The following is a 57671-nucleotide window of genomic DNA, read 5'->3' on the forward strand; positions in this document are numbered from 1 at the left end:
ACGGTCTCGTTTCGCATGACGTCGTCGGCCTTGCCGGTGACGATCTCCTCGCCGAGATACATCGCGAGCACGCGGTCAACGAGTGCTGCGACGCTCTTGACGTTGTGATCGACCAGCATCACCGCACGTCCCTCGTCGCGAAAGCTGCGGATCAGGTCGGAGAATACGTCGACCTCGGCGCGGGTCAGGCCGGCGAAGGGCTCGTCGACCAGCACCACCTTTGGATCACGCGCGATGGCTTTCGCGAGTTCGAGCCGGCGCAAATCGGCAAACGGCAGCGTCGGCGGGCGGCGATTCATCACGCCTCCCAGGCCGACGCGGTCGGCGATCCATTTGGCGCGTTCGACCAACGCCTTGTCGGGGAGCAGCATGAACAGGCTGTCCGGCAGCAGCGCCACCATGATGTTCTCCAGCACCGTCTGCCGGTTCAGCGGCCGCGAGTGCTGGAACACCATGCCGAAGCCCTTGCGCGCGATCTTGTGCGCGGGCAGGCCGGCGACATTCTCGCCTTCGAAGATCACGTCGCCCGATGTCGGGCGCTCGATGCCCATCACGCTCTTCATCGCGGTGGACTTGCCCGAGCCGTTCGGCCCGATCAGGCCGAAGATCTCGCCCGCATTGACGTCGAAGCCGAGGTTCTTCACCGCGGTCAATCCACCGAAGCGTTTGGTCAGGCCACGGACTTCGAGCACGGGCCGGTTGGAAAGCCTTTGATCCATTACGAGCGAGCCTCGCGCGAGAGGGCCGCTCCGAGAAAGCCGCCGGGGAAGAACAGGACGACGAGCAAGGCGACCGCCGAGACGATGAAGGTCGCGAGCTCGCCGGTCGGCCGCAAAAATTCGCCCGCCACGATCAGGAAGATCGCGCCGAGCGCAGCGCCGAGCACGGTGCGTCGGCCGCCGAGCACGGCGGAGACGATCACGTTGACGCCGACCGCGACGTCAACCACGGTGCCGACCGAGGCGGTGCCGAAATAGAACACCAGCAGCGCGCCCGATAGGCCCGAGAAGAACGCGCTGACGACGAAGGCGGCGAGCTTATGCTTGACGATGTTGAAGCCGAGCGCGCCGGCTTGCACGGGGTCCTGGCCGCTCGCTTGCAGCACGAGGCCGACAGGCGATTGCGACAGGCCGTACAGGATCGCCGCCGAGATCGTCATGAAGCCGAGCGCGATCCAGTAGTTGGCGCCGGCATTGATGGTGATGACATCGGGGATGGTGAGCCCGATCTCGCCGCCGGTGAGATCGGCGAACACGACGACGAAGTTCTGCAGCATCAGGACCGCGACCAGCGTGGTCAGGCCGAAATACGGCCCGCGCACGCGCAAGGCCGGCAGCGCCAGCACGAGACCGGCGATGACGGAAGCGAGCGCGCCGAGCACGATGCAGAGATACACCGACCAGCCGAACTGGGCGTTCAGGATGCCGGCGGTGTACGCGCCGACGCCGATCAGGAAGGTCGGGCCGAAATTGACTTCGCCGGCGAAGCCGAACAGCAGGTCCCAGGCCATCGCGAACACGCCGAAATAGAACGCGACGGTGAGAAGGCCGAGCACATAGCCGGAGACATAAAGCGGCAGCGTCGCCGCGACGATGACGAGCGCCAGCGAGACGAAGAACAGGCGCGAGGTAAAGAAGCCAGCCATCTCAGCGCCTCCCCAGAAGGCCCTGGGGCCGGATGTACATCACGAACACGAGCAGCAGCAGCGCGGGAATGGTGCGGTAGGCGGGCGAGACCAGATAGGCGGTCAAGGTTTCGAGATAGCCGACCACGAAGGCCGCGATCAGTGAGCCGGAGACGCTGCCGAGGCCGCCGAGCACGACGATCGAGAACGCGCTCGCAGTCAGCGGCCCGACGCTGTAGGAGCTGACCCCTAAGAACATGCCGAGCAGCACGCCGGCAATGCCGGCGAGGATGCCGTAGATCGCCCAGACCACGATGTAGATGTTGGTGAGCTCGAGCCCCAGCAGCGTCACGCCGCGCGGATTCATCGAGGCCGCCAGCACGGCCTTGCCGGTGCGGGTGCGGTTCACCAGCAGCCACAGCAGTCCGATCACGAGGCAGCACACGATCGCGGTGAAGATCTCGTTGCTCGGCGTGCGGACGCCGAGGATGTCGACGACGCCTTCGACGATCGGCAGCACCGTCTTGGCGTTGTTGGTGAAGAAATAGGCGATCAGCTCCTGGATCATGATGCCCCAGAGCAGTGTGCCCGTGAGGACGAAGATCTCCTTCTCCTCGTTCGGAATCCGACGGGAGTCCTGAATGGGCTTCACCACCGCGAAGTAAGTGGCGAACGCCGTGAGGAGCGCGACACCAACCCCGATCAGCGCACCGGCATAGGTGCCGACGCCGAGGATGCTGGCGGCGGCCCAGGCCGCCACCGCTGCCGCCACCATGATCGCGCCGTGGGAGAGGTTGAGCACGCCTGAGACGCCGAAGATCAGCGTGAAGCCGGTGGCACCGAGAGCGTAGAGAGCGCTGATGGCAAAGCCATCGATCAGGATCTGGAAAGCTCGCATTTATGATTGGCCGGGTGGCAGCCTGGCTGCCGCTTTGAGGAAAGGTGCTGCGGGAGGCCGCAAGTGGAAGCTCCCGGGAGGTCGTCCCGGGAGCGTCTCCGATCAGTTGCTGAGCTTGATGAAGCTCGGGAACTTGATCTCGGCCTTGGCGACCTCCTTGGGCCAGACCGCGATCTGCTTGCCGTCCTGCCATTGCAGCATCAGCCCGGTGATCAGGCCCTTGCCGTATTTGATCGAGTGCGTGAACGGATCGTCCTTGCCGTAGAATTGGACGCGGCCGATCGTGCCTTCCCAGTCGGTCTTCTCCAGCGCATCGACAAGCTTGTCGGCGTCGGTCGAGCCGGCGCGCTTCACGGCATCGGCGAGGTAATAGACCTCGTCATAGGCGGTGTAGCCGGCATAGGAGGGATAGTTGCCGAACTTCTTCTTGAAGTTTTCCGCGAACGGCACCGACTTCGGCGTCACGGCCACGCCCGGCCCCGAGACGCCCTGGTAGAGCACGCCTTCGGCCGCCTGGTTGGTGTCCTTGGCGAACGTCTCGTTGGTCGCCTGCGACGAGATGCCGAACATCGGGACGGGCACCTGCTGGTTCTTCCACTGCACCGTCGGCTGCACGCCGACATGGGAGATGCCGGTGATGATCACATCCGGCTTCGAGCCTTCGATCTTGTTGAAGATCGGGGTGAAGTCGGTGGTGTCAGGCGAGAAACGGATGTGGTCGAGCACCTTTAGCCCGATCTTGGGCAGGCACTCCTCGTAACCGATGTCGAGCGGCTTGGTCCAGGCGGCGTCCTCGCTCATGATGACGGCCGTCTTCATGTGCAGCTTGTCGACGAGCAGATCCTTGGCGCCGTCGCAGACCGAGAGCGCCAGCGCCGCCGAGGTCAGATAGCCGTGGAATGTGTATTTGTTCTTCTCGTAGTCGGCGTGGACGCTCTTGCTGATCTCGTTGGAGGCCGCGCCCGGCGTGACGAACGGTGTCTTCAGCCGCGCCGCCCACGGTTCCAGCGCCAGCACCACTTCGCTGATATAGCTGGCGATGACGGCATTGACCTTGTCCTCGTTCACCGCGCGCTGAAACGCGCGCACTGAATCCGCCGAGGACGAGTGATTGTCGTAGCCGATGATCTCGATCTTGCGGCCGTCGACGCCGCCCGCGGCGTTGATCTCGTCGGCGGCGAGCTGCGCCGCTTGCGGGATCGAGGCGCCGGCGATCGCTTGCGCTTCCGCGATCACGCCGATCTTGATCGGATCGGCCGCAAAGGCCGCGCCTGAGGCTGCCAACAATGCGCCCGCTGCGGCCGCACCAAACGCGCCTCGCAATGCACCAGAGAGTGCTTTGTTCATGGTATTCTCTCTCCCTTCAATCAAGCTTCTTTGAGCTGTTGGGTCGGACTATAACGGCGAGAGAATCCTCGGCAAGTAAAACTGTATTCAGGATTGTACGATGAGGACTAAAGTCTAGCTGCGTAAATATCGGGCACGGCACACGGGTATTCCGAAAGCAGGCATGCAGATTTCGTCGGCGGGCATGCGAGTGTATCGCAGGTGTGCAAGGCCGCCGACGCGCAGGCTCAGCGCGCTCGCAGCAAAGATGGGTCGAGCGGCTGAAGCCGGCCCGGGTCGAATGGCGCGAGGTTCACGTCTCGTGTCACGCCATCCATGATCAGCTGCGCCAAGGCTTCGCCGGTCGCGGGCGCATTCAGGATGCCCCACACATTGTGTCCGGTCGCGACATAGAGGCCTTCGCTTTGCGGTATCCGGCCGATCAGCGGCAGGCCGTCTTCGGTCACGGGGCGGAAGCAGGCCTGCTGCGCGATGATCATTTCCGGGCGAAACAGCGGCGACAGCCGTTCGGACATGGCTTGCAGGCGCACGATCGCATCGCTGTCAGGCGTCACCGCCATCGGATCGAGGGGCAGCGGCGCGATATCGGAGAGCGCGGTGATATGCGCGCTGCCATCGGCGCGTGGAAACACCTCGATCGACGCCGCCTCGCCATCGATCTCGGATTCCAGGAACAACGCATCGGCGGGTGCGTTGGGGCCGAGGTCGTACACAATGCTCGGGCTACGCTGGCCATAGACAGCGGGCAGGCTCGTCCATTGCGCCGCGAGCAGCGACCATGGTCCCATCGCGATCACAACGGCATCGGCTTCGATGATACCGCCGTCGATCTCGACACCCTTCGCGCGCGTCCCATCCGCATCGCGGACGAGGCCTATGACGCGGTCATGGCGAAGCTCGGCGCCATCTGCGATCGCCGCCTTCATCATCGCCAAGGTGAATTTCCTGGGATGAACGATCGCGGTCGTCTCGGCCGTTCCGATGCGCTGTGCGATCACGACGCCGTCGCTCAGCCAGTCGAGCGCCGATTGTGTGTTCCGCCGAGGATCGCCATCGGGCGCGACATAGCCGCTGTACGCGCTCATCGGACGGTGGCCCCAATCGCCCGCGATCTCCCCGGCCAATTGCGCGTGAAGTGCAAAGCTGCGACGTGCCAGCGCATCGAGTGGCGTGCCGGCGCACCAGTCCCGCGCGAGGAAGCCGCCAGCCTTGCCGGATGCCGCGGCTGCGATGTCGGTTCGCTCAACCACGATGACATCGACGCCGCGACGACGCAGGAAGTAGGCCGTGCAAGCCCCGATCACGCCGCCGCCGCAAATCACAACGCGCATGGATTCGACATTGATGAGTCCTCTCTCAAGGATGATGTTATCCAGACAATACGGCGCGGGCGAGGTACGCCGGCGCCGTATCGCAACAGGGCTCGCGCCGTCGCAGGCCGGTCCCGCACCGCCATTCGTGTCGGGCTCAACCGAGCCCCAGTTTGGGCCCCGTCAAGCCTTGACCTCGCCCCTATTGCTGCGCAGAAGTTTTACAAGAAAGGTCGCAGCCAATGGTGCAAGGTGTCATCACATTGATCGTGTTGCTCGGGACCGCGTATGCGGCCGGCTATTTCACGCGCGATTTCAAGTCCCGCAAACGGCGTGCCGCGGCTCGCCGCTCGAACGGCTACACGCAGCCGGACTGGCTGAGCCCGACCGTGCCCGCGAACACCAACGACACTCCGCTCGCCGCCGTCGGTGAACTCGGCCAGATGCTGGATCGCTGGGAGACCAGGGCCCGCGCCCGCCGCGTGGGATAACCCGACCTACAAGGAATTGCACCGCCGACCGCAAAACACCAAAGCCTTGGGTCAATCAGCCCGCATCAAAATATTTCGCTTTATCGAAATTCGGATTTGTCGTAGATGCCGCCGATCCTGATCCGGCGAAAAGGGGCGGTCGTACGTCGTCACGAGCCGCGGATCGGGCTGCGGTGGACGTGGGCGGCGCCGTCGCGGATGTGAGTGGCAGGGCGGGGCAGTGGATTGAGCCGAGCCTCGTGAGCACCTCGCAAGCCGCGTTGGACGAACGGCGCCGTGTCCGGCCAGCCTTTTGGCGAGGCCGGATCTGCCTGCGTACGGCAAAACCGTGTGGTCCTCGCCGTCGTCGCTACGGTCAAGTCTTGCGGATGCGGCATCGGCGCCAACCGGCGCGGCGCCGGTAACTTCCGTAAGGCGAGGGAGGCCAGAAGGAATTCGGCTCCCGGGAGAGCACGGCATAAGCCGTCCGACCACTGCGCAGGGAAGGCCGTGTGTTCGGCCACACCTGTATGCTGCTGTGCGGTCTCCTTGCGCTACGTTTTCGCGCAGCAGACCGCGGGTGCGAGGTCAGCACCCGGCCTTCCCTGCGCCCTTTCTATCGAGGGCGTGACGAGAAGAGCAACCCTCGGGCGAAACGCGCCGCGAGAAGGCGTAGGTGTGTCTGATGTTTCGAAGTTCATCTCAGGGGGAGCACTCTCGTGCCCCGTACGCAACGCGGCGCTTCTTCGGTGGTGCGTCCCAGAGCCGGGGCCCATCTCGCCGCGCCATACCGTCTCGCCCCCGCTCTGCGCAGCAACGCTTGCGCGTTGCAGCGCGTCCGGGAACGGAGGCAACCAGGTCAGTCGCCCTGACCATCTTTTGGCGTTGCAGTTGCTGCCATTTCTCGTCTAGAAACGACTTCACTGGGCCTCCCGGCAACCAACCGTCAACGGTTTTGACCGAGGATTCAGGGCTCAAAGGGTCTGGCAATGCTGATTCGCGGCCAAATTGATGGGATTTCGGCGGAGGTGGCGCTGGCCGCCGCCACGATCCCGGCCGTGCTGCTGCCCACCCTCCTTCTTGGCGGGCTTCTTCTTACTTGCCCCTGAGGGCCGGCTGGGCGCAACGCGCCTGGGCGCTCAGGGGTTGGTCGAGATCACCGGATACCTCAAGCGCCCTTAAGACTGACGGCGCGAAAGCTCAAAAGGAATTTTTCAATGGCCCCCGCGAACAAGTCCGATAAGGACCGCGTCATCATTTTCGATACCACGCTGCGCGACGGCGAGCAGTGCCCCGGCGCTACCATGACCTTCGAGGAGAAGCTCGAGGTCGCCGAGCTGCTGGATGATATGGGTGTCGATGTCATCGAAGCCGGCTTCCCCATCACCTCCGAAGGCGACTTCCAGGCGGTCAGCGAGATCGCCCGCCGCTCCAAGAATTCGATCATCGCCGGCCTGTCGCGCGCGCACCCGGCCGACATCGACCGCTGCGCCGAGGCGGTGAAATTTGCAAAACGCGGCCGCGTCCACACCGTGATCGCGACCTCGCCGCTGCACATGCGGGTGAAGCTGAACAAGACGCCGGAGCAGGTGATCGAAACCTCGGTTGCGATGGTCGCGCGCGCCCGCAACCAGATCGACGACGTCGAATGGTCGGCCGAGGACGGCACCCGCAGCGAGATGGACTATCTGTGCCGCATCGTCGAGGCGGTCATCAAGGCCGGTGCGACCACGGTGAACATCCCCGATACCGTCGGCTACACGGTGCCGGAAGAATACACCCACTTCATGAAGACGCTGATCGAGCGCGTGCCGAACTCCGACAAGGCCGTGTTCTCCGTGCACTGCCATAACGATCTCGGCATGGCGGTTGCGAACTCGCTGGCCGGCGTCGTCGGCGGCGCGCGCCAGGTCGAGTGCACCGTCAACGGGATCGGCGAGCGCGCCGGCAACGCCGCGCTCGAAGAGATCGTGATGGCGATCAACGTGCGCAACGACAAATTCCCGTACTGGAACAAGATCGACACCACGCAGCTCACCCGCGCCTCGAAGGTGGTGTCGGCGGCGACCTCGTTTCCCGTCCAGTACAACAAGGCGATCGTCGGCCGGAACGCGTTCGCGCACGAGAGCGGCATTCACCAGGACGGCGTGCTGAAGGATGCCTCCACCTACGAGATCATGCGGCCCGAGATGGTCGGCCTGAAGCAGTCCTCGCTGGTGCTCGGCAAGCACTCCGGCCGCCATGCCTTCGTGCACAAGCTGGAAGAGATGGGCTACAAGCTCGGCCCCAACCAGCTGGAGGATGCGTTCACGCGGATGAAGGCGCTCGCCGACCGCAAGAAGGACATCTATGACGAGGACATCGAGGCGCTGGTCGACGAGGAGATGGCGGCCTCGCACGACCGCATCAAGCTGACCTCGCTGACCGTGATCGCCGGCACCCATGGCCCGCAGCGTGCGACCATGAAGCTCGACGTCGAGGGCCAGATCAAGATCGAGGAGGCCGAAGGCAACGGTCCTGTCGATGCGGTGTTCAACTGCATCAAGCGTCTCGTTCCGCACGAGGCCAAGCTCGAGCTGTATCAGGTCCACGCCGTGACCGAAGGCACCGACGCGCAGGCGGAAGTCTCGGTGCGGCTGTCGCATGACGGCCGTTCGATGACGGCGCGCGCCGCGGATCCGGATACGCTGGTCGCCTCGGCTAAAGCCTATCTCGGCGCGCTCAACAAGATCGTCATGAAGCGCCAGCGCGACACCGTGACGACGGCTGCGGCGAGCTGACGCGGCTTGCTTCGCCTCTCCCCTTTGCGGGAGAGGCGGCTTTGTCGTTCATCATGAATGGCAGCCCTGCGAACGACCGATAGCGGCTCGGTGCGCGAGTCGCTATTGATGCTCCCGGCTTGGGGATAGACGCCCGCGTTGGGCAGCCCGAGAGAACAACAAGAGAATAGCAGGGAGAGATCATGCGCACCTTCGCGATCGCGGCGTCCGTCGCGGCATTGGCTTTGGGTCTTGCCGGCCCCGCCAGCGCCGACCCGATCATCATCAAGTTCAGCCACGTCGTCGCGACCGACACGCCGAAGGGCAAGGCAGCCGAGAAATTCAAGGAACTCGCCGAGAAATACACCGGCGGCAAGGTGAAGATCGAGGTCTATCCGAACTCGTCGCTCTACAAGGACAAGGAAGAGCTCGAGGCGCTGCAACTCGGCAGCGTGCAGATGCTGGCGCCGTCCAATTCCAAGTTCGGACCGCTCGGCATCCGCGAGTTCGAGGTGTTCGATCTGCCCTATATCCTCCCTGATCTGAAGACGCTGCGTAAGGTGACGGAAGGCCCGTTAGGGGCAAAGCTGCTCAAACTGCTCGAGCCGAAGGGCATCACCGGCCTTGCCTATTGGGACAACGGCTTCAAGCAGATGAGCGCCAACAAGAAGCTGGTGGCGCCGAGCGATTACCAGGGCGTCAAGTTCCGCATCCAGTCCTCGCGCGTGCTGCAGGCGCAGTTCAAGGCGCTCGGCTCGCTGCCGCAGGTGATGGCGTTCTCGGAAGTCTATCAGGCGCTGCAGTCCGGCGTGGTCGACGGGCAGGAGAACACCTGGTCGAACATCTATACCCAGAAGATGCACGAGGTGCAGAAGTACATCACCGAGACCAACCACGGTTACATCGGCTACGTCGTGATCGTGAACAAGAAGTTCTGGGATGATCTTCCGGCTGATGTCCGCGACCAGCTGTCGAAAGCAATGAAGGAAGCGACCGACTTCAACAACGCGCAGTCGCAGAAGGAGAACGACGACGCGCTCGCCGAAATCAAGAAGAGCGGCAAGAGCGAGATCATCGAGCTCACGCCGGAGCAGGACGAGGCGATGCGAAAGGCGATGGAGCCGGTCTACAAGGACGCGGCAAGCCGCGTCGGCCAGCCGTTGATCGACGAATTCCAGAAGGAAGCCAAGAGCACGACGAACTAGTCTCAACCAACGATGATGAGGCTTCCGTGCGAGTTGCACGGAAGCCCTTGTTGCGAATGATTTCCGGTTGTGGCTGAACCAAAATTCACGGCCGTTACATCTTCGTTAGAACGCCCTCTCTGTCCAAGTTGTAAGTTGCGCCTTGGCCCCGGGCACCTCATCTTCAGGGCACCCTTCCAAAGGAGGTTCGTATGAGGAAGTTCACCATCGCCGCCATCGCCGTGCTCAGCATCGCCGGCTCGGGAGCGGTCTATGCCCAGTTTCATCGCCCGTGGATGGAGCACTTCCGCCACATCCGCATGAACCCGGAAGACCGCGCTGCCATGGTCGACGCGCGGATCGCCGCCATCCATGCCGGGCTCAAGCTCAATGCCGACCAGGAGAAGCTGTGGCCGCCGGTCGAGGCCGCCGTGCGCGACTTCGCCAAGCTGCGGCTCGACCGCGCCAATGCGCGGATGAACGCCGGTCCAGCGGATGCGGACAGGGATGGCGACAAGCCGGATGATCCGGTCGCCCGTTTGCGCCAGCGCGCCGACGACATGGGCGCGACCTCCGCAGCCCTGAAGAAGATCGCCGACGCCGCCGATCCGCTCTACAAGACCCTCGACGACGGCCAGAAGCGGCGCCTTGCCCTGCTGACCCGCCACCGCGGCCCGTTCGGCGACGGTGAGGATGGCCCGCGGCACCACTTCATGGAGCGCGGCATGGGCCGCATGATGGAACGTGGCATGGACCACTTCCGAGGGGGCGATCATTTCGAGCGCGATAGCGGTCCGGATCGGGAGGGGCGTCTCTGAGCGTACCGGGATTCCGCGGGAATTAACCCTGGAGAAGCCGCTGGAAATCCAGCGGCTTTTCGCGTTTCCGGGGCTGTGGAAGAACCTTGGAAAACATGCGTCGCATCGCTTGCCATATCCGGATCGCTTTGCTAAACGACCGGCCTCGCAAGGCATTGACCGCCTTTCGGGCGCATAGCTCAGTTGGTAGAGCAGCTGACTCTTAATCAGCGGGTCCCAGGTTCGAGCCCTGGTGCGCCCACCAAATCTCCCGAAATTTCAGTTACTTGGACGGCCGTCGGGAAGCCGACCGCTCGATGGTTCGCCTCGGGTCACGCCCGGGTCACGCAAAACGACCGCCGCTCAATGTTTTCGAGGTCAGGCACATCTCAAGTATTCGAATTCGCTATGGATCGGTGCCCGCGACCTACATCGCAATGCAATCGAATCCTTGCGCAACGATGGCAGATTTCCCGGCCGTCGGTTGCGATCGTCGGATCCGCCGAAAACCAAAGCCTTCGCCGCGCTGCTGTGCTTAGACGACAATCCCTCCGTCGAGCACATGATGGTTCAACCTACAGACTTGCCACCAACTACTTAGGTCGATCCGGCTTGCGTCAATCAGGTTGTGACTGGGCGTTAATGAGTGCACGCCCTAGGGTTCTTCTAAGATGCCTAAAGCGGGACCGAAGGCCGGATTGACGACGTAGAATGCGTCGCCCTTAGCCCTGGAGGCGCGAATTTCAAGAACCTTTAGATCATAGTTTACGTCGAAGATGAAATACTCGTCGTCTTTGATCCTGACGCCCAAGACGCCGCAATAGAGAAGAAATTCAAGCAAGCGCTTGTACTCGGAGTCATCGACACCGGCTTCCTTGAAGATCTCTTCGATTTCAGACGTCGTCATGGCCTTCTTCGAGTCCATGAAGTGGTAGAGCAAGTCCTTTGCGCTAGGAAAAACCTAAGTCAGCTCCGCGTCGAGCTCTTGAAGCAGATCCGATGAGTAGGTTTTGAGGCCTTTCTCGATATCTATATCGCTGATGATGTCGCGATTGAAGTTGGTAGCAAAGCCTCGGCAGTGATTGATGACCCCAGTAATCGGCATCGAGAATGCAAAGCCGGGAAGGGAAGGGACGATTACATCATGTCCGTCCGACGAAAGTGGTTCGAGCAGCTGTTCTTGCTCGACGTCATCGAGACCGAAGGCCTCATCGCCCATGCCCTTGAGGTTGGGCTCTATCTGGAACGCTGTTTGAAGAGCCTCGCAGGCCGCCACGCAGCGATAGCCGACGTGCGCGTGCAGGGGCTGTACTGCGGGGTCGAGATCGCAGAGCCCGACGGTCCCGGCTCCGCCCGCGCGAAGACCCGCGCACTCGTCAATGCGATGCGCCGCCGCCGTATACTGATCGGTGCCTGCGGCCCGCACGGCAATGTGCTAAAGATCCGCCCGCCGCTGCCGTTCTCGCACGCCGACGTCGACCGCCTGACCGAAGCGCTCGAGGTCTCGCTGCGTGAAACCTGACGGCTCCGCATGCTGCAGCTCGCCGCGAGACCCTCAACGACCACGCCTACAAAGAGCTGCGGTAAAACCTCATCCGGCCGGCGGCAGGCAGCCAAACGCCAGGAGTGATTGTGCCCATTTTCAATGCGGACTGTCCTTATCTCGCGAGCAGGGCTCAGCGTCGACCAATTCCGAGATGTAAGTGAGCTGCGGTGATCCTGTCCCGTCAATCAACCCTTCGGTGGAGGAGCAGTTCAGGCGGCGCCTGGGCTGCGCGCTGAGTCGACGCCGTGGTCCGGAAATTGCTTGACTAAGAGCTATGCCTGTCCCAGCGTCGACTGAGCGAGGACACGGCAGATGTCCCCGAACGGAGTGGAATCGAGGAGGGTAGGCCATGCTGATGCTCATGGGCCGCTCGGACCCCGCAACGAGCGAAGCGGTGAATTTTGCCCAGTCTATGCTGGATGGTTCGGCGACGGCATTTTACGAGGTCGATGAGGGCTACAACCTCAGGCGCTTCCTGCTGTCCGGCATTCCGGAGCCGTTTCATCGACAATATATCGACGGGATGTGTCAGTTCGACCCGCAGCATCCGCGTCACGCGACCGGCCTTGCAGTTGCACGCCTCAGCAGGACGATGGCCGGGCGGCAGGCAAACGAGACGGCGCTCTACCGTTCCTTCCTGGATCAATGCGGGATCGTCGACATGATGGACTTCTTCTTCCGGCGCGACGATCAGATTGTCGCCGGCATGAGCGTGGCGTGGGAGAAGGATGCGCGGATTCCCGAGGATGTCGTGACCATCGCCCAGAAGATCCACCAGTACCTGCAATTCAACCTGGTCGGCCGAGCGGCCCCGCCCGAGGATGGGCAGCGCTATGGCCTGACCAGCCGCGAGATGGACGTGGTGCGGCTCTTGTGCTGCGGCCGCACCAATCGCGAGATCGGTGAGTGCCTGAAGATTGGCCAGGCGACGGTCAAGACGCACCTGCTCCACATCTTCGAGAAGCTCGGCGTCGAAACGCGCTCCGCCGTGGTGGCGATGATGGCGCGACCGAACTAGCCGCCGCGACTTTGCCGGTTAGCCAGTCGCAAGTCCATGATCGATCGCGCGTGCGATCGTCTTGGCATCGTCGGCCGTGATGATCAACGGCGGCGACAAGATGATGTTGCTGCCAGAAATGCGCACCATCACGCCAGCATCGTAGATCGCGTCGGCAATCTTTCCGACACGCTTTTTGTCGAGCGCCTTCTTGCTGCCGCGGTCTGCGACCAGCTCGAGCGCCGCCATCAGACCCTTGCCACGGACGTCGCCGACGATTTCGTGCTTTTGCTTGAGCGCCGCGAGTGCCTCGTTGAGGACGGCGCCGGAGGAAGCGGCTCGCTCGTCGAGCTTCAGGCGCTTGGTCTCCGCAAGCGCGGCGATGCCGGCCGCGCAACCGACCGGATGGCCGGAATAGGTATAGCCGTGGCCGATCGAGCCGAAACTCGTCTCGTCGCTCTCGAAGGCCTCGGCGACGCTCTCGCCGATCATGGTGGCGCCCAGCGGGAAATAGCCTGACGTGACAGCCTTGGCGATCGACATCATGTCAGGCTTGACATTCCAGAGCCGCGCGCCGGACCAGGCGCCGGTACGGCCGAAGCCGGTGACGACCTCGTCCGAGATCAGGAGGATGCCGTAGCGGTCGCAGATCTCGCGGACCAGGCCCATAAAGCTCTCGTGCGGCACGATGACGCCGCCCGCGCCGAGCACCGGCTCCATGATGAAAGCGGCGATGGTGTCGGCACCCTGGAACTCGATCTCGTCGACGAGCGCATTGGCGCAGAGCTGCGCGAGCTTCGCCGGATCGCTCTCATTGAAGGGATTGCGATAGGTCCAGGGCGAAGGGATATGGTAGACCCCCGGCAGCAGCGGTTCGTAATTGCGGCGGAAATTGGCGTTGCCGTTGACTGAGGCGCCGCCGAAATTCGTGCCGTGATAGCCCTTCTTCAGCGCCAGGAACTTGGTGCGGTCGCGCTGGCCCTTGATCTTCCAGTATTGCCGCGCGAGCCGCAGCGCGGTCTCGACAGAATCGGATCCGCCCGAGGTGAAGAACGCACGCACCATGCCTTCCGGCTTGAACCATTCGGTCAACTCGTAGGCGAGTTCGATCGCGGGCCCCGTTGAGACGCCGCGAAAGCCGGAATAATAGGGCAGCTCATTGAGCTGGTCGGCGATCGCCTGCTTGATCGGATCGCAGCTGTAGCCGAGCGTCACGTTCCAGAGCCCGCCGACTGCATCGAGCACGGACTTGCCGTCGATGTCGGTGACGTGGATGCCTTCCCCCTTCATGATGATACGCGGCGGATGGTCCTGCATGTCTTTCGGGTGCGCCATCGGGTGCCAAATGCGGCGTGCATTGTTCTCGATGAGGAAATTGATTTCGCGCATGGATAGCTCCGCTTCTCGTCAATCGAACGCGAGGCCGAGCATCTGCAGGGCCCGCCGGTAAGAGTCTTGGGGATGACGAACGTCGAACCAGACCGTGGAGAAGCCGCAGGCGATCGCACCCTTGATATTGCGCTCCTGGTCGTCGACGAAAACGCAAGCCTGCGGCGGAAGCCCGAGGGCGTCGCAAACGGCGCCATAGGCCCGAGGATCCGGCTTCAGGATTTTGGTATGGGTGGCGTCGACGATGACGTCGAAGTGCTCAAGCAGCGGCAGTCTGCGCCGAAACTCGGCGCCATAGAACAGGTCGAGCTCGTTCGAGAGAATTGCGAGCTTGCGGCCGGCCATGCGTGCGATCCGGATAGTGCGCTCGGCCTCGGGGCGGATCACCAGCATTGCATCGGCGCCGCGCGCGCGGCGAACGAAGGTCTGCATGTCCTTCCAGTCCTCGCCGATTAGCCTGCCGACCTCGCGGCTGCGCGCCAGCCAGTAATCGCGTTCGGATAGTTCGCCGCGCTGCATCGCCGACCAGAGCGGATCGGTATCCTCCGCGAAGGGCCCGCGCCATGTCAGTGTCCCCTGGGCAAGGCCGAGCGCGGCTTCAGTCGCATCGTGGGTCTCGAACAGAGTTTTTGAGATGACCCCGCCGAAATCCAGCACCAGCGCGCTTTCCGCGGGCGCGCTCATGTCTGCTCCACCGCAGCCCTGCCGGCGGGAACGACGCCTTCGGTAACCCAGCGGTCAAAGATCTCCAGCACCTTCGCGACGAAGGCGTGCTGATTGATATGGTCCTTGATCACGTGAAGTTCGACGGGCGGACGGATCGCCGCGCGCATTTCCATGACGAAGGTATTGAGGCCCTCGGGATCGTGCAGCGGCTCACCCTCCTTGTCCCATTGCTGGATGCCCCCGGTCGGAAGGACGAAAGCAACTGGCGCCGTCGCTTCTGCCAGCTTCTCGGCGATAGCGCGCGCGATGCGGCGGCGATCCTTGGGGCTCGAAGTCGTGGACGCGAGCAGGCGATTATGCGCATGTAAGGGGCGATCGATGAGCTCGTCCGGCACCGGCAGCCAGGCGGGAAAGTCCACCATGTCGATGGCTCCGGGCGCGACGATCTGCGGAATGCGATTGCGGCCCGCATTCATCAGGCGATCCGAGCCGGAGTTCACCACCGAGCCCATCAATTGGTTGGCGACTTCCTGAAGGCTGAGGTCGAGCACCGCGGCGAATCCGCCCTGCGCAGCGATCGATTCCATCGCGCGGCCGCCCATGCCGGTGGTGTGGAACACAACGACCTCGTAGCCGCGCGCCTCGAGCTGCGGCTTCAGCTCGACCATATAGCTGAGGCAGCTCTTGCCGAGCGAGGTCAGCGCCACGATCGGCCGATCGGCTTGCGGCCTGATGGCGCCGCGAGCAGCGCCGACGATCGCGCCGCAGGCCTGCGAGAGCACCGCCTTGCAGGTGCCGTTGAGGCCGTAGAGCCCGCCGGCCCACAGGATCATCATCAGGTCGGCGGCGATGCGCTCCGGCGGAATCAGGTGCGAGAACGCGATGGTCGACACGATCAGCTTGGGAAAGCCGAGCGGCAGGGCGAGCGCGACATCGAGCGCGAGGTCGGTGCCCATGGTGCCGCCGATCGCGATCATGGCCTCGATCTGGCCGTCGTCGCAGAGTTGCCGCGTCAGTCGGGCGGCACCCCGTGCCATTAAGGTCATCGACGAATTTTCATCGCCGCTCGCGATCACGGCGTCGATCGTCGTGTCGGCGGCCGCGGCCACCGCATGCTTGTCGTGGGCCGCCTTGTACGGGGGATCGCCGAGCACGCTGATGTCCATCATGATCGTCGCGCCGCCGGCAGCATCGATGCAACGCTGCATGAACAGGAGCTCGTCCGATTTCGTATCGCCGGTGCCGATCAGCAGGATGCGCGGGCGTGATCTGTTGGTCATGTCTTCGGAATGCCGGTTTTGAACGAGGGAACGCGCAATGGTGCACGTCCGTGCGCGGGGTGATCGTCGTCGGCGAGGTTATGGATTTGTTGCAAAGCATGACATCCACCTATCGGTGGATTGTGAGAAGCGGCGCGTCGCAGCTCAATGGCTGCGTGTGATCGCGATCGGCTGCACAGCATTCGATCCAGCATTTCCGGGCTTCCTCATGTTGCAATCCGACATCGACTCGCTGCGAACAGCAGCGATTTCCCCGCAGCAGCATTTCATTGCGGGTGCTGCAGTGCCCGGCGCAGGCGGCGCCAGACTCGACGTGATCTCTCCGATCGACGGCCAGCGATTGACGACCATCGCCGATGGCGATGCCGCCGATATCGATCGTGCGGTCCATGCCGCTCGCCGCGTCTACGACAACGGCGCCTGGTCGCGTGCCGCGCCTGCGGAACGCAAGAAAATCCTGCTGCGGTTCGCCGAGCTCGTCGAGCGACACGCAATGGAGCTCGCCGTGCTCGGCGTGCGCGACAACGGCACCGAAATCGGCATGGCGTACAAGGCGGAACCGCTGTCAGCGGTCGCGACCCTTCGCTACTATGCTGAGGCGATCGACAAGATCTATGGCGAGATCGCGCCCACGGCCCGCGAGGTGCTTGGCCTCATTCATCGTGAGCCGCTCGGCGTGGTCGGCGTGATCGTCCCCTGGAACTTTCCGCTGATGATCGGTGCTTGGAAGATCGCGCCGGCGCTTGCCGCCGGCAATTCCGTCGTGGTGAAGCCGCCGGAAACTGCCTCGCTCACGCTGCTGCGTCTGGCGGCGCTTGCGAGCGAGGCGGGATTGCCCGACGGCGTGCTCAATGTCGTCACCGGTCGCGGTGCGACCGCTGGCGAAGCGCTGGCGTTGCACATGGACGTCGACGTGCTCGCCTTCACCGGATCGGGCCCGGTCGGCCGACGGCTCCTGGAATATTCGGCGCGCTCGAACCTCAAGCGGGTCTATCTCGAACTCGGCGGCAAATCGCCGAACGTCGTATTCTCCGATGTGCCTGATATCAAGCAGGCCGCAAAAGTGTCGGCGAACGGCATCTTTCGCAACTCCGGCCAGGTCTGTGTCGCCGGCTCGCGGCTGCTGGTGCAGGCCGCGGTCTACGATCACTTCATGAGCGAGCTGCTCGCGATCACCGGCAAGCTCAAGGTCGGTGATCCTCTCGACCTTGCCTTCGATATCGGGGCGGTCAATAGCGAAGCTCAGCTGTGCAAAAACCTCGATGTCGTGCAGCGGGCAGAGCGGGCGGGCGCCCAGCGCCTGTGCGGTGGCAGGCGGCTGCATGAGGAGCGCGGCGGCTACTACATGGCGCCGACGATCCTTGCCGGCGTGGATTCCGAGATGACTCTGTGGCGCGAGGAGGTCTTTGGGCCGGTGCTTGCGGTGACGCGTTTCGAAGATGAGGAGGAGGCGGTGCGGCTCGCGAATGCGAGCGCGTACGGTCTCGCAGCGGCGGTTTGGACAGGGTCGCTTCGCACTGCGCACCGCATGGTGCGCGCGATCAATGCCGGGGTGGTGCACGTGAACACCTATGGCGGGACCGACGTGACGGTGCCGCTCGGGGGCTTCAAGCAGTCCGGCTTCGGCCGAGACAAGTCGCTACATGCCTTCGACGAATATACCGATCGGAAAACCGCCTGGATTGCATTGTGATGGTGACAACAGAAAACCGAACGGCGGCGCTCGATCGGCTGATCGACGCCGAACAGGCGCGCTTTCTGCGTCTACATCCGCGTTCCGCGGCTGCATGGCGGGAAGGCCGGCGGCACTTCCTTTATGGTGCCCCCTCGCACTGGATGCGGCGCTGGGCTGGAGGATTTCCGATTTATGTAGACGCCGCCTCAGGTGCTCATATTAGAGATATCGACGGCCGCGACTATATCGACTTCTGCCTTGGCGACACCGGTGCGATGTGCGGACACGCGCCGGAGGCGGTGACACGTGCGGTGACGCGGCAGATCGCGCGCGGCGCCACCATGATGTTGCCGACCGAGGACAGCCTCTGGGTCGGCGCCGAGCTGTCGCGCCGCTTCGGTCCTCGGTACTGGACCCTGACGACATCGGCAACCGACGCCAATCGCGCGGCCATTCGCATTGCGCGCATGGTCACGGGCCGGACCAAGGTTCTGGTGTTCTCGGGCTGCTATCATGGCGGGGTCGACGAGGCGCATGTCGAGATCCGCGAGGGGCGGATCGGTTTGCGCAACATGATCCATCCGAACGCCGTCGATTACGATGCCGTAACCAGGGTCGTCGAATTCAACGACATTGCGGCGGTGGAGACGGCGCTTGCCGCAGGCGACGTCGCCTGCGTGCTCACCGAGCCCGTCATGACCAATTTCGGCATGATCCCGGTCGCCGACGGCTTTCATCGCCGTTTGCGGGATGCGACGCGGCGGGCCGGCTCCGTGTTGATCATCGACGAGACGCACACGCTATCCTGCGGGCCGGGGGGCTGTACGGTGCTCTGCGGCCTCGAGCCCGACATCCTTGTCGCCGGCAAGGCGATCGCCGGCGGCATTCCAGCCGGTATCTTTGGTCTCGACCAGGCCCTGGCCGAAAGGCTTTGGCACATCGTTCCCCCCGTCAATCCGCGGCATCGGCAATCAGCGCATCTCGGCTTCGGCGGCACCTTGGCCGGCGGCGCCTTGGCCGTTGCCGCGATGCGCGCGGTGCTGGAAGAAGTCCTGACGGCGCCGGCCTATGCGGGCATGATCGAGCATGCCGAGCGGCTGGCCGCTCGCGGTCGCGATATCATCGCGCGAAGCGCGCTGCCATGGCATGTGACGCAGATCGGCGCCCGCATCGAGATCATGTTCATGAGAGATGTCCCGCGCAACGGCGCCGAAGTCATCGCCGGACGGCAGCCCGAGCTCGAGACACTGATGCATGCCTTCTACATGAACGAAGGCATCCTGATCACACCCTTCCACGGCATGTTGCTGATTTGCCCGGCGACATCGTCGGCCGATGTTAACAGGCATGGCGACGTGTTCGAGCGGTTCGTTGAGCTGGTGCGCGATGCGGGAGTGATCTGAACATGGCGCCGTTCGATCTGACCGACCGCGTCGCGCTCGTCACCGGCGGCGGGCGGGGCATTGGGGCTGCGATCGTCACACGCTTTGCGGAGGCGGGTGCCCATGTGGTGATCGCCAACCGCTCGAAGGACGTAGCCGACGCGCTCGCGGCTGATTTGAGCCGACGCGGTCTCGCTGTGAGCACGATCCCGTTCGACGGGCTCGATCGGCCTGCCTTAAGCAACCTCGTCGATCGTGTCGCCGAACGACTCGGCCGGCTCGATATCCTTGTCCACAATGCCGGCGGCTGTCCCTGGGCGACGCTCGACGACCTCGACGAGGACAAGCTCGACAAGGCCCTGTCGATCAATCTCACCGCGGCGATCTGGCTCATCCAGGCGGCGGCGCCGCATATGCGCGCCCGCCGTTATGGCCGCATCCTTGTGACCTCGTCGATCTCGGCGCGGCTGGCGATGGGCGGTGGCGCGCACTATTCCGCGGCGAAAGCCGGCGTCAACGCCTTTATCCGGGGGGCCGCCTTCGAGCTCGCGCGCGACGGGATCACGGCCAACGCCGTCGAGCCCGGCTTCATCGCCAAGCCCGGGCGCGGCACGTTGAGCACGACAGAGAATCTGTCGCGGATCGCGCGCCACATCCCGATGGGCCGGATCGGGACCGCGGACGACGTCGGCTATGCCATGCTCTATCTCGCCTCCGAGCAGGCAAGCTACGTCACCGGCCAGACCATCGTCATCGACGGCGGAACGATGCTTCCGGAAACCGGCTTCGCCGTCGAACGGCAATGGGGCTGACCGGCGTGGTGCGCCCTCATCAACCGAACGGCTGATTGTGACCAACCAGCGCGCGGAACAAGCTCTCCGGGCAAACGGGATCGAGGAATGAGCGAGATCAAGACCAGCGCGGATACGCTGTTCCGGAACGGCAGGATCTACACCGTCAATCGCGAGCGGCCCTGGGCGAGCTGCGCGGCGGTCAAGGCCGGTCGTTTCGTGGCCGTCGGCGAGGAAGACGATGTCAAATCGTTTGTCGGGAGCGACACCAGAGTGATTGATCTCGGCGGCCGCACCGCGATGCCCGGCATCATCGACATCCACAATCACATCATGATGGGCGGGCAGGCCGATCTCTATAGCTGCGCTTTCCGTCGAACCATTCGATCAGCCAGATCGCCGCCGCCGTGAAGGACGCGGCCGAGAAGGCCGCTCCCGGAGCCTGGATCGTCGGCGGCCAGTTCGGCAACGACCTCCTGTCCAAGCTCAACTCCGACGCCGCCGCCTCCGAGCTCAACACCGCGAGCCTCGGCCATCCCGTGCTGCTGCGCGACGACAGCTATCACAATCGCTGGGCCAGCGTAGAAGCGTTGCGGATCGCGGGCGTCACCGCCGAGACGCAAAACCCAGTCGATGGCGAGATCGGCCGGGATATCGACAGTGGTCGCCTGACCGGATTGATGGTGGAAGCGGCCTCCGGCATCATCGAGCGCGCGCTCGCCAAGGCAGGACACTACACGGCCGAGATGGACCGCGCCGCGGTTGCTCGCTCAATCGGCGTTCTCAACTCGTTCGGCGTCACCGGCTTTGTCGATGCGGCGAGCATGCAGCCGATCCTCGCCGCTCTGAAAGGACTAGACGGTCGCGGCGAGCTGTCGGCCTGGGCGGTCTGCGCCATGCCGATCGTCGAACCCGGGTTCATGTTTGGAATGGCGGGCGAGGAGCTGTTCGCGCTGCGCGATCAATATCGCTCCGCCCATGTGAAGCCGGACTATGCCAAGATGTTCCTGGACGGCGTGCCCGGGGCCAAGACAGCTGCGTTTCACGAGCCTTATGTCGCCGATCCCGTGCGCGGTTGCTGCTTCCGCGGCACCACGATGCTGACGGTGCCGGAGCTGATCCGCTGGCTCGGCAAATGCGAGAAGATCGGACTCGCGGCCAAGATCCATTGCGCCGGGGATGCCGCCGTTACGCAGGCGCTCGATGCGATCGAGGTAGTACGCTCGTTTAACGGCCCGACCGCGCTCATCCACCACATCGCGCATGCGAGCTACATCGCGCCCGATGACATCCCGCGCTTTGCCGATCTGGGCGTCGCCGCCGACCTGTCGCCGATCATCTGGTTTCCGACTGTGTTCCTTGAGGCGCACAAGGCCGCGATGGGCACGGAGCGGGCGCAGCGTTTCTGGCCCAATCGCGACCTCAAGGTCGCTGGTGCCTTGATGGCCGGCGGCTCCGACTGGCCGGTCATCCCGAATCCCGATCCGTGGCATGGCATCGAGGGCATGGTGACACGCCGCAATCCCGCCGGCGACTTTCCCGGCGCCTCGCTGTGGCCGGAGCAGGCGCTGGACCTCGAAACCGTGATCGAGATCTACACGATCAATGCCGCGCGCGCGGCTGGCCTCGGGAATATCACGGGGTCGATCGAGGTCGGCAAGTCCGCCGACCTCATCGTGCTCGATCAGCCCTTGTTCGATATCCCCGCCGACCAGATCGCCGAGACCAACGTTGAACTGACCTTCTTCGAAGGTCGCAAAGTCTACGAGCGCCGCCCATGACGGATGCTCCGCTCATTCCCGTGACCGTGCTGACCGGCTTTCTCGGCAGCGGCAAGACCACGGTCCTGAACCATCTGCTGCGTCAACCCGGCATGGATGGGACGGTCGCAATCATCAACGAGTTCGGCGAGGTCGGGCTCGATCATCTCCTGGTGGAGACGAGCGAAGAGCGGTTCGCGCTGCTCGACAATGGTTGCGTCTGCTGTTCGGTCCGCGAGGACCTGGTTGCGCTGCTCGAGGATTTGCCGGCGCGCGAAGCCACAGGGCGGCTACCGCCGATCCGCCGCGTCCTGATCGAAACCACGGGCCTCGCCGACCCCGTTCCGGTGCTGCATACACTGATGACGGCTCCCCGCATCGGTGCCCGCTATCGGATCGATGGCGTGGTGGTCACCGTCGATGCGGTCAACGCGATCCCCTCGCTCGACGGTCATCCCGAGGCGGTCAAGCAGATCGCGGTCGCGGACCGCATTTTGCTGACCAAGGCAGACCTCGCCGAAGCCGGCACCGTTGCGACGGTGGAGCAGCGGATTCGCGCGATCAATCCGACGGTGTCGGTCATGCCTGTGAATCACGGATCGATCACCCCGGACGCGCTGCTCGAAGCGGGACTGTTCGCGCCGCAAGCGCGGTCGGAGCAGGTCGCAAGCTGGTTCACGGCCGCAACGGCGCCTGGTCCCCGTCATCACGATCATCACGCGCACCGGTCGCGGATCTCCTGCTTCAGCCTCGTCGTGAACGAGCCGATCCGCTGGGCAGCGTTCTCGCGCTGGCTCGATTACGTCGCGGCGCTCAAAGGCGACGACCTCTTGCGCTTCAAGGCGCTGGTCAACGTCGCCGACCGGCCGCAGGGGCCGGTGGTCGTCCATGCCGTGCAGCATGTGCTGCACCCGCCGATCGCGCTGGATAGCTGGCCGTCGGCCGACCGCAGCTCGCGCCTCGTCTTCATCGTCCGCGATATTCCGGCAGAGGCGATCGAGCGCACGCTGGCGCGGTTCGGCGAGATCAGTCGCGAGAGCATCACGCGACCGGCCGCGTGACTTGGACCAGTTTTCATCAACGGATGATTTGCAGGAGGTATGTCGTGAGCGAGAGCAGCAAGTTCACAGCGAACGTCAGAAGCGGGAAGATCAGCCGCCGGAGCCTACTCAAGGCCGCCGGAACCGCTGGTCTGGCGGCCGCAAGCAACGTGCCGCTGGTCAATATCGCGGGCGCGGCGTCGAGCACGATCAAGATCGGCTGGTGCGGCTGCCTATCGGGCGTGCGCGCCGCCTTCGCCGAGCCGGATCCCTGGATCCATGAGCGGATGAAGGGCCTGGTCAAGGACGGTCTGAAGATCGGCGGCAAGAACTACGCCGTCGAATTCGTCATCAAGGACAACCAGTCCGATCCAAACCGCTCCTCGGTCGTCGCCAGCGAGCTGGTGCTTCGTGAAAGATGCGACCTCATCCTGGTCGAGGACGGTGATGCCGAGATCCCGATCGGCGAGCTCGCCGACGCCCGCGGCGTGCCGACCATCTCGACCATGCTGCCGTGGCAGGGCTGGATGTTTCCGCGCAAGTCGACGCCCGACAAGGGCTTCCCCTACACGTTCCATTTCTTCTGGGGGGCGGACGATGTCGTTAAGAATTTCGTCGGCATGTGGCAGTCGGTCGACACCAACAAGAAGGTCGGCACGCTCTATATCGACAATCCGGCGGGCACCGCGTTCTCGGATCAGAAGCTGGGCCTGCCAGCGGGCATCAAGCAGGCCGGCTTCCAGGAGGTCACGACCGGCAGCTTCCAGATTGCGACCGACGACTTCTCCAACCAGGTCTCCACCTTCAAGAACGCCGGCACAGACATCGTCTCGGGGTTCACGTACGGCAATCACTGGGTGACGCTGTGGAATCAGGCCGCGCAGGCCGGCTTCAGGCCGCAGATCTGCACGGTGGCCGCGGCGTTCCTGTTCCCGAGTGCGGTCAATGCGCTCGGCGATCGCGGTGACGGCATGTCGACGGAGGTCTGGTGGACGCCGGCCTATCCCTTCAAATCCTCGCTCACCGGCCAGAGCGCAGCCGAGCTCGCGGCCGAATGGGAGAAGACGACCGGCAAGCAATGGACGCAGCCGATTGGCTATGCCCACGCGCTCTGGGAAGTCGGCTTAGCCGCTTTGCGCAACAGCGATCCCAAGGACAAGAACTCGCTCCGCGATGCCATCGCAGGGTTGGACCTCGAGACCGTTGTCGGCCCGGTGAAGTTCAAGGGCAGCCCGATCAAGAACGTCGCGGTCACCTCGCTATCCGGCGGCCAGTGGCGCAAGGCCAAGGGCGGCAAGTCGCCCTATGAGCTCCTGATCGTTCACAACGGCACCGCGCCGTTCATCCCGAAACAGGCCGATCTCGTGCTGCTCTCGAAGCTCGCCTGAGCGGGAGCGGATCGGCGCGGACACAAAGCAAATGGTCGACGTGCTGCGCGTTGCAGGTCTCTGCAAGAGTTTCGGGGTCATCCGCGTTGCCGATGACCTCGATTTCAAGCTCGCGCTCGGCGAATGCCTTGGCGTGATCGGCCCGAACGGGGCAGGCAAGAGCTCGGTGCTCAATCTGATCGTCGGATTGATCAGGGCGGATGCTGGTTCGATCAGCCTGGATGGCCGGGACATCACACATGTTCCGGCCCATCGGCGCGCTCGCCTTGGCATCGGCCGGGCCTTCCAGATTCCGCAACCATTCCCGCATCTCACGGCCTATGAAAACGTGCTCGTGGCGGCGACCTACGGCGGTGGCCTGCACGGTTCGGCCGCAGCCGACTGGGCCATGGACGTGCTTGGCCGCACCTCGCTTGCCGTCAAGGCGGACCGTATCGCCGGCGCTCTGCCCTTGATCGACCGCAAGAGCCTCGAATTCGCCAAGGCGCTGGCCTCCAAGCCCCGCCTGATCCTGCTCGACGAGATCGCGGCGGGCCTGACCGAGCCGGAGGTCGAGCGCCTGATCGAGATCATCGCGGGCGTGAAGGCGGATCACGCCATGATCTGGATCGAGCACATTCCGCATGCCCTGCGGGCTGTGGCCGATCGAATCCTGGTCCTGAATTTCGGTCGCAAGGTGCTCGAGGGTCCGCCGGGAGAGGTTATGGATAGCCGCACGGTCAAGGAAATCTACATGGGATTGACTGCCGATGACGCTGCTTGAAGTCGAAGATCTGAATGTATTCTACGGTGATCTGCAGGCGATCTTCGGACTCGCGTTTTCCGTGGCCGAGCGTGAGTCGGTTGCGCTCGTGGGCGCCAACGGCGCCGGCAAGACCACATTCCTGCGCGCGCTCGTCGGCCTGATCGACGGCAAGCAGGGCCGGGTTCGGTTCGACGGCAGAGATATCCAGGACACGCCGGCAGAGCACATTGCGCGTCTTGGTCTCGGCATGGTGCCGGAAGGTCGCATGCTGTTCGACACCCTGAGCGTTGAGGAAAATCTCCTGATGGGGCAGGTGAGCCGGCGTTCCGGCGCATGGACGCTGCCACGCGTGTTCGATCTGTTTCCGGCTCTGGAGGAGCGGCGCAATCATCTGCCGCGGCAACTTTCGGGCGGGCAGCAGCAGATGGTGGCGATCGGCCGCGCGCTGATGTGCAACCCGCGCCTCCTGCTTTGCGACGAGATCTCACTCGGCCTTGCGCCTGTCATGGTCGAGCAGATCTACGGGGCGTTCAAGAATATCCGCAAAGAGGGAACGGCGCTGGTGCTGGTCGAGCAGGATGTCAAGCGCGCCGCCGGCGCAACCGACCGCATCTACTGCCTGCTGAAGGGACGCGTGTCGCTGACCGCGAATGCCGGGGACGTCAGCGTCACCGAATTGACGCAAGCCTATTTCGGGATGTGAGCGAGGGGACATGGCCTGGATCGAGACGTTGGTGAACGGAGCCTTGCTGGGCGGTCTCTACGGCCTTCTCGGCATCGGATTGGCACTGGTCTTTGGCGTGATGCGGCTGGTCAATATCGCGCATGGCGAGTTCATGGTGCTTGCCGCTTACCTCGCTGTGATCCTGGTCGGCCTGTTTCCGCAGGTCCATCCGCTGTTCGTGCTGATCCCAGTCGTGATCGCGGCCTTCGGGGTCGGCTATCTCTACCAGGCCGTGATCATGAATCGGGTGGCGCGGGCGCCGGATCCGCTCGCGCCGCTGTTGCTGACATTCGGCGTCTCCATTGTGTTGCGCAACCTGATGGTCGAGGTATTCGGCGCCGACGTCAGGGGCCTCCAGCTCGGCGAGCTCTCGCGCGCGAGCATCAGGCTGTTCGGGCTCAGCATCGGGGTCATGCCCTTGCTGACCCTGGTCGCGGCGGTGCTGCTGTTTCTGTTGCTGCAATGGGCGCTCAAGCGCACGAGCTTCGGCCGTATCGTGCGCGCGACCGCCGACCGGCGCGACATCGTGCGCCTGTTCGGCGTCAAGCCGGACCTTGTCTACAATTACGTCATGGGCCTGTCATTGGCGCTGGGCGCGATCGGCGGGGTGCTGCTCGCGGTGCGATCGAGCTTCACGCCATTTTCCGGTGTAGAGCGCCTGCTGATCGCCTTCGAGGTCGTTGTACTTGGCGGCATCGGCTCGTTCTGGGGCGCGCTGCTGGGCGGCATTGTGCTCGGCATGGCGCAACTCGCCGGTCTGAAATGGGATGCGAACGCCGGCTTGCTCTATGCGCATTTGCTGTTCTTCGTGATGCTCCTGATCCGTCCCGCTGGTCTGGTGGCGAGCAGGGCCTGATCAGATGAAGGGAATCGCGATCTCCTATGCCGTCACCGCAGCGCTGCTCGTCGCCGGGCCATGGCTGTTAGGCGAGGGCGGTTTACGATTTGCGACCGAGTGCCTCCTGATCCTGGCGATGGCGCAGATGTGGAACCTGCTGGCGGGCTATGCCGGCCTCGTCTCGTTCGGTCATCAAGTGTTCGTCGGAATTGGGGCCTATGGCCTATTCCTGATCTCCGATACTCTCGATCTGTCGCCCTATTGGGTTCTACCGATTGCGCCGCTTGCCTGCGCCGTAGTCGCTTCCGTGATTGCGCTGCCCCTGTTCCGGCTGCGTGAGGCCTATTTCTCGATCGCGATGTGGGTGTTCTCCGAAATCGTCGCGGCGCTTGTGACAAAAGCGGCCTGGCTTGGTGGCAGCGCGGGTCTGCCGTTGAGATCGAGCCGCTTGCTCGACCTCGACTGGTTCGAGCCTGTGTTGTTCTGGATTGCAGGCGGACTGGCGCTCGGGACGATCGGCGGGCTGTTTCTGCTGATGCGGTCCGGTTTCGGTCTCGGTCTCATGAGCGTGCGGGACAACGATCTGGCCGCGATGAGCGTCGGGGTCGACGTTCAGCGCAATCGCTTCATCGTCTTCGTGCTGTCAGCCGCCGGCTGCGGGCTTGCCGGCGCGGTCTCATTTCTCGGCAATCTCTACGTCTCGCCGGCGGCGGCATTTGACGTGAACTGGGTCGTCTACATGATGTTCATCGTGATGATCGGCGGCATCGGGACGCTCGAAGGCCCCATCATCGGGACGGTGATCTTCTTCGGCCTGCGCGAGCTCATCACTGATCAGCTCGGCTATTCCGCCGGCTGGTACCTGGTCGCGCTGGGTACGGTCGCCGTGATCGTCATGCTCTGGTCGCCGCGAGGCCTCTGGCCGCCGTTGCGCGATCGCTTCGGCCTCAAGCTTCTCGGCGTCGGGCGGACGGCGCCGACAGCGCCTGACGTTCCGCCGCTGGCCGGCAAGGTCGGACAATTGGGATGATCGGCATGTCTACAGACGATCTCTGTTACTTTACGGCAACCCACCAGAAGGCGCTGCTGGCCTCCCGCCGCATCAGCACGCTCGAGTTGCTCGAGCTGCATCTTGATCGGGTGAAGCGCGTCAACCCATCCTGCAATGCCGTGGTCGCGCTCGACGAGGAGGGCGCGCGCCGTCAGGCTCGCGCCATCGACGAAGGGATGGCGCGAGGCGAGAAAGTCCACGCGCTGCATGGCCTGCCGATGACCATCAAGGATTCCTTCGCCGTCGCAGGCATGGCTGCGACCTGCGGCCTGGAGGAGCTGCGCGACTACCGGCCGAGGGAGGATGCGGTCGCGGTTTCGAAAGTCCGCGCCGCCGGTGCCGTGATTTTCGGCAAGACCAACCTGCCGGCGCGAGCCGCCGATCACCAGTCCTGCAACACTCTGTTCGGGCTCACGCGCAATCCCTGGGACGGAGAGCGCACGGTCGGCGGCTCCTCCGGAGGCTCCGCCGCGGCGCTTGCGGCAGGCCTGACCTCACTGGAGCTTGGCAGTGACATCGGCGGCTCGATCCGCGTTCCCGCGCATTTCTGCGGCGTTTACGGCCACAAGCCGAGCCATGGCCTCGTCAGCACCGAAGGTCATATCCCGCCGCCGCCCGGCCACAGCGCTCCGAAAGAGTTGGGTGTTGCGGGGCCATTGGCCCGTAGTGCATCCGATCTCGAGCTGTTGTTCGATGTTGTTCTCGGCACGCCGGACCTCGAGGCCGCCGGCGCGGCGTTGCGGTTGCCGGCCGCGCGGCATGACGATCTTCGATCGTTTCGAGTCGCGGTCTGGAACGATGCTCAGGCTTATCCGCTGGATGATGCCTACGCGGCCACGATCGAGGGGTTGGCGGATGATCTTGCACGCCTTGGCGCCAAGGTGAACAGGCAGGCACGACCTCCCATCGATGCCGCTGCAAGCTATGACGTCTATCTGCAGACCCTCTTTGGCATCATTGGCGGCGGCCTGCCGCCACAAGCGCGCGAAGGGCTGCTCGCGGCGGGGGAGACGGCCGAGAGCGGCGGCTATCCGCGCCGCGTAGCCGATGCGGTGCGCCAGTCCTTGTCTCAACATTTTGCCGCGACGGAAGCGCGGCATCAGCTCTATCGCGCATGGGGCCGCTTCTTCGCGGACTACGACGTGCTACTTTGCCCGGTCACACCGACGGTGGCGTTCCCGCACGATATCGAGCGCCTCGATCTCGCCGCGCAATTCACCCGGCGCCTCAAGGTGAACGGCGGCACAATTCCCTACATGGACAATCTGGCCTGGCCCGGTCTTGTCACAGTCGCCAATCTTCCGGCGACCGCCATTCCGACGGGCCGCAGGGTTGGTCGCGTTCCTGCCGGCGTGCAGGTGGTCGGGCCGTATCTCGGCGATCGCACCACACTGAGATTTGCCCAACTGGTCGAGCAGGCATTGGGTGGCTTTGCCCGCCCGCCTGGCATCTGATCGGCCAGCGGCATGCCGATCGAAATTCGTACCGGTCGTCCCGTCACGCTTGCCCCGCAAGGAATGGTGACGTCGCCGCATGCGTTGGCCTCGAGTGCCGGCGTCGACGTCTTGCGCGCGGGCGGCTCCGCTGTTGACGCTGCGATCGCCACAAGCGCCGTCCTGGCTGTGGTGTATCCGCACATGACCGGGCTCGGTGGTGACGCGTTCTGGTTGATCCATGAGGGGCACAGCGGCGCCGTCAAATTCCTCAACGGCGGCGGAAAGGCGGCTGCCACTGCCTCGCTGGCGGCACTGCGCGAGAGAGGCATGAGCGAGATCCCGCTGCGGGGCATTGTTCCAGCGACGCTGACCGTGCCCGGCGCCGTGGCAAGCTGGACCGAGGCTCATCAGGCCCATGGGCGCCTGCCGCTTGCGAAGGTGTTAGAGAGCGCCATTGTCTACGCGCGGGACGGCTTTCCCGTCACTGCGCGGCTTGCGAGCTTCATCGAACTGATGCATGGCGAGCTTGTGCAGCAGGCCGAAGCGGCCGCGCTGTTCCTTCCGGATGGCGCGATCCCGGCGGCGGGCGCGAAGCTCGCAAATCCCGATCTCGCCCGTACGCTGCAAGCGATCGCGGATACCGGCTGGGCTGGCTTCTACCGCGGAGCCGTTGCCGAGGAGCTCGCGCGCTTCTCGCGCGAAGCGGGCGGTCTCTTTCGGGAGGCCGACCTTGAGCACCAGATGGCGAGCTGGGGCGTGCCGCTGGTTGGCCGCTATCGCAATGTCGATATCTACAACACCCCGCCGCCCACCCAGGGCTTTTCCGTCATCGAGATGCTCAACCTGCTCGAGCCCTATGAACTGAACAAAAAGGATCTGCTAGGCCCGGACCGCGTACACCTCATGGTGCAGGCCAAGCAGATCGCCTATCATGATCGTGATGGCGTGCTCGCCGATCCCGCATTCGCGGAAGTGCCGGTTGAAAGGCTGATCTCCAAAGCACACGCGGCCAAACGTGCCGAATTGATCGACGTCCGCTCTGTGCTGCGATGGGACCAGGTCCCGTCGTACGGCAGCCTGGCCGGCGACACCGTCTATGTTGCCGCAGTCGACAGTGATGGGAATGCGGTCTCGCTGATCCAGAGCCTGTATGGCGCGTTCGGCTCCTGCTTGGTCGCGGGGCGCACCGGCGTCGTGCTTCAGAACCGCGGCGCCTATTTTTCACTCGATTCCGATCATCCCAATCGCCTCGAACCAGGCAAGATTCCGCTGCATACCTTGATCGCCTCCCTCGCCAAGCGCGACGGTAGACTATGGAGCGTGCTCGGCTGCATGGGCGCGGACGGTCAACCGCAGATCCAGCTTCAGCTCTATTCGGCGATGATCGATCATGGCCTCGATATCCAGGAGGCGATCGAACTGCCGCGCTTCCTGTCCGGCCGCTTCGGTCTGGGCGAAGCGCGAGACACCCTCCATCTGGAGGGCCGTTTTCCCGGTGAGGTTGTGTGTGAGCTCGCGCAGCGGGGGCACATCGTCGATCGTTGGGGCGCCTGGAACGAGATGGCGGGCCACGCTCATGGAATTACAATTGATCCGCAAGGCGGGATCTTGATTGGCGGCTCTGACCCGCGCAGCGATGGCGCTGCAATTGGCCATTGAGTCCATCCAGCATGTGCTGCATTCGTCAGTCTGATGGTTGTGACGAGGCCGCCGATATGGCGTGAAGCTCGCTCCGGTCAAGTCCAGATGCTTTCTGGCGTGATGATCTCGAACGGCACGATGCGTTGTTCGATCGATGCGGTATTTCTCCGTTCCACAAGATGCAGCATCACCTCGATGAGTTGGCGTGGCATCTTTTCTATCGAATGGCATAGGGCGGCCGTGATCAGACCCTCGGTCAAACCTTTGCGCGCTTCAGGGCCAATATCACGGCAAATGATGCGGATGTCTCGCTGCCGCTCAATGGGGAGTTCGCGCATGGCGCGCAGAACGCCAGAAATGCCGCCGCCATTGACGAAGAGACCGCGAAGGTCGGGCTCCTCGTCGATCAATCGGCGAAAGATGGAATATGCGTTTTCTGGCTCCTCGTGCGTCAGGATCGTCTCGGCCACTTGGAAATCCGGCGCGTGCTCGCGCATGTACGAGCGAAAGCTCGCATCAGAGATGTCCTGACACTGATAGCGGTGGGAGCCAATCAAGGGCACGACCCTCCCAGGCTCGGTCGCCGTTTGGCTGACAAACCATGCGGCAGTGCGACCGGCTTTCCAGTTGTCCGTGCCGACAAAGCCCGCGCGGCTGGCCGCCGACAGATCGGTCACGTAGGCCACAACAGGAACGCCTCGCGCCCGGAGCTCATCGATCGCCTGGCTGACCAACGGGTGATCGGCCGTGATGATGGCCAGCGCATCAGCATTTTCCCCCATCTTCATGAGATTGGTTGCGACTGCTTCGGGTGACAGATCATCCTCGAACTGAACATTCGTCTCAATCACAGCATCAGCATATCGCGCGGCGGCATCCGTGATCCCCTCGGCCCACATCTGATAGAGGGGGCGGTGCGACTGCTGCATCAGAAAGCCGAGCCTGCGGTGCGGGAGGTTTTCCCGCTTGCGCGCGCGCAAACTGCCCAGACCGTAGAACCCGATCTCGTCCGCCGCATCCAGAATGCGGTCGACCGTTTCCTGCCGTACCGAGCCGGTCCCGTGCAGGAGCCTGTTGACCGTCGAAAGACTGACCCCTGCTGCCTTCGACAGATCAGCGATCGTTGGTCTGTTCATCCGACCTCCAGTTTCATTCGTGAATGACATTTTTTGGCATATTATCATGCCGGATGAATGATTGTGGTGTCATCCTGACATCTCAAAGATTAACAATCAACGGGCATCAACGAATGCTTTGGGAGGAGATTTATGAAACGAGCGAAGGGCATTGCCGCCGTATTGCTTGCAGCGTCCGCGATCATGATGGGGGCGGGTCCAGCCGACGCGGCAAATATCGCCGTGGTCGGCGGCAAGAACGACGACGCGTTCTGGAACATCATCAAGAAGGGTCTGGACGATGCGCGCCTCGTCGTCCAAGCGAACGGCGGTTCGGTGAACTACCTTCGTCTGCAGACCTACGACAATTTCGCCCCGGATGTTGTCCAACTCATCCGGACGGCGATCAGCCAAGGCGTCAACGGCCTCGTGATCCCGAACTGGGTCCCCGAAGCCGAAGATCCGGCCATTCAGGATGCGATCAAGGCTGGGGTTACTGTCATCCTGATGAATGCCGGCGGACAGGACAAGGCCGTCAAGCTTGGCGCCATCAACTATGTAGGCACCGACGAATACATCGCAGGCAAGGCCGGTGGCGAGTACTTCGCAAAGCATGGCAAGAAGAATGTCCTCTGTGTGAACACGATTCCCGGTGCTGCCAACCTGGAGGCGCGCTGCAAAGGCGTGATCGACGGCATCACCAAGCAGGGTGGTGCGGCGAAGCAATTGCCGCTACCGGCGACCAGCTTCGGCGATCCAACCGCCGTCGCTGAGGCCATCAAGGCAACTCTGCTTCAGGACGCCAATATTGACGGCTTGATCACAATCGGAGCTGGCGACGCAGATTCCGCGGCGATCGGCATCACTCAGGCCGGCAAGACCCAGTCGGTCATGCTGGGGACGTTCGACCTGAACCAGTCCGGCCTCGACCGCATCAAGGGACACACCCAGGGCTTCGCTATCGATCAGCAGCCCTATCTGCAGTCGTTCTTGGCGGTGACGTTGCTGGCTTCTGCCATCGATTTTGGTACCGACCTGCCGACGGCACCGGTTCTCACCGGTCCCAGCATCGTCGATGCCTCGACAATCAATGCCACGCTGGCCGGTGTCAAAAAAGGCGCCCGCTGAACACCCGGCGTTTAGCCTCGGCCTGCGGACTCATCCGCAGGCCCCACGCCCTATTGTCAACGCGTGAAGCTTTGCGCCGCTTTCGCGTGCGCATCCGCGAGTTCAGGGAATTTTCATGAGTAGTCTCTCGATCCGCAGTCTGCTGCGCCGTCCCGAGGCCGGAGCGCTTCTCGGCCTTGTCGCAGTACTTGCGTTCTTCGTCGTCTTCGGCAGCACCAGCTTTCTCAAACCCGCGGGCATTGCCAGCTGGTTGAACGTCGCCGCCAATCTCGGCATCGTCGCGATCCCGGTCGGTCTGCTGATGATTGCGGGTGAGCTCGACATTTCGATCGGCGCGACCATCCCCGCCGGTGCGCTGGCCGTGGCGATTATCTCGGGCCATTATAGTCAGCCGATCTGGATGGGTATGGCCGGGGCGCTCGGCCTCGGTCTGGTAGTCGGCTTGATCAACGGCATCCTGGTGGTACGAACTGCCGTGCCGTCACTGATCGTCACGCTCGGCACTTTGTTTGCGGTACAAGGACTTGCCTTGGGCTTTTCCGTGCTGCTGACCGGCACGACCAGCGTGGCGCTGAGTCCCGCCAAATCCGGCCCGCTGGTCAAAGCGCTGTTCGGCGAATTCATTGGCGGCAGCTTCCAGGTCATCATCTGCTGGTGGCTTGCTCTAGCTGCCGTGTACATCTTCTACGTTCACTTTTCGCCCTTCGGTAACTGGATTTTCGCGATGGGGGGCGACAAGGTCAGCGCGCGCAATGCCGGGATTCCCACGCGCCGGCTGACGATCGTGCTCTTCGTGCTCTCCTCGACGAGTGCGGCGTTTGTTGGCATGTGCCAGGCCATTCTGTTCAATGTCGCCCAGGTTTCGGCCGGGATGACCTTCATCTTCAACTCAATCATCTCTGTCGTTGTCGGCGGCGTGTTGCTGACCGGTGGGTTCGGATCGGTCGCCGGAATTTTCTTCGGCACTGTGACCTTCGCCGTCGTCAACCAGGGCATCTACTTCACGACCTTCGACCGCAACTGGTCGAGCCTGATCATCGGCATCATGCTGCTTCTGGCCGTGCTGATGAACAACACGTTCCGCAACATGGCGCTGGCCTACAGGCCGAGGAAGAAGTGAGGCGTACGATGACGACTCCAATTCTTGAACTGCGCAACGTCAACAAGTCCTTCGGGCCAATCGACGTCCTGCATGATATCTCGCTCAAGGTTCATGCCGGCGAAGTGCTTTGCCTTCTGGGTGACAACGGTGCGGGAAAATCGACGCTCATCAAGACAATGGCCGGCCTGTTCCGACCGAGCTCAGGCAGTGTGCTGATGGACGGCAAGCCGGTCGAGTTCAACGGCCCGCGCGAAGCGCAGGAGATGGGCATCTCGACGGTTCACCAGTTCGGTGGGACCTTCCCGCTGATGTCCATCGGCCGTTCGTTCTTTGTCGGTGTCGAGCCGACCAGAGGCTTCGGACCGTTCAAAATCTACGACCGGAAGAAGGCCAATCAGATTGCGGTCAAGGCGGTCCAGGAATTCGGCATCACCCGGATCGACGACGGTGATCGACTGGTCGGCGGCCTGTCAGGCGGCGAGCGACAGTCTCTGGCAATTGCCCGGGCCGTGCACTTCGGTGCCCGTGTGCTGATCCTCGATGAACCAACAGCGGCGCTTGGTGTCAAGGAAGCGGCTCACGTGTTGCGGATCGTACTCGAAGCTCGGCGGCGCGGACTGGCCGTAATCTTCATCACCCATCAGGTCATGCATGCGATGACAGTGGGCGATCATTTCGCTGTGCTGATCCGGGGAGCGCTCGCCGCCGATTTCAAGAAGGGCGAAAAGACGCGCGAAGAGATCACCGATCTTATGGCGGGCGGTGAAGCGATGGCCGAGCTTGAGGCCGAGATCGAAAGCCATCTGAAGAGCCACGAAGGGTATTCTCCCGCGGCCTGAAGGCCGACAACTGCCCCGGCCGGTCACGGCCGGGGCCTTTCTTAACGGTCGTCTGAAGTACCCGGAGCAACTCTCATGAAAATCGCCCTTGATCCTTTCATGCACCGCCACCTGAGCCTCGAGCAACTACCCGTCAAGGTGAAGGAGCTTGGTTACGACTGGATCGAACTTTCTCCACGCGGGGATTTCCTCGAATGGTTCAAGGCGCCGCGCGTGTTCCCGGATCGTATCAAAACGTTCAAGCGCGCGCTGAAGAACGCGGGCGTCGGCGTCGCATCGCTTCTGCCGATGTATCGCTGGGCCTCCAACGACGAGGCCGAACGTCAGGCTGCAGTCAAGCATTGGAAGCGTGCCATCCAGATCGCGGTCGAGATGGAGGTTGATGTGATGAATTCCGAGTTCGGGCGCGGTCCGCATCCGGACAAGGGGTCGTGCTACTGCTGCCATACGGGCAGCATGATCGAAACCTGCGAGGATGCGTGGTGGCGCTCGGTGGAAGAACTGGTGCCGATGTTCGAAAAGGAAGGCATCACCCTGCATGTCGAACCGCACCCCGAAGATTGGTGCGAGACTCTGCAGCCCGCCGTGGACATCATTCGAACCGTAAATTCGAAGAACGTCAAGTTTCTCTATTGCGCGCCGCATACTTTCTACTTCGGCGACGATACCAAGGCCATGCTGCGCGAATGCGCCGATGTGCTGGCCCACGTTCATGTCGGCGATACGTTCAACCACAAGGCCAGTTCGGGGCTGCGCTACATCCTCAATCCGCCGGGTACGCAGGCTCGGGTTCACCAGCACCTCAACATCGGCCAAGGCGAAGTGCCGTGGGACGACTTCTTCGGGACGCTCGCGGAGGTCGGCTTCGACGGGATCATGACCGCCTGCGTCTTCGCGTGGGAAGACAGGGCAGACGAGAGCGGCAAGTTCATGCGGCAAGAGATGCAGCGTTACGTCGACAAGTACTGGAAGAAATAGCCGAAAGAGGCCGCAATAGTCCGCGTGAACTAGCGCGCGCGACTTCAACAAGAACCTTGCGTGCGCGGCCGGACTTCCCGCTGCACGGCGGAGTTTTGTCAACCAAACCCGGCCAAAGCCGCAGGAGAAAAAAGAATGCTAAATGGCGAGAAACTCATAAGTCGGCCCCTGCGCTGGGGCATGGTCGGCGGCGGCCGCACCGGGCAGGTGGGATACAAGCACCGAACCGGTGCCCTGCGCGACGGCACATACCAGCTGGTGTGCGGCGCCTTTGATCTCGATGCGGCGCGCGGTCGCGATTTCGGCGTGAGCCTGGGCCTCGAGGCGGGTCGTTGCTATGCCGACTACAAGGAACTGATCGCGAAGGAAACGGCGCGCGAGGACGGCGTTGAGGCCGTCACGATCGCCACGCCGAACTTCTCCCACTACGAAATCACCAAGGCGTGTCTCGATGCCGGGCTGCATGTGATCTGCGAAAAGCCGCTGTTCTTCACGGTGGCCGAATGCGAGGAGATCGAGAAGCTTGCCGAGAAAGAGGGCCTGATTGTCGGCGTGACCTACGGCTACACAGGTCACCCGCTGGTGCATCAGATGGCAGCGATGGTCGCCAAGGGCACGCTGGGCGAGATCCGCATCGTGGACCTGCAATACACGCACGGTTTCAACGCGAGCGACGACGCAGGCGCGCCCGAAGCCGTGAAGTGGCGCACCAATCCCCTGACCGCCGGGCCGACCTTCGTGCTGGGCGATATCGGCACGCATCTCTACTACCTTTCCGAAATCGTGTTGCCGCATCTCAAAGTCGAAAAGCTGCTGTGCGATCGCAAGGCCTTCATTCCGAGTCGTGCGCCGCTCGAGGACCACGCCACCGTACTCATGCACTATGACAACGGCGCGCGCGGCCGCCTTTGGGTGTCGTCTGTGAACGCGGGCAATATGGGATCGCAGCGTTGCCGCTTCGTTGGCTCCAAGGCCTCGGTCGAATGGTCCGACAGCCATCCCGATCAGCTGCTCTATGACGTGCAGGGCGAACCGAACCGCATCCTGCATCACGGCATGCCCTATCTCGAAGAAGAAGGCCTTGCCATCGATCGCATGGGTGCGCTGCATACCGAAGGTCTCGGCGATAGCTGGTCGAACATCTACCTGTGGATCGCGCAGGCGATCGACGCGAAGAAACGCGGCGACGAAGCCTTCCTGAAGGGGCATCATTACCCGGGGATCAAGGCCGGTACCGAAGGTGTTCGCTGGCTGGAAAATTGCGTCCGTTCGGCTGATGCCGGCTCGGCCTGGGTTGAATTCAAGTAGCTTCTGCCGCTCCGTTGGACGGGATCAACATGAAACTGTCTATCTGCACTGACGTGATGGGCGACCTTTCCTTCACCGATATGCTCGATAAATGCGTCAAGCTCGGCGTCGAGGGCATCGAAATGACCGGCGGAGGTTGGTCCCGCGCGCCGCATTTCAGGGCCGACGAGCTTCTTGCCGATAAGGCGCTGCTCAAGAGCAGGCTGAAGGAGATCAAGGCGCGCGGCCTCGAAATCGCGGCGCTCAACTGCTCGGCCAACCCTCTCGATCCCGGCGAAATAGGCAAACGTCACCGCAAGGAGATGAGGGACACCATCCAGCTTGCCGGTGAAGTCGGCGTCAGCACGATCGTGGCGATGTCGGGTCTGCCCGAAGCGGCACCCGGGGATATGGTCCCCAACTGGCTGGTTTATACCAAGAGCTGGCCCGACGAGATGCCGGAGCGCGACCGCTATCAGTGGGAAGAGCGGGCTTTTCCGTTGTGGCGCGATCTGGTGAGGCTGGCTGACGAGGTGGGCGTCGAAAAATATGCGATCGAGAACTTCTCGGCGATGCTGGTGTGGAATCCCGAGACCCTGTTTCGCCTCCGCAAGGAAGTCGGCCCCAAAGTGGGCATGAACCTCGATCCGTCGCACCTGATGTGGATGGGGGCAGATCCAATCGCATCCGCTCGCGCGCTGGGCAAAGCGATTCATCATTGCCACGGCAAGGACGCCCGTATCGAGCGCGGGCTCGCTGACGTGAACGGCCTTCTCGAATTGAAGGAGGTCACCGACTTTGCGAACCGCAGTTGGAATTACGTTGCCGTCGGCGCGGGCCGTGATTTGCAGTGGTGGAAGGAGTTCTTCTCGGTCGTTCGCATGTGCGGCTACAATGGCTGGGTGAGCCTCGAGATGGAAGATTTCACCATGTCCACCGAGGCAGGCATCCGGTCCTCCATCGAGGCATTGCAGGCCACCATCAGCCGTTGATTCCAGCCCCCGGTCATGCGCGGCGTGGCCCTGTTCGCTTGAGGACGAGATGACTGCTCCGATCACCATAACTACCGCGCCCTGTTGCTGGGGCGTCGATGACGTGAAGAATCCACATCTGCCCCACTGGGAAAAAGTGCTGGACGAGGCGCGGGCCGCCGGCTTCGGCGGGCTGGAGCTTGGGCCTTACGGCTACCTGCCGCTCGACCTTGATCTTGTTTCGGCGGCGCTAGAAAAGCGCGGGTTGAGGATTGTCGCCGGTACGATCTTCGATGATCTGGTTTCGCCTGCAAACCGCGACAACCTCCTGCGCCAGACCGACGAAATCTGCGCGCTGATAACGCAACTGCCGAAGCCCATTGCGCATGCCGGGCAGCGCTTCGCCGCGCCCTATCTGACCGTCATGGACTGGGGCCATAGCGAGCGCGACTATGCCGCGGGGCATTCGGACCGCGCCTCTCGCCTTGGAGGTGCCGCATGGGAGGGGATGGTCGACAACATCCGTGCTATCGCCGCGTTGGCCCGTGACAAATATGGTGTGCGCGCCACCATCCACCCACATGCCGGCGGCCATATCGAATTTGCCGACGAGCTGGAGCGTATCGTAAACGATATTCCCGCCGACCTGGCCGGTCTTTGCCTCGACACCGGGCATATGGCCTATTCCGGCATGGACCCGGTTGCCACCCTGCGCCGCTACTGGGATCGCGTTGATTACATCCATTTCAAGGACATTGACGTCAAGGTCTACCAAGAAGTGATGCGCGAGCGCATCCGCTTCTTCGATGCCTGCGCCAAGGGGGTCATGTGTCCGATCGGGCGCGGCTCGATCGATTATCCGGCGATCCATTCGTTTCTCACCGAATTGGGCTATGGTGGCTACATCACCATCGAACAGGAACGTGACCCGCGTAACACGGGCAGCATCCTGGATGACCTGGCGGCCAGCCGGACCTTTTTGGCGCGGACTGGCTTCTGAGAGGCGGGGAGACCTGAAATGAAATCGTTAGACGTGATCACCATTGGCCGGTCCTCGGTCGATCTGTATGGAGCCCAGGTTGGTGGTCGCCTCGAGGATATGGGGTCGTTCAACAAATATATCGGCGGTTCTCCGACCAATATCGCCTGCGGGGCGGCACGGCTCGGCTTGAAATCCGGCCTGATTACGCGCGTAGGCGACGAGCATATGGGCCGATTCATCCGCGAACAACTCGTACGCGAAGGTGTGGATGTCAGGGGGGTCGTGACCGACCCCGAACGGCTGACAGCGCTCGTGCTTCTCGGCATCCGCGATGAGGAGCACTTCCCGCTGATCTTCTATCGCGAGAACTGCGCCGACATGGCGCTCAGCGAGGACGACATCCATGAAGACTATATCGCCTCGGCGCGCGCACTCGTTGTGACGGGCACGCATTTGAGCAACCCTCGAACCGAGGCCGCGGTCTTGAAGGCGCTGGCGCTCGCCCGCAAGAACGGGCTGCGGACCGCGCTCGACATCGACTATCGCCCGAACTTGTGGGGCGTGGCCGGTCACGGCGAAGGCGAAAGCCGCTTCGTTGAAAGCAGGAAGGTTACGGCAAAGCTGCAGTCGACGCTGCATCTGTTCGATCTGATCGTCGGCACGGAAGAGGAGTTCCACATTGCTGGCGGCGCGACCAATACGCTTGAAGCGTTGCGCGCGGTACGCCAGGTTTCCGGCGCCACGCTCATATGCAAGCGCGGTGCTGCGGGCGCGGCGGCTTACGTGGGCGCTATCCCGGGCAGACTGGACGACGGGCAAACCGGTCCTGGTTTCCCGATCGAGGTCTTCAACGTGCTGGGGGCAGGCGACGGCTTCTTCGCCGGCCTGTTGAAGGGTTGGCTGGAGGACGCTGACTGGCCGACGGCGCTGAAATATGCCAACGCCTGCGGTGCGTTTGCGGTCTCGCGCCACGGATGCACGCCGGCCTATCCATCGCTGGAAGAACTGAACTTCTTCCTTGAACGCGGAATCAAGCGGCCCGATTTGCGGAACGATCGCGAGCTCGAACAGATTCACTGGTCGACAAACCGCCATCGCAATCATGCAGGTGACTGGTCGGAGTGCCGGGTCTTCGCCTTCGACCACCGTGTGCAGCTTGAGGAAATGGCCGGCTACACACTCGCAAAGGGCGCCGCATTCAAGGAGCTATGCCTGAAGGCCGCTCTGCAAGTTCAGGCCGGACGGCCTGGTTATGGCATCCTGTGCGACAACCGCATTAGCCGGCGCGCTCTGCACGCGGCCGCGGGCACAGGCCTATGGATCGGACGGCCCTGCGAATGGCCGGGATCGCGGCCGCTCGCGCTCGAACCGGAACTGGGGAGCGACTGCGGTGGGCTGGATGCATGGGCGCGCGAGAATGTCGTCAAAGTCTTGTGCTTCTGCCATCCGAAAGACGACGCAGTCACGCGCGCGAGCCAGGAAGCGACGGTGAAGCGCCTTTTCGAGGCGGCACGACGCAACGATCTGGAATTTCTGCTGGAGATCATTCCGTCCAAAGTAGGAGCGGTTGACGACGAGACCACGGCGACCCTGATCCAGCAATTCTACGACATCGGCGTCTTTCCCGACTGGTGGAAGCTCGAGCCAATGAAAACTGCCGCCGCTTGGGCAAATTCCATTTCCGCGATCGAGAACAACGACCGTCACACGCGCGGCATCCTGGTGCTCGGACTCGATGCGCCGGAGACGGAATTGGCAGCGAGCTTCGAGGTCGCCGCCGGCTTTGATCTGGTCAAGGGCTTTGCCGTGGGCCGGACAATCTTCGGCGATGTGGCGCGGGGTTGGATGAGGGCCGAGGTAGAAGACGATGCGGCCGTTGCCGAGATGGCGAAACGCTATCAACGCCTGTGCTCGATCTGGGATGAGGCGAGGGCGGCCGCACGGGAGAAGGGGGCATGACAAGGACAATTCGGCTGACGCCCGCGCAGGCGCTGGTACGTTGGCTTTCGGTACAGATGACTGAAGAGGATGAGCGCTTCATCGAAGGCGTCTGGGCCATCTTCGGGCATGGCAACGTCGCCGGGCTGGGCGAGGCGTTGCACGGTATCGGCAAGGCGTTGCCCACATGGCGCGGACAGAACGAACAGACGATGGCCCATGCTGCTATCGCCTATGCCAAGACGAAAAGGCGTAGGCGCGCCCACGCAGTGACCTCTTCCATCGGGCCGGGGGCCACGAACCTGATTACGGCCGCTGCGCTTGCGCACGTCAACCGGCTGCCCGTGCTGTTCATCCCCGGCGATGTCTTTGCCAACCGCCGGCCCGATCCGGTGTTGCAGCAGATCGAGGATTTCGATGACGGCACGGTGAGCGCCAATGATGCCTTCCGCCCCGTCGTTCGCTATTTCGATCGCATCGCCCGGCCGGAGCATTTGCTGACCGCGCTGCCGCGCGCGCTCTCCGTGATGACCGATCCGGCAAATTGCGGGCCGGTGTGCCTCGGCTTCTGCCAAGACGTGCAGGCAGAGGCCTATGACTACCCGGAGAGCTTCTTCGAGCCCAGAGTGTGGCGTATCCGCCGTCCTGAACCCGACCCGCGCGAGGTCGAAGATGTCGCGACCATGATCCGGGCGGCCCAGCACCCGGTGATCATATCGGGTGGGGGCGTGCTCTATTCCGGGGCTGAAGACGTCCTTGCTGCATTTGCGGAACGGCACAACATCCCCTTCGTGGAGACCCAGGCCGGCAAGGGCGCAAACACGTGGGAAAACGCCTTCAATTTCGGCTCGCCCGGTGTTACCGGCTCGGAATGTGCCAATCGCTTGTGCGAGAAATCCGATCTCGTGATCGGCGTCGGCACGCGTTTTCAGGATTTCACCACCGGTTCCTGGGCGTTGTTCAAGAACGACCGGCGAAGGCTCGTCTCCATCAATCTGCATGGCTATGACGCCACCAAGCATGGTGCGACGCCGGTTGTCGGCGATGCGAAGGTGACGCTCGAAAAGCTGTCAGCCCTGTTGAAGGATTACAAAGTCCCGGCCTTCGATGCGCAATCGCGCAGCGATTGGCACGAGACGGTGAAAAAGGTGACAGCCGCGCCGGAGGTCGATTCGACCAATTATCTCCCCACCGACGCTCAGGTGATCGGTGCCGTCCAACGGGTCGCCACCAAGGAAACAATAGTAATGTGCGCCGCCGGCACCATGCCGGGCGCCCTTCAAGTGTTGTGGCAGTCGGCGAAAGGCGGATACCACATGGAATATGGCTATTCCTGCATGGGCTATGAAGTTGCGGGTGCCATGGGCATCAAGCTCGCGGCGCCCGAGAAGGAGGTCATCTGTTTCGTCGGCGATGGCTCCTACATGATGGCGAATTCCGAATTGACCACGGCCGTCATGCGGCGCGTGCCCTTCACGATCGTGCTGACCGACAATCGTGGCTATGGCTGTATCAACCGCCTGCAGGTCGAGTGCGGCGGAGCGGAGTTCAACAATTTGTATGAGGATTCCAACGTTGAGGTGCAGCCCGCGATCGATTTCGTGAACCATGCCCGGTCCATGGGCGCACATGCGGAGAAGGCGGCCAGCATCGCCGATCTGGAAGCAAAAATCGTTGCTGCGCGCGGGCGCAATACGCCAACCGTCATCGCGATTGACACTGATCCAGTGCCGGGGACCGGTGCCGGTGGGCACTGGTGGGATGTCGCCGTGCCGCAGGCCGGTGGACCCGAGCGTCTTGAACGGGCGCGTGAACGCTATAACCGCAACCTCGCAAGACAGCGTGCTTTCGGCTGATCGGTGTGGGCGAACCCGGAGGAGGGCGAATGAACAATCTGTTGCGCAGGCCCTTTGGCACTCATGGCAAGGTCCATGAGATCACCCCAGTCAGCGCCGGCTGGCGCTATGTTGGTTTTTCACTCTACCGGCTGCGCGCGGGGGAACGCGCGGCCGAAGAGACTGGCGACCGCGAAGTCATTCTGGTGATGGTCGAGGGCAGGGCTGCCATGACCGCGGCCGGCCAGGATTGGGACGTGCTTGGCGAACGGATGAATGTGTTCGAGAGGACCCCACCGCATTGCCTCTATGTGCCGAATGCCGAGAGATGGGAGGCCGTGGCCGAGACCGACTGTACCATTGCCGTCTGCTCCGCCCCCGGACGGGGTGGACACAAGGCGCGCCGGGTAGGGCCCGATGGCATCATGCTTACCGAGCGCGGTAGGGGCACCAATACGCGCTACATCAACAATATCGCCATGGAGAATGCGGATTATTGCGACTCGCTCCTCGTGACCGAAGTCTTTACGCCCGCCGGGCACTGGTCGAGCTATCCCTCCCATCGTCATGACGAAGACGACTACCCCCGCATAACTTATCTGGAAGAGACTTATTTCCACCGGATCAATCCCGGAAGCGGTTTTGGCATTCAGCGCGTCTACACCGACGATCTGCAACTGAACGAGACCATGGCCGTGCATGACGGCGACGTAGTCCTGGTGCCGCGCGGACACCATCCGTGCGGCGCGCCCTACGGATTCGAGATGTACTATCTCAACGTTATGGCAGGCCCTCTGCGCAAATGGCGTTTTGTTCCAAGCGCTGCCGTCGAGTGGATATTGAAACGGGATGCCTGAGAAAAGTACGGGCGGCTCGCATCGATCTTGAAAGTAACGCTGTCTCACGCGACTCGTCCGCGTGGCGCTATTTGGAAATGGCTCCTAAGCTATTGATATTGCTAACGCGTGTTTTGACCGTTTTTTTCCAAACGCGCGCTGAAATCATTGAATAATCAAACAGATTTTGATTCCGCCATTCGGGTCCTGATCCGTTGCGCTCAAAAGGACAGTCAAGCCCTTGAGTTCATTACCTACAGAAGGCCGGTAGGCGCGGGTCCTTGGGGTGCGTTTGGAAACCGCTGCTAACTCTCCGCACAACCGTCCACTGCCACGCTCCTCAGGCGGTCAGCTCAAAGTCATGCTGCTTGTTGAATTCGTTGTTGCTCCTCGCCGGCAGTGTTTGGCTCCAATCGGACTTGGGTAACGGCTCTTCGGCTAGCCCCGGGACCGAGCCAATTGATCAGAGGCTTATTCTCCTTTAGCGAGTTACCAAGGGCGGAAAACACGACGGTACTCATAGCTTGTTGTTGGCTGCGCAGGTGGTCTTCAACCAGCTTGTGCCAGTGACATAGCCTGCGTTCACGCCGGGGATAGAATGGTTCATGAGGAGCTTAGCATCGAATTCGGAAACGCCGGCAGCGGTGGCAATCGTCCGGAATGTTTAGGTCATTGCCCCATTTTGACAAGACCTCTCGATCCTCCTTTGTTTCCGCTAAGTGTCCTGAGGCGCTCTCAGTAGGGAACAGCCATTTTTGCGTCTGAGACGGATGCATTTGCCGGCCGAACCGAAGCACTCGAATGAGACTCAGGACCATTTGCCGAGATAGCGGTATGTCGAACGCTCGCTTACTGCCCCCCTTGGGCTTTGGGATGTGGAGCGTACGCCGTCGAAAATTGATGTGTTCGGGTCTGGCCTGCTGCAAGGCGGTGGGTCTGGATCCGCACAGCAATGTTAAAAGATGGAATTCGCGCCGGATTGGATTTTCTAGATTGGTCAGCTCGAGAAACCATCCTTTCAAATCGCCGGTGCCCATACCAGTATTCCTGCGCTCTTCCTGATTCCAATCGACAGCATCCGCGGGGTTGTCACGCGGCAGCGATCGATTGGTCTTCCTCGCGTGATCGTAGATGGCCCGCAGCGTCCGCATGCTGCCATTCGCGATGTACGGACCGTTCTCCTTAGTAAGCTGATCATGCTTTTTGGCGACGCGAGCGGGATCATTCGCTAGATCCAGCAAAGGGGTCTTAAGCCATTCCGAAAAGAGACGTTCAACGTGATCGCGATACCCGCTGATCGTTTTCTCGCTACGGCCTTTTCGGATTAAGTGGGCTTCCAGGTAGCGTTGCCAAGCCTGCTCGAGGGTAGCGCCCCCTTCAGCACCATTTCCATCAGTCGCGGCTTGTTCGGAGTTTCCGTTCTGCTTCGCTTTCGGGTGCTGTCCCTTGCTGATCTGAGCAAGATATTCCTTGGCAATCGCGCGCGCTGCCCTGGTCGTCAACTCGCTGGCGTCACCAATCGATACTCGGATAGAGGAGGCCCGCTTTCCTCGTTCTCTGAGATCACCTTGAACGGTGAAGGTCCTTTTTCGCTTCCCGACAACCACGAAGAAGCCTTTCAACTCGGTGTCGCGAGCCAGATACCAGCCAACTTCTGGAATCGGCAGCTGAGCGATGGCTTTATCGCTGAGAGCTATGCGAATGTCGGTCATGAGGGTCGACGTAAACTGCTAAAACGGTTTTCAAACGGCTTTGGCGAACTGAGGTGTTTGAAGGTCAGGGTTCGCTGAGCTGCGAAGCTATGCGACAAGCCTCTATAAATAAAAGACCTTCCTCGACTTCATCGTAGTGCGGCGCAGATTCGGAAATCGCAGAGAGGCGCCGGTTTTGAACTCTTAATCAGCGGGTCCCAGGTTCGAGCCCTGGTGCGCCCACCAAGCACATTCAAGTGCTTGGAAGGTTTGTTCCTCAGAACGGACCCTTCGGTTGGGAAATTGGCTTTATCCGTTCCGAATCTCTGCCGGTCATAAAGCTTGCATTGATGAGCGTGGTCCTCGTCTCTGTACTCTCGTGCCGTGAGATACATCGCGCTGGCCATCTCATTCTGATGGCGTCAGCCTTGCCGTGAGCAGCGCCGCGATGGCCAACGCGCCGGCCACGCCGAACACGCAGGCCATCCACCCGAACGAGTCGAACAGTCGGCCGAGGACGGCGGTTCCGACCACACCTCCAAGAAAGTAGCAGGCGAGATAGGTGCCGCTCGCGATCCCCCGGTTCTTAGCCGCCGCTTGACCGACGAAACCGGTCGCAGCGGCCTGGGCAAAGAACGTCCCGACGCCGACCAGGACCATTCCAGTCAGAACCTGAGGCAGACGAGACGTCAGCATCAGAGGAAGGCCCACTGCGGCAACGCCGAGGCCGATCCAGACGGTCATGCGGCTGCCGAGCCAAACGGCGACCTTCCCGGCGATCAGTGTCGTCAGAATCGACGGCAGAAAGACGAAGTAGACAAAGCCAAGGTCCATCATGCCAAGCGACAGAGGCGGTCGCACCAGAACGAAGTTCACGAACGTGAAGGTGCCGATAAAGGCGAACAGAATGCAGAAACCGATGCCAAACGCTGCGCGCAGCCGCGGCGTTCGCCAATGCTCCAGCGCAGCGCGAATTGGTGATTCGTTTGCGGTCACGGCCTGCATGGGTCGCGCGCGGTGTATGGAGAAGTAGACCAACGCAGCGCCGGCGAGGTTTAGGGCCGCGAAGAAATAGAAGTTCCAGGCAAGGCCGAGACTGTCGGCGAGCGCGGCCGAGATCAGTCGGCCAATCAGATTGCTGGCCACGTTACCCGTGATGTAGGCGGCAAATGCTCCGCCGGCGTCCATCGCGCTGCACTGCTCACCGAGGTAGGCAAGCGTCAGGGTGAAGGCCGAAGCCATGAACAGACCCTGCGCGACGCGCAGGATCATGAAAACGGTGATACCAGGGGCTATCGCAAGCAGACTTGTGGGTATCGCCAGGAGCGTGAGGCTGAGAAGGATGCCGACCCGTCGATCGATATGGGGGCTGAAGAAGCCTACGACGAGACTTGAGATTGCCATGCCAAACGTGCTGGCGTTGACCGCAAATCCCATCGCGGCGGGGGTCACGCCATAGTGCCGCGTAAGAGACGGGAGAATCGCCTGCGTTGCGAACAGGTCGACGACGGTCAGGAATGCGGTCAGTCCGATCAGAAGTGATCGAAACGCAACGCCTGGCGAATGCTCGTGCATCTCGGCCGCAATCGGCTCCATGCTCGTGGACAGATCGGTCATTGCGTGACGTCTCCTCATTTCGAAAGAGGATGTGACGCCCGGCGTGCAGGGGGAGCACGGGGGATCCCGGGTCGTCACATCCGGTAACGAGGCTGGGGCTGGGAGCGCTCGTTACATGTTGTGGTCGGCTGGATCCTTGCGGACATCGCCGACATAGAGAATGACCGTTTCCTTGCCGAGGTTCTTCCACCAGTGCGAGGTACCGAAAACCTCCGGGCGGAGGTCGCCGGCCTTGTGCACGATTGGGTCGATACAGTTGGAGGCGTATTCGACGATCTCGCCCTGCTGCACGAAGATCAGCGCCGGGCGATCGTCGTGGCTGTGCCAGGGGACGATTCCGCCGGGCTCGATCGTCAGTTTGCGGAAGCGCAACTCGCGGCCCTCGATATGCGCCGGCTGCTTGCCAAGATCGATCGAGCCGAGTGTGACGTCGGTTACGCCCACGGGCTTGTAGTCGACCATCGGCTGAGCATTGGGCTTGATCTTGTTGGCCGGACATTCACCCGCGAACACCGATTGCGTGCTGAGCGTGAGCGCGCCGACAAGGGCAGCTCCGGTGATCGCATACGATAGCTTGAAGTTCTTGAACATCGGGAGGTCTCCTGTGTTGGCCGTAACCTCGGTGGTTGCCGGCTATTGGTGGAGGTTGGCTGAAATTGAGAGCACGTTGAAATGCTGTCTGTCTCTCGAAACGATAGCGGATCGCTATGCGTGCCCGTGCATGTGCTTGATGTCGGCCGAAAAGGTCGGATAGGCGTAGACGTTCTCGCGTAGTTGCCTCGCAGTGATGCGGAACTTGATTGCGAGGCCGAAGACGTTGATGAACTCCTGGCCGGCATGGCCGACGAAGTGCGCGCCGAGGATCAGATCGGTGGCCCGGTCGACGATTATTTTCGACCAAGCGACGGTCTCGGCATATGATTGAGACGAGAACCAGTCGCGCATGTCGTTGACGTGCACATCGATGGCCGAACTGGTCTGCCGTGCTGCCTGTTCGGTCAAGCCGACAGCAGCCAGCGATGGCACGGTGTAGACTGAGGTCGCGACGCCCGCGTAATCGGGCGCGTGACGCGGTCCGTCGACGATGTTGCGGCCCACTATCTCACCTTCGTAGGTCGCGAGCGGGGAAAGTTGGGGCGAGACGGGAACGGCATCGCCGCATACGTGGACCCGAGGGTTTGAAGCCGACCTCAAGTAGCGATCTATGACGATGCGACCGTTTATTTGCTCGACCCGGCCTCTCGCCAAATCGAGCGCTTCCACGTTGGCTATCCGGCCGACGCCGTTGACGACGCGATCCGCTTCGTGCGCCTGTTCGATGTCGCCATCCGTGAAGACCACCCGGAGCCGATGGCCGACCTGCTCGATCCGCTGGACCTTGACGTCAGTCCTGATCTTGATGCCGATGCGTTCGCTTTCGGCGTGAAGTTGCGCGACAGCATCGGAGTCCGTGGCGGGGAGGAGCTGCGGCAGGGCCTCCAGAACCGAGACCGCGGTGCCAGCCCGGGCGAAGACATGCCCGAATTCCAGCGAGATTACGCCGCCGCCGATGAATATCACCGAGCTCGGCAGTTCACGTTCGCTCAATAACTCGTCTGAGGTGATCATGTGCTCGGCGCCAGGAATCTGCAACGGCCGCACCTTGGACCCCGTGGCAACTACGATGTGCTTGGCCTGCAGCAGGCGGTCGCCGACCTCGATGGTGTCGGGGGCAACGAAGACACCCTTACCTCTGATAACCTCGACTTCTCGGCGCGCCATGGCGCGGGCGAGGTTGGACGGAATGTCCCTGATCATCGCCTTCTCACGATCGATCAGTGCGCCCCAATTGAGCCGGGGCTTGCCAACTGCAATATGATGAACAGACGCGCGATCAATATCGTGCAGAGCCTGGCCCGCAGCGACCAGGATCTTCTTCGGCGTGCAGCCGCGGTTTGGACAGGTGCCGCCTAGTTCACGCGGCTCGATCATCGCGACCGAGAGGCCGGCGCGCCGGACAGGGCCGGTCACGCCGATGCCGGCGTTGCCGCCGCCCAGGATCACCACATCGAATATCTCGCTGGTCATGGAACGGCCTCTACTGCTTGATCAAAGTTTCGCTTGGGTATCCGGACGGCGCATTCCGAGCCGCGCCGGGGCGATCGGCGGCTACTTCGTTGTGATCGTCGAGGTAATCGACTTCACGACCATGGTGGCCATTTTGAACTGCGCCTCGCGATTGTGGATGTTGTGCCGCTTGGCGATCCAGTCGAAGTCGGTCCACACGGCCCACAGGTCGCCATTCTCATCCTGCGTGAGGAGCAGGCGAACAGGCCAATCGAGGCCGGCATTGGGATTGGCGGTAATGAACTGGGTGCCAAGCGGAGGATTGCCGAAGATGAGCAATGTCGAAGGCCGAAGCTTGATGCCGGCATCCGCGGCAAGTCTCGATTGGTCGACCTCAAGGAAGAATTTGATGCCCTTGGTGGAAATGTCCGCCTTGATGCGGCTGATCGCTTCGGGCATTGACACCGCGCTCTTCACCCGGACGATGCCATCGTCGCTGTCTGCCCGCGCGAGCGAGGTCGCAGCGGCAAGGACGAGGCAGCATAGCAGAAGAGAGGTGGCGACATTCGCAATGCGCAGGATGATCTGACGTTTCATGGGTCTTTCTCCATGGATGGGAAGCTTGGGATCACACGAGGATGGACAGGCTCCTCAAGGAGGTGAAATGCCGTCTGGCTCTGGAGCCGATAGCTCCGCGCTATCGCGGCGCGATAGGCGCCGGCTATCGAACCGATTGGGGATCGGCATTTCCGTTTGACAGGGATCGGGCATTCGATGGACGAGCGCCCCTTGCGAGGCGAACGAAATGCCGAATAATAGACCTCACTTTTGCCGGAGCGGAAAATGACATCCCTTTCCCCAGCCGACGCAGAACGGCTCAAGCTCGCCTTCCAGCGCTGCCGTGACATGGAGGGGACCCTGAACGAGCAACTTCGGGCTTATGCGAAAGCCGGCCGCGATATATTTCCCGCCTACGGCGAGGCGGTCGACCGCCTCGTCGCGCGACTAGCCGAGAATGGTGGGGGAGAGAACGCGCCTCGTCCGGGTGAGGTGATGCCGAGATTCGTGTTGCCCGACGAGAACGGACGCCTGGTCACGCTGGGCTCGCTGATCGCGCGCGGCCCCGTGGCCGTCATGTTCTTTCGAGGTCATTGGTGCCCTTATTGCCGGCTGAACGTCAGCGCGGTGATCCAGGCGCAGGATCGTATCGAGGCGCTGGGCGCGCAGATCGTTGCCATCATGCCGGAGACGCAGGAATATACTGAGCAGTTCAAGGCCGAGTCCGCGGCACCCTTCCCAGTATTAACCGATCTCGACAACGGTTATGCGCTCTCCCTCAATCTGGCGATCTGGTTGGATACGGAGATCCAGGGACTGCTGTCCTATCAGGATATGGCGCGGTTTCACGGCAATGACGGCTGGATGCTGCCCATCCCGGCGGTCTTCGTCATTGGGCGCGATGGCGTCGTGAAGGCTCGCTTCGTCGATCCGGATTTCCGCAAGCGAATGGAAATCGACGACTTGCTCAAGGCGCTGGAAAGCGCGAGCGGTGAGAATTGAGCTTTGGCTAGGCGCGTGCCCACAACTGGATTGCCGCACGGATCAGTGCGTCCATATCTGCTCGACTCCAGACAGCAGGGCAATGACGAACATGTCCCAACCGCTGCTTGGGGCCAATACCTGACATGTGCTCGTCTGGACCCAATTTCAAATAGCTGATCTTGTTCAGCCTCAAATAACGGTGTTGCATCGTGGATGCATTCGTCCGGACGCCGCCCTTGAAGTACCGGCGTTGGATATCATGCAACTTCTCGTTCAGCCTTCGGTTCTGCTGGTTGCGCATCCCGATCGGCGGGCGCTTTGATGCGGAACCAGGCGACGTATAGCGCGGGCAGGAACAAAAGTGTCAGCACCGTACCGACGATGATGCCTCCCATCATCGCATACGCCATCGGCCCCCAGAATATCTCGCTCGCAATCGGGATCAGGGCGAGGCTGGCCGCCAAAGCCGTCAGCATGATCGGCCGCATCCGGTGCTCGGTCGCTTCCACGACGGCGTCCCATGCGTGCCGCCCTTCGTCGCGCAACTGCTCGATCTGCACGATCAGGATCACGGAGTTGCGGATCAAGATGCCGATCAGCGCCAGCACCCCGAGAATGGCGACGAAGCCGAGCGGCGCCCGGCTCGGCAGCAGTGCCGCCACGACGCCGATCAAGGCCAGCGGAGCAACTGCAGACACCAGGAACAGCTGCTGGAAGCTCTGCAGCTGCAGCATCAGGATCGTCGCCATGATGAACAGCATCAGCGGCACCACGGCGACGATCGGCGCCTGGCTCTTGACGCTCTCCCCAACGCTGCCACCGGTCGCCACCGAATAGCCGGCTGGCAATCTTGCGGTGAATGCCGCGAGTTGCGGCTTGAGCTGATCGACGATCGTGGCCGCCTGCACTGAATCCAGAATGCCCGCCTTCAGCGTAATGGTTGGCAGGCGTGACCGCCGCCAGATCGTCGGCTGCTCAATTTCGTAGCGCAGCGTAGCCACGGCGGCGAGTGGCACTGCCTGACCACTGGTGCCGGTTAGTTGCAGATCCCGCAGCGTTTCAATCGAACGGCGTTCGGTGGCCTTGGCTCTCCCGAGCACCTTGATCAGGTAGATATCATCGCGCACCTGGGTGACTGTGGTGCCGTCCAGCACGCCGTTCAGCGCCGTCGCGATGTCCTCGGAGGTGACGCCGAGCTGCCGCGCCTTGTCCTGCAGAACATCGACCTTGACGACGCGCGCAGGCTCTGCCCAGTCGAACACCACGTCGCCGAGATGCGGATTGCTGCGCAGGACGCCTGCCAGTTGTCGGGAATACTCCCGTACCCCGGCGATGTCGGGACCGCTCATACGGAACTGCACCGGCCGGCCGACAGGCGGCCCGATCTCGAGCAGCTTCACGAAGGCGTCGGTACCCGGAAACGTCTTCTTCAAATAGGTCTGCAGCTCAGCCTTGACGCGATCCCGCGCCTCCAGGCTCTTGGTGACGATGACGATCTCACCAAATGACAGGTCGGCCGGCTGCACGTCGAAGGACAGCACGAAGCGCGGCGCGCCTCGCCCCACATAACTCGACCAATGATCGACTCCCGGATTGCCCTTGAGCGCCTCCCGCTCGAAGCGAGCTATCTGCGCATCGGTTTCGGCGATCGAACTGTTCTGCGGCAGGCTAAAATCAACAATCAGTTCGTCCCGATCGGACGCCGGAAAAAACTGCTGCTGCACGAAGCCCATGCCGGCGAGCGACAATCCGAACGCCGCAAGCGTGGTCGCGATGGTCGCCCAGCGCCAGCGCATGCAGAAGCCGAGCAGACGAGAGAAGCCGAGCTCTAACCGGCCCTTGTGCCCATGGTGACTCTTCATTGCATCCGGCAGGATCGTGACGCCCAGCAACGGCGTGAACAGCACCGCGACGATCCACGACACGACGAGGGACACCGCGATGACGACGAACAGCGTGAAGGTGAACTCGCCTGCATTGCTGTTGTTCAGCCCGATCGGAATGAAACCGGCGACGGTGACCAGCGTTCCGGTCAGCATCGGAAACGCGGTCGAGGTGTAGACATGGGTCGCCGCCTTCTTTAGCGTATCTCCGACCTCCAGACGCGCCACCATCATCTCGACCGCGATCATCGCGTCATCCACCAGCAGGCCGAGCGCGATGATCAGCGCGCCGAGAGAAATGCGCTGCAGCGAGATGCCGGCGGACGCCATGACCAGGAAAGTAATGGCGAGCACTAGCGGAATCGAGATCGCAACCACCAGACCAGCCCGCATCCCCAAGCTAAGGAAGCTGATGGCAAGCACGATAACGACGGCTTCGAATAGCGCCTTGGTGAAGCCGGACACCGCGTGATCCACGATGACCGGTTGATCCGACACCAGATGCACACCGACCCCGATCGGCAGGTCGGCCACGACCCTGGTCATTTCTTTTTTCAACGCGGCGCCGAATTCCAGCAGATTGGCGCCGGCCTTCATGCCGATCGCGAGCCCGATCGCAGGTTCTCCGTTAAAGCGAAACAGGTTGGATGGTGGATCGGCATAGCCGCGCGTGATCGTGGCTACATCGGTGAGCGGAAAATACCGGTCGTTAACCCGAAGATTGACCGCCTTCAGGCTGGCCTCGGACGTGAAGTGTCCACTGACGCGCGCGCTGATCCGCTCCGGCCCCGCCTGCAGAACGCCCGAGGGCGCGATTGCATTTTGCTCTTGCAACGAGGTCAGGATCGCGCGTTCATCGAGCCCCAGTGCAGCGATCTTGCGGGTGGAGAATTCGAGATAGATGACTTCATCCTGCGCGCCGATGATATCTACCCGGCCGACATTCGGCACGGTCAGAACCTTGGAACGGACATACTCGACCCGGTCGCGTAGCTGACGCTGGCTCAGCCCGTCGCTTGTGAACGCATAGATGTTGCCAAAGACGTCGCCGAACCTGTCGTTGAACGTTGGCCCAATGACGCCTTCTGGAAAGTCGCCTTTGATGTCGTTGATCATGTTGCGCACACGCACCCAGGTCGGAACCACGTCCCGCGCCTTGGTGTCATTGCGAAGATTGACGTAAACGGTTGTTTGTCCCGCGACGGTCAGACTCTTCGTATAGTCGAGCGATTCCAGCTCCTCGATCTTCTTCTCGATCCGCTCGGTGACCTGACGCGTCATCTCCTCGGCGGACGCGCCGGGCCATTGAGCCTGAACCAACATGGTCTTGATGGTGAACGCGGGATCTTCCTCGCGCCCCAATTGAATGTAGGAAAAAAGCCCGGCAGCCATGAACGCGATCATGAAATACCAGACCAGCGAACGATGCTCGAGCGCCCAATCGGACAGGTTGAATGACTTCTTCACGGCTTGGCTTCCTGATCGATGCGGACCTTCTGGCCGTCTACAAGGCTGTGCACGCCCGCGGTCACCACGCGCGAGCCTTCCTCGATGCCAGCGACGATGCGTGCGCCGCTGCGATCGTCCGCCTCACTGGTGACCTCGCGCAATGCCACCGTGCCTTTGGATGGATCTACCAGCCAGACCAGCGTCTTGCCGTCTTTGACGAGAATGGCTGACACCGGCAGTCGGAGCGTCGGATGGCTACTGATGACGGGTGTCATCACCGTCGTCCCCAGCCGGAATGTCGTGGGAGGATTGTCGAGCGTGATACGGACGCGGCGTGTGCGCGTCACGGCGTCGGCCTGTGGCGCGATCTCGCGGATCCGGCCTTCGGCCCGGATCGCGGGGTCGAGTTGAAGGCTGACCGTGAATGGCTGGCCGATCTGCAACGTGGAGGCCACGTCGTCGGCGACATCGATCACGGCTTCGCGGATCTCTGGGCGCGCAACCGTCACGACGGCTTGGCCGGACGACACGACCTGGCCGACCTCGGCGCCAACCGCGGTAACGACGCCAGCGAATTCCGCCTTCAATTGGGCGTAGCCAAGCTGCTCGCGCGCCTTGGTCAAATCGGCCTGAGCGCGGACCAAGGTCGCCTGCGCAGAGGCGGTGGATTGCTCGGCGCTTTCCATATCTGCCTGGCTGATGACCTCGGTCTTGAGCAGCGTACGCTGGCGTTGCTCGAAACCGCTGGCGTTGGTCAGCTTGGCCTGGCTGCTCGACACGTTTGCAATCGCGGAGCGTACTGCGAGCTCAAGCGAGGTCGGGTCGATCGCTGCAACGGTCTGTCCCTTCTCTATCGTGTCGCCGATGTAGACCGGGCGCGCAATCAGCCGTCCCTGCACGCGGAAGCTCAGATCGGTTTTGTACTGCGGCTCTACGGTGCCGACGACGACGCCACCTTCGGCTTGGCCCGGCGTGACCACAGTCGACAGCACCGGGCGCACAGGTGCAGGTGCGGCCGCTTCGTCCTGGCATCCGGCCGCCGCAAAACAGACGCTCAGCACTGCACTGACACGAATTCCGCGTTTCATCATGCCCCGCCCTCCCGGTCGAATGTCACCGCTTGTCCGGGGCTGAGCAGCTTGCCGCCGTCGGTGACTACGCGATCACCGGGCTGCAGCCCGCTCTTGATCACGATGATTCCGGACTCATAGTCATCGACAACGATCGGCTTCAGCGAAACCGTGTTGCTTGCGGAGTCAACGATCCAGACCGCAGGCGCGGTGCCGGCGGCGGTCAGCGCGCTCCAGGGCAGAACGATACGATTCTTTGGCTTCCAACGCACCGTGCCGGTGACCGCGCTTCCCAGCGTCATCGCTGCAGGCGGATTGTCGATCGCAATCTTGACTCGGACCGTCGCCGTCTTCGGATCGATGGTCGGGGAGACCTCGCGGGCACGCCCCTGAGCCTTGAGGGCCGGATCAGACACCAGCGTCAAAATGATGTCGTTACTCTCCGGCTGCCTGAAGAAAATCGACTCATACACATCGAACACGGCATCCCGGGCGCCGTCCTCCGCCAGCGTGAATGCCGACTGCGCTGCCTGCGCGACTTGGCCGACTTCGATATTGCGTGCTGTGATCACTCCCGAGGCCCTGGCGCGCAGCTCGGTATAGCTCAAATTGTCTTTCGCGGTGCCGACCTCGGCCTTGGCGGCATCGAGCGATGCCTCCGCCGTGCGCAACGCCTCTTGCGCCTCCTCGAACGACGATCGCGTGGTGAAGCCCTGCGCAATAAGGGTTTTTTGTCGAGTGAAGGTGGCGGAGGTGACGCGGACCTCGGTTTCGGCGCCGGCCACCTTGGCGATTGCGGCATCGAGATCGGCTTGCTGCTCGGTCGGATCGAGGCGCGCCAGTACATCACCGGCGTTCACATGGGCTCCGACATCCACCAACCGCTCGATCACTCGGCCGCTGACGCGAAAGGAAAGTTCAGCGCGGACCCGGGCCTGAACGTCACCCGTCAGCGTGGTCGACCCCTGCCGATCCTGGAGCCGCACCGTTTCGGTTCGAACCGGCGTCGGCGCCTTGGACGATCCGTCGTTCCGATCGCTACAGCCCGACAGCGAGACCGCAACTGACAAAAAACAGGCGATTGGGAAGCTGCGTTGCGGGCGAGATCTCGAGCAATAGCGGACGCGATGAGCCATGGCGACTCGCTCAGGTTGGCGAGACAAGCTGAACTGCCCCGTTACGTACCGTGACACGGATCGCATTGGATGCCACCTATCGTTGGCGTGGCCTCTTGTGCTGCAGTGGCGCACGGTGCGGTCCGTCGGCAACTGCACCGACGGTCCGGCCGGCAAACTAGTAGCACGGTGGATAAGGGTAATATCCACATTGGGGTCGGGCGTAATACGCTCCGGCGGTGGCAGCACCGACGCCTACGACAGCGGCACCGCGCGCTACGGGATGACGATGGACGTGATGGACGTGGCCAACGCCGGGACGACCGACTCCAACGCCGGGGCCACCGACCCCACCAAACCCACCTCCGGGACGCGCAAATGCGTCGGAGGAAACAGTCACAATAGATGCGCCGCCGAGTAGAACGGCCGCAAGTAAGACGCTTCGATGAGACATGATAGTGCCTTTCCCGAGCTAAACGTCTTCAAATAATCGCTGCACCGCGAGCCTGTCGGTATCCGCAACGCGGTCGAACAATTCCGAGTCTGAAATTTGCCGAGCCCGGCGCGAAAGCTTCGCCGGGCTGATAGCCAACTCATTCCGAGAGGTTGCGGTGTTCGTGGCCATATCGGTCGTGGCCACCTCGCGCTCCTGGTCGAGTTACTTTTTTCTTGGCGAGAAGACTAAAAGCGTCGCGCCATCCGATCCAGTGTACGCGGGTAATGATCAGTGTCGAAAAGGTAAAGAACGCTATACGTCGGTATAGCTCCGATCTTTTCGCGCGGCAGAACATGTGGCCCGGGAAGCGGTGACCAGGCTTGTTTGACGGAGGCCGCAGATACGATGGTTGTGTTCAGCGAACGCCGGGGCTCTTGAGTGCCTCGTCCAGGCATCGGATCAGGCATTCAGCATTGAAGGGCTTGCTCAGGAAGCCGATCGCTCCAGCTCCCAATACGCGCGCGCGAATTTTCTCTTCCGAAAACGCGGTTACAAAAACAATCGGCGTATGGCAGCCATCGGCTATCAACCGATCCTGCAGGTCGGCTCCGCTCATACCTGGCATGTGCAGATCGGTGATCAGGCACGATGAGCTCTCAACGCAATCAGACCGCAGGTACTCCTCAGCGGAAGCGAAGGTAGCGGCGGTGTAACCCAGCGACAGAACAAGGGCCTCCGTGGCCTCTCGATTAGGTTCGTCATCGTCAACAATGGAGATCAACGGAACCTTCAACTTCCGGCGTCCTTGCTGGGGGGCTCCAAGGCGCATCGCGCCACTGTGCATTGGGAAGCGGAAGGAACAAAGGCTGATGGAATATACATAAGTATATGTTATTTCGGCTTACGGCGAACGCCCAATGTCTCTGCCATCAGCACTAACTCGGCGAGCGATTTTGCGCCCATCTTTCGCATAATGCTGCCGCGGCGGACTTTCACCGTGACTTCGCTGACTCCAATCTCGTGGGCGATCTGCTTGCTCATCAGACCGGAGGCCACGAAGCCCATGATCTGCT

General features: G+C 62.4%; 48 protein-coding genes, 1 tRNA gene and 2 pseudogenes (1 of these 51 running past the window's edge). 30 read left to right on the forward strand and 21 right to left on the reverse strand.

Features of this window, described 5'->3' with window-relative positions:
- From BM222_RS30970 to BM222_RS30990, 5 genes are all read right to left on the reverse strand, one after another.
- On the reverse strand, nucleotides 1-719 hold a 719-nt coding region (locus tag BM222_RS30970; RefSeq protein WP_143106109.1), incomplete at its 3' end, for an ABC transporter ATP-binding protein.
- Complete coding sequence (locus BM222_RS30975; RefSeq protein ID WP_092236872.1) at nucleotides 719-1645, reverse strand: branched-chain amino acid ABC transporter permease; 927 nt, start codon at nucleotides 1643-1645, stop codon at nucleotides 719-721. The genes BM222_RS30975 and BM222_RS30970, both read right to left, overlap by 1 nt.
- A gap of 1 nt (nucleotide 1646) precedes the next feature.
- Nucleotides 1647-2522, reverse strand: coding sequence for a branched-chain amino acid ABC transporter permease (locus BM222_RS30980; protein WP_092236875.1), 876 nt, complete (start codon nucleotides 2520-2522; stop codon nucleotides 1647-1649).
- 102 nt (nucleotides 2523-2624) lie between these two features.
- Entirely contained in the window at nucleotides 2625-3869 is a 1245-nt protein-coding gene (locus BM222_RS30985) for an ABC transporter substrate-binding protein (protein ID WP_092236878.1), read from the reverse strand.
- 227 nt (nucleotides 3870-4096) lie between these two features.
- Nucleotides 4097-5200, reverse strand: a complete 1104-nt coding sequence (locus BM222_RS30990) for an NAD(P)/FAD-dependent oxidoreductase (RefSeq protein WP_092236881.1) — start codon at nucleotides 5198-5200, stop codon at nucleotides 4097-4099.
- Nucleotides 5201-5424: 224 nt separating this feature from the next.
- On the opposite strand from BM222_RS30990, the gene BM222_RS30995 reads away from it, so the two are divergent.
- The 5 genes from BM222_RS30995 to BM222_RS31020 all read left to right on the forward strand — a co-directional run bounded on the left by BM222_RS30995 (nucleotide 5425) and on the right by BM222_RS31020 (nucleotide 10654).
- On the forward strand, nucleotides 5425-5670 hold the full coding sequence (locus BM222_RS30995; protein ID WP_092237047.1) for a hypothetical protein: 246 nt from the start codon (nucleotides 5425-5427) through the stop codon (nucleotides 5668-5670).
- 1196 nt (nucleotides 5671-6866) lie between these two features.
- The gene (locus BM222_RS31005; RefSeq protein ID WP_092236884.1) at nucleotides 6867-8429 is read left to right on the forward strand and encodes a 2-isopropylmalate synthase; all 1563 of its coding nucleotides are present in this window, start codon (nucleotides 6867-6869) and stop codon (nucleotides 8427-8429) included.
- A gap of 182 nt (nucleotides 8430-8611) precedes the next feature.
- The gene (locus tag BM222_RS31010) at nucleotides 8612-9613 is read left to right on the forward strand and encodes a TRAP transporter substrate-binding protein (RefSeq protein WP_092236886.1); all 1002 of its coding nucleotides are present in this window, start codon (nucleotides 8612-8614) and stop codon (nucleotides 9611-9613) included.
- A 191-nt stretch (nucleotides 9614-9804) separates the two neighbouring features.
- The gene (locus BM222_RS31015) at nucleotides 9805-10410 is read left to right on the forward strand and encodes a Spy/CpxP family protein refolding chaperone (protein WP_092236888.1); all 606 of its coding nucleotides are present in this window, start codon (nucleotides 9805-9807) and stop codon (nucleotides 10408-10410) included.
- A 168-nt stretch (nucleotides 10411-10578) separates the two neighbouring features.
- Nucleotides 10579-10654 (forward strand) — tRNA-Lys (locus tag BM222_RS31020).
- A gap of 390 nt (nucleotides 10655-11044) precedes the next feature.
- Here the strand turns inward: BM222_RS31020 and BM222_RS31025 are convergent.
- Nucleotides 11045-11296: a hypothetical protein gene (locus BM222_RS31025; protein WP_143106110.1), complete on the reverse strand. Its 252-nt coding sequence runs from the start codon at nucleotides 11294-11296 to the stop codon at nucleotides 11045-11047.
- Nucleotides 11297-11533: 237 nt separating this feature from the next.
- Between BM222_RS31025 and BM222_RS31030 the strand changes: the two genes are divergently transcribed.
- A complete protein-coding gene (locus BM222_RS31030) occupies nucleotides 11534-11911 on the forward strand; it encodes an aminotransferase class III-fold pyridoxal phosphate-dependent enzyme (RefSeq protein WP_092236894.1) in 378 nt (125 codons plus the stop codon).
- 373 nt (nucleotides 11912-12284) lie between these two features.
- Complete coding sequence (locus BM222_RS31035; RefSeq protein WP_092236897.1) at nucleotides 12285-12953, forward strand: helix-turn-helix transcriptional regulator; 669 nt, start codon at nucleotides 12285-12287, stop codon at nucleotides 12951-12953.
- Nucleotides 12954-12971: 18 nt separating this feature from the next.
- On the opposite strand, the gene BM222_RS31040 is transcribed toward BM222_RS31035, so the two are convergent.
- From BM222_RS31040 to BM222_RS31050, 3 genes are read right to left on the reverse strand one after another with little or no spacing between them, the layout of a single operon-like run.
- On the reverse strand, nucleotides 12972-14321 hold the full coding sequence (locus BM222_RS31040; protein ID WP_092236900.1) for an aspartate aminotransferase family protein: 1350 nt from the start codon (nucleotides 14319-14321) through the stop codon (nucleotides 12972-12974).
- Between the two features lie 18 nt (nucleotides 14322-14339).
- The gene (locus BM222_RS31045) at nucleotides 14340-15005 is read right to left on the reverse strand and encodes an HAD family hydrolase (protein ID WP_092236904.1); all 666 of its coding nucleotides are present in this window, start codon (nucleotides 15003-15005) and stop codon (nucleotides 14340-14342) included.
- A complete protein-coding gene (locus BM222_RS31050) occupies nucleotides 15002-16267 on the reverse strand; it encodes a Tm-1-like ATP-binding domain-containing protein (RefSeq protein WP_092236907.1) in 1266 nt (421 codons plus the stop codon). Before BM222_RS31050 ends, BM222_RS31045 begins: the two co-directional genes overlap by 4 nt.
- Nucleotides 16268-16478: 211 nt before the next feature.
- Here BM222_RS31050 and BM222_RS31055 point away from each other — a divergent pair, with 211 nt between their 5' ends.
- From BM222_RS31055 to ggt, 12 genes and pseudogenes are all read left to right on the forward strand, one after another.
- Nucleotides 16479-17960: an aldehyde dehydrogenase gene (locus BM222_RS31055; protein ID WP_210188522.1), complete on the forward strand. Its 1482-nt coding sequence runs from the start codon at nucleotides 16479-16481 to the stop codon at nucleotides 17958-17960.
- Nucleotides 17960-19345, forward strand: coding sequence for a transaminase (locus BM222_RS31060; RefSeq protein WP_092236910.1), 1386 nt, complete (start codon nucleotides 17960-17962; stop codon nucleotides 19343-19345). The genes BM222_RS31055 and BM222_RS31060 overlap by 1 nt, the downstream gene beginning before the upstream one ends.
- Before the next feature lie 2 nt (nucleotides 19346-19347).
- Nucleotides 19348-20136: an SDR family NAD(P)-dependent oxidoreductase gene (locus tag BM222_RS31065; RefSeq protein ID WP_092236913.1), complete on the forward strand. Its 789-nt coding sequence runs from the start codon at nucleotides 19348-19350 to the stop codon at nucleotides 20134-20136.
- An 87-nt stretch (nucleotides 20137-20223) separates the two neighbouring features.
- Nucleotides 20224-21896 (forward strand): annotated as a pseudogene (locus BM222_RS31070) (amidohydrolase).
- A complete protein-coding gene (locus BM222_RS31075; protein ID WP_092236916.1) occupies nucleotides 21893-22936 on the forward strand; it encodes a CobW family GTP-binding protein in 1044 nt (347 codons plus the stop codon). Before BM222_RS31070 ends, BM222_RS31075 begins: the two are co-directional and overlap by 4 nt.
- 44 nt (nucleotides 22937-22980) lie before the next feature.
- On the forward strand, nucleotides 22981-24303 hold the full coding sequence (locus BM222_RS31080; RefSeq protein ID WP_244547329.1) for an ABC transporter substrate-binding protein: 1323 nt from the start codon (nucleotides 22981-22983) through the stop codon (nucleotides 24301-24303).
- A gap of 31 nt (nucleotides 24304-24334) precedes the next feature.
- Nucleotides 24335-25066, forward strand: coding sequence for an ABC transporter ATP-binding protein (locus tag BM222_RS31085; protein ID WP_092236919.1), 732 nt, complete (start codon nucleotides 24335-24337; stop codon nucleotides 25064-25066).
- Entirely contained in the window at nucleotides 25053-25751 is a 699-nt protein-coding gene (locus tag BM222_RS31090; protein ID WP_092236922.1) for an ABC transporter ATP-binding protein, read from the forward strand. The genes BM222_RS31085 and BM222_RS31090 overlap by 14 nt, the downstream gene beginning before the upstream one ends.
- 10 nt (nucleotides 25752-25761) lie before the next feature.
- On the forward strand, nucleotides 25762-26628 hold the full coding sequence (locus BM222_RS31095; RefSeq protein ID WP_092236925.1) for a branched-chain amino acid ABC transporter permease: 867 nt from the start codon (nucleotides 25762-25764) through the stop codon (nucleotides 26626-26628).
- A gap of 4 nt (nucleotides 26629-26632) precedes the next feature.
- On the forward strand, nucleotides 26633-27640 hold the full coding sequence (locus BM222_RS31100; RefSeq protein WP_092236928.1) for a branched-chain amino acid ABC transporter permease: 1008 nt from the start codon (nucleotides 26633-26635) through the stop codon (nucleotides 27638-27640).
- 5 nt (nucleotides 27641-27645) lie between these two features.
- Complete coding sequence (locus BM222_RS31105; RefSeq protein ID WP_092237055.1) at nucleotides 27646-29115, forward strand: amidase; 1470 nt, start codon at nucleotides 27646-27648, stop codon at nucleotides 29113-29115.
- A 12-nt stretch (nucleotides 29116-29127) separates the two neighbouring features.
- Nucleotides 29128-30756: a gamma-glutamyltransferase gene (ggt, locus tag BM222_RS31110; protein ID WP_092236930.1), complete on the forward strand. Its 1629-nt coding sequence runs from the start codon at nucleotides 29128-29130 to the stop codon at nucleotides 30754-30756.
- Between the two features lie 77 nt (nucleotides 30757-30833).
- On the opposite strand, the gene BM222_RS31115 is transcribed toward ggt, so the two are convergent.
- Nucleotides 30834-31874 carry a LacI family DNA-binding transcriptional regulator gene (locus BM222_RS31115; protein WP_092236933.1) on the reverse strand — a complete coding sequence of 347 codons (1041 nt, stop codon included), beginning with the start codon at nucleotides 31872-31874 and terminating at the stop codon, nucleotides 30834-30836.
- A gap of 132 nt (nucleotides 31875-32006) precedes the next feature.
- Here BM222_RS31115 and BM222_RS31120 point away from each other — a divergent pair, with 132 nt between their 5' ends.
- From BM222_RS31120 to iolB, 10 genes are all read left to right on the forward strand, one after another.
- Nucleotides 32007-32981, forward strand: a complete 975-nt coding sequence (locus BM222_RS31120; protein WP_092236936.1) for a substrate-binding domain-containing protein — start codon at nucleotides 32007-32009, stop codon at nucleotides 32979-32981.
- A 115-nt stretch (nucleotides 32982-33096) separates the two neighbouring features.
- On the forward strand, nucleotides 33097-34101 hold the full coding sequence (locus tag BM222_RS31125) for an ABC transporter permease (RefSeq protein WP_092236939.1): 1005 nt from the start codon (nucleotides 33097-33099) through the stop codon (nucleotides 34099-34101).
- 8 nt (nucleotides 34102-34109) lie between these two features.
- Nucleotides 34110-34922 carry an ATP-binding cassette domain-containing protein gene (locus tag BM222_RS31130; protein WP_092237058.1) on the forward strand — a complete coding sequence of 271 codons (813 nt, stop codon included), beginning with the start codon at nucleotides 34110-34112 and terminating at the stop codon, nucleotides 34920-34922.
- Nucleotides 34923-34997: 75 nt separating this feature from the next.
- A complete protein-coding gene (locus BM222_RS31135) occupies nucleotides 34998-35900 on the forward strand; it encodes a sugar phosphate isomerase/epimerase family protein (protein WP_092236942.1) in 903 nt (300 codons plus the stop codon).
- Between the two features lie 135 nt (nucleotides 35901-36035).
- Nucleotides 36036-37208: a Gfo/Idh/MocA family protein gene (locus BM222_RS31140; protein ID WP_092236945.1), complete on the forward strand. Its 1173-nt coding sequence runs from the start codon at nucleotides 36036-36038 to the stop codon at nucleotides 37206-37208.
- A gap of 29 nt (nucleotides 37209-37237) precedes the next feature.
- Nucleotides 37238-38179 carry a sugar phosphate isomerase/epimerase family protein gene (locus tag BM222_RS31145; protein WP_092237061.1) on the forward strand — a complete coding sequence of 314 codons (942 nt, stop codon included), beginning with the start codon at nucleotides 37238-37240 and terminating at the stop codon, nucleotides 38177-38179.
- Nucleotides 38180-38228: 49 nt separating this feature from the next.
- Nucleotides 38229-39158: a TIM barrel protein gene (locus BM222_RS31150; RefSeq protein ID WP_092236948.1), complete on the forward strand. Its 930-nt coding sequence runs from the start codon at nucleotides 38229-38231 to the stop codon at nucleotides 39156-39158.
- An 18-nt stretch (nucleotides 39159-39176) separates the two neighbouring features.
- Nucleotides 39177-41099, forward strand: a complete 1923-nt coding sequence (locus BM222_RS31155) for a bifunctional 5-dehydro-2-deoxygluconokinase/5-dehydro-2-deoxyphosphogluconate aldolase (RefSeq protein WP_092236951.1) — start codon at nucleotides 39177-39179, stop codon at nucleotides 41097-41099.
- Nucleotides 41096-42934: a 3D-(3,5/4)-trihydroxycyclohexane-1,2-dione acylhydrolase (decyclizing) gene (gene iolD / locus BM222_RS31160; protein ID WP_092236953.1), complete on the forward strand. Its 1839-nt coding sequence runs from the start codon at nucleotides 41096-41098 to the stop codon at nucleotides 42932-42934. Before BM222_RS31155 ends, iolD begins: the two co-directional genes overlap by 4 nt.
- Nucleotides 42935-42963: 29 nt before the next feature.
- Nucleotides 42964-43770 carry a 5-deoxy-glucuronate isomerase gene (gene iolB, locus BM222_RS31165; RefSeq protein WP_092236956.1) on the forward strand — a complete coding sequence of 269 codons (807 nt, stop codon included), beginning with the start codon at nucleotides 42964-42966 and terminating at the stop codon, nucleotides 43768-43770.
- 338 nt (nucleotides 43771-44108) lie between these two features.
- Here iolB and BM222_RS31170 read toward each other — a convergent pair.
- The 5 genes and pseudogenes from BM222_RS31170 to BM222_RS31190 all read right to left on the reverse strand — a co-directional run bounded on the left by BM222_RS31170 (nucleotide 44109) and on the right by BM222_RS31190 (nucleotide 49700).
- Nucleotides 44109-45461 (reverse strand): annotated as a pseudogene (locus BM222_RS31170) (integrase arm-type DNA-binding domain-containing protein).
- A 387-nt stretch (nucleotides 45462-45848) separates the two neighbouring features.
- The gene (locus tag BM222_RS31175; protein ID WP_092236959.1) at nucleotides 45849-47057 is read right to left on the reverse strand and encodes an MFS transporter; all 1209 of its coding nucleotides are present in this window, start codon (nucleotides 47055-47057) and stop codon (nucleotides 45849-45851) included.
- A gap of 111 nt (nucleotides 47058-47168) precedes the next feature.
- Nucleotides 47169-47648, reverse strand: coding sequence for a cupin domain-containing protein (locus tag BM222_RS31180; RefSeq protein ID WP_092236962.1), 480 nt, complete (start codon nucleotides 47646-47648; stop codon nucleotides 47169-47171).
- Nucleotides 47649-47762: 114 nt separating this feature from the next.
- Complete coding sequence (locus BM222_RS31185; protein WP_092236965.1) at nucleotides 47763-49124, reverse strand: dihydrolipoyl dehydrogenase family protein; 1362 nt, start codon at nucleotides 49122-49124, stop codon at nucleotides 47763-47765.
- Nucleotides 49125-49205: 81 nt separating this feature from the next.
- A complete protein-coding gene (locus BM222_RS31190) occupies nucleotides 49206-49700 on the reverse strand; it encodes a DUF302 domain-containing protein (RefSeq protein ID WP_092236968.1) in 495 nt (164 codons plus the stop codon).
- Between the two features lie 246 nt (nucleotides 49701-49946).
- Between BM222_RS31190 and BM222_RS31195 the strand changes: the two genes are divergently transcribed.
- A complete protein-coding gene (locus tag BM222_RS31195; RefSeq protein WP_092236971.1) occupies nucleotides 49947-50663 on the forward strand; it encodes a peroxiredoxin-like family protein in 717 nt (238 codons plus the stop codon).
- Between the two features lie 239 nt (nucleotides 50664-50902).
- On the opposite strand, the gene BM222_RS31200 is transcribed toward BM222_RS31195, so the two are convergent.
- The 6 genes from BM222_RS31200 to BM222_RS31225 form a co-directional block, all read right to left on the reverse strand.
- A complete protein-coding gene (locus BM222_RS31200) occupies nucleotides 50903-53995 on the reverse strand; it encodes an efflux RND transporter permease subunit (protein ID WP_143106112.1) in 3093 nt (1030 codons plus the stop codon).
- Nucleotides 53992-55065, reverse strand: coding sequence for an efflux RND transporter periplasmic adaptor subunit (locus tag BM222_RS31205; protein ID WP_092237062.1), 1074 nt, complete (start codon nucleotides 55063-55065; stop codon nucleotides 53992-53994). Before BM222_RS31205 ends, BM222_RS31200 begins: the two co-directional genes overlap by 4 nt.
- Entirely contained in the window at nucleotides 55065-56183 is a 1119-nt protein-coding gene (locus BM222_RS31210; RefSeq protein ID WP_092236974.1) for an efflux RND transporter periplasmic adaptor subunit, read from the reverse strand. Before BM222_RS31210 ends, BM222_RS31205 begins: the two co-directional genes overlap by 1 nt.
- A 451-nt stretch (nucleotides 56184-56634) precedes the next feature.
- Complete coding sequence (locus BM222_RS41480) at nucleotides 56635-56802, reverse strand: hypothetical protein (protein ID WP_177243574.1); 168 nt, start codon at nucleotides 56800-56802, stop codon at nucleotides 56635-56637.
- A gap of 211 nt (nucleotides 56803-57013) precedes the next feature.
- Nucleotides 57014-57391 carry a response regulator transcription factor gene (locus BM222_RS31220; RefSeq protein ID WP_244547331.1) on the reverse strand — a complete coding sequence of 126 codons (378 nt, stop codon included), beginning with the start codon at nucleotides 57389-57391 and terminating at the stop codon, nucleotides 57014-57016.
- 98 nt (nucleotides 57392-57489) lie between these two features.
- Nucleotides 57490-57671: the 3' portion of a response regulator transcription factor gene (locus BM222_RS31225; protein WP_092236980.1), read on the reverse strand. 457 nt of this gene lie beyond the right edge of the window; 182 of the gene's 639 nt are visible here — the last part of the coding sequence; the start codon falls outside the window, past its right edge; it ends in the stop codon at nucleotides 57490-57492.

This window comes from Bradyrhizobium sp. Gha (genome assembly GCF_900113735.1).
GTDB lineage: Bacteria > Pseudomonadota > Alphaproteobacteria > Rhizobiales > Xanthobacteraceae > Bradyrhizobium.

Bases quoted from the DNA above. Each gene is read 5' to 3' on its own strand.
- BM222_RS30985 (WP_092236878.1), bottom strand. From the start codon at position 3,869: ATGAACAAAGCACTCTCTGGTGCATTGCGAGGCGCGTTTGGTGCGGCC.
- BM222_RS31015 (WP_092236888.1), top strand. From the start codon at position 9,805: ATGAGGAAGTTCACCATCGCCGCCATCGCCGTGCTCAGCATCGCCGGC.
- BM222_RS31140 (WP_092236945.1), top strand. From the start codon at position 36,036: ATGCTAAATGGCGAGAAACTCATAAGTCGGCCCCTGCGCTGGGGCATG.
- BM222_RS31135 (WP_092236942.1), top strand. From the start codon at position 34,998: ATGAAAATCGCCCTTGATCCTTTCATGCACCGCCACCTGAGCCTCGAG.
- BM222_RS30980 (WP_092236875.1), bottom strand. From the start codon at position 2,522: ATGCGAGCTTTCCAGATCCTGATCGATGGCTTTGCCATCAGCGCTCTC.
- BM222_RS31090 (WP_092236922.1), top strand. From the start codon at position 25,053: ATGACGCTGCTTGAAGTCGAAGATCTGAATGTATTCTACGGTGATCTG.
- BM222_RS31150 (WP_092236948.1), top strand. From the start codon at position 38,229: ATGACTGCTCCGATCACCATAACTACCGCGCCCTGTTGCTGGGGCGTC.
- BM222_RS31195 (WP_092236971.1), top strand. From the start codon at position 49,947: ATGACATCCCTTTCCCCAGCCGACGCAGAACGGCTCAAGCTCGCCTTC.
- BM222_RS30975 (WP_092236872.1), bottom strand. From the start codon at position 1,645: ATGGCTGGCTTCTTTACCTCGCGCCTGTTCTTCGTCTCGCTGGCGCTC.
- BM222_RS31100 (WP_092236928.1), top strand. From the start codon at position 26,633: ATGAAGGGAATCGCGATCTCCTATGCCGTCACCGCAGCGCTGCTCGTC.
- BM222_RS31065 (WP_092236913.1), top strand. From the start codon at position 19,348: ATGGCGCCGTTCGATCTGACCGACCGCGTCGCGCTCGTCACCGGCGGC.
- BM222_RS31085 (WP_092236919.1), top strand. From the start codon at position 24,335: ATGGTCGACGTGCTGCGCGTTGCAGGTCTCTGCAAGAGTTTCGGGGTC.
- BM222_RS31130 (WP_092237058.1), top strand. From the start codon at position 34,110: ATGACGACTCCAATTCTTGAACTGCGCAACGTCAACAAGTCCTTCGGG.
- BM222_RS31175 (WP_092236959.1), bottom strand. From the start codon at position 47,057: ATGACCGATCTGTCCACGAGCATGGAGCCGATTGCGGCCGAGATGCAC.
- BM222_RS31180 (WP_092236962.1), bottom strand. From the start codon at position 47,648: ATGTTCAAGAACTTCAAGCTATCGTATGCGATCACCGGAGCTGCCCTT.
- BM222_RS30990 (WP_092236881.1), bottom strand. From the start codon at position 5,200: ATGCGCGTTGTGATTTGCGGCGGCGGCGTGATCGGGGCTTGCACGGCC.
- BM222_RS31010 (WP_092236886.1), top strand. From the start codon at position 8,612: ATGCGCACCTTCGCGATCGCGGCGTCCGTCGCGGCATTGGCTTTGGGT.
- BM222_RS31185 (WP_092236965.1), bottom strand. From the start codon at position 49,124: ATGACCAGCGAGATATTCGATGTGGTGATCCTGGGCGGCGGCAACGCC.
- BM222_RS31095 (WP_092236925.1), top strand. From the start codon at position 25,762: ATGGCCTGGATCGAGACGTTGGTGAACGGAGCCTTGCTGGGCGGTCTC.
- BM222_RS31025 (WP_143106110.1), bottom strand. From the start codon at position 11,296: ATGACGACGTCTGAAATCGAAGAGATCTTCAAGGAAGCCGGTGTCGAT.
- BM222_RS31050 (WP_092236907.1), bottom strand. From the start codon at position 16,267: ATGACCAACAGATCACGCCCGCGCATCCTGCTGATCGGCACCGGCGAT.
- BM222_RS31210 (WP_092236974.1), bottom strand. From the start codon at position 56,183: ATGGCTCATCGCGTCCGCTATTGCTCGAGATCTCGCCCGCAACGCAGC.
- BM222_RS31120 (WP_092236936.1), top strand. From the start codon at position 32,007: ATGAAACGAGCGAAGGGCATTGCCGCCGTATTGCTTGCAGCGTCCGCG.
- BM222_RS31105 (WP_092237055.1), top strand. From the start codon at position 27,646: ATGTCTACAGACGATCTCTGTTACTTTACGGCAACCCACCAGAAGGCG.
- BM222_RS31075 (WP_092236916.1), top strand. From the start codon at position 21,893: ATGACGGATGCTCCGCTCATTCCCGTGACCGTGCTGACCGGCTTTCTC.
- BM222_RS31125 (WP_092236939.1), top strand. From the start codon at position 33,097: ATGAGTAGTCTCTCGATCCGCAGTCTGCTGCGCCGTCCCGAGGCCGGA.
- BM222_RS31045 (WP_092236904.1), bottom strand. From the start codon at position 15,005: ATGAGCGCGCCCGCGGAAAGCGCGCTGGTGCTGGATTTCGGCGGGGTC.
- BM222_RS31035 (WP_092236897.1), top strand. From the start codon at position 12,285: ATGCTGATGCTCATGGGCCGCTCGGACCCCGCAACGAGCGAAGCGGTG.
- iolD (WP_092236953.1), top strand. From the start codon at position 41,096: ATGACAAGGACAATTCGGCTGACGCCCGCGCAGGCGCTGGTACGTTGG.
- iolB (WP_092236956.1), top strand. From the start codon at position 42,964: ATGAACAATCTGTTGCGCAGGCCCTTTGGCACTCATGGCAAGGTCCAT.
- BM222_RS31040 (WP_092236900.1), bottom strand. From the start codon at position 14,321: ATGCGCGAAATCAATTTCCTCATCGAGAACAATGCACGCCGCATTTGG.
- BM222_RS31205 (WP_092237062.1), bottom strand. From the start codon at position 55,065: ATGAAACGCGGAATTCGTGTCAGTGCAGTGCTGAGCGTCTGTTTTGCG.
- BM222_RS31190 (WP_092236968.1), bottom strand. From the start codon at position 49,700: ATGAAACGTCAGATCATCCTGCGCATTGCGAATGTCGCCACCTCTCTT.
- BM222_RS31030 (WP_092236894.1), top strand. From the start codon at position 11,534: ATGTCCGTCCGACGAAAGTGGTTCGAGCAGCTGTTCTTGCTCGACGTC.
- BM222_RS31155 (WP_092236951.1), top strand. From the start codon at position 39,177: ATGAAATCGTTAGACGTGATCACCATTGGCCGGTCCTCGGTCGATCTG.
- BM222_RS31060 (WP_092236910.1), top strand. From the start codon at position 17,960: ATGGTGACAACAGAAAACCGAACGGCGGCGCTCGATCGGCTGATCGAC.
- BM222_RS31145 (WP_092237061.1), top strand. From the start codon at position 37,238: ATGAAACTGTCTATCTGCACTGACGTGATGGGCGACCTTTCCTTCACC.
- BM222_RS31115 (WP_092236933.1), bottom strand. From the start codon at position 31,874: ATGAACAGACCAACGATCGCTGATCTGTCGAAGGCAGCAGGGGTCAGT.
- ggt (WP_092236930.1), top strand. From the start codon at position 29,128: ATGCCGATCGAAATTCGTACCGGTCGTCCCGTCACGCTTGCCCCGCAA.
- BM222_RS31005 (WP_092236884.1), top strand. From the start codon at position 6,867: ATGGCCCCCGCGAACAAGTCCGATAAGGACCGCGTCATCATTTTCGAT.